60 protein-coding genes and 1 riboswitch (2 of these 61 running past the window's edge) are annotated in these 56,976 nt (G+C 38.6%); of the genes, 9 read left to right on the top strand and 51 right to left on the bottom strand.

Annotated elements, in window-relative coordinates:
- Both ACXAE4_RS07920 and ACXAE4_RS07915 read left to right on the top strand, forming a co-directional pair.
- Positions 1-487 carry the 3' portion of a class F sortase gene (locus tag ACXAE4_RS07920; RefSeq protein WP_028415098.1) on the top strand. The gene continues 137 nt to the left of window position 1, outside the view, so the window shows 487 of its 624 coding nt (coding positions 138-624); its start codon lies off the left edge, out of view; its stop codon occupies positions 485-487.
- 128 nt (positions 488-615) lie between these two features.
- Positions 616-1,434 (top strand): glycerophosphodiester phosphodiesterase family protein, encoded by an 819-nt coding sequence (locus ACXAE4_RS07915; RefSeq protein WP_155010511.1) that lies wholly within the window; start codon positions 616-618, stop codon positions 1,432-1,434.
- 27 nt (positions 1,435-1,461) lie between these two features.
- Here the strand turns inward: ACXAE4_RS07915 and ACXAE4_RS07910 are convergent, their stop codons facing one another.
- From ACXAE4_RS07910 to ACXAE4_RS07855, 12 genes are all read right to left on the bottom strand, one after another.
- Positions 1,462-2,148, bottom strand: a complete 687-nt coding sequence (locus ACXAE4_RS07910; RefSeq protein WP_028415100.1) for a hypothetical protein — start codon at positions 2,146-2,148, stop codon at positions 1,462-1,464.
- A 1-nt stretch (position 2,149) separates the two neighbouring features.
- A complete protein-coding gene (locus ACXAE4_RS07905; RefSeq protein WP_475235801.1) occupies positions 2,150-2,992 on the bottom strand; it encodes an ATP-binding cassette domain-containing protein in 843 nt (280 codons plus the stop codon).
- 119 nt (positions 2,993-3,111) lie between these two features.
- Positions 3,112-3,621: a GNAT family N-acetyltransferase gene (locus ACXAE4_RS07900; protein ID WP_289578336.1), complete on the bottom strand. Its 510-nt coding sequence runs from the start codon at positions 3,619-3,621 to the stop codon at positions 3,112-3,114.
- A gap of 35 nt (positions 3,622-3,656) precedes the next feature.
- The gene (locus ACXAE4_RS07895) at positions 3,657-4,862 is read right to left on the bottom strand and encodes a TolB family protein (protein ID WP_034328202.1); all 1,206 of its coding nucleotides are present in this window, start codon (positions 4,860-4,862) and stop codon (positions 3,657-3,659) included.
- 101 nt (positions 4,863-4,963) lie between these two features.
- Positions 4,964-5,782 (bottom strand): membrane protein insertase YidC, encoded by an 819-nt coding sequence (yidC, locus tag ACXAE4_RS07890; RefSeq protein ID WP_014458568.1) that lies wholly within the window; start codon positions 5,780-5,782, stop codon positions 4,964-4,966.
- A gap of 505 nt (positions 5,783-6,287) precedes the next feature.
- A complete protein-coding gene (locus ACXAE4_RS07885; protein ID WP_028415103.1) occupies positions 6,288-7,667 on the bottom strand; it encodes a sucrose-specific PTS transporter subunit IIBC in 1,380 nt (459 codons plus the stop codon).
- 178 nt (positions 7,668-7,845) lie between these two features.
- Positions 7,846-8,673 (bottom strand): PRD domain-containing protein, encoded by an 828-nt coding sequence (locus ACXAE4_RS07880; protein WP_033579862.1) that lies wholly within the window; start codon positions 8,671-8,673, stop codon positions 7,846-7,848.
- A 37-nt stretch (positions 8,674-8,710) separates the two neighbouring features.
- The gene (locus tag ACXAE4_RS07875) at positions 8,711-9,208 is read right to left on the bottom strand and encodes a PTS sugar transporter subunit IIA (protein WP_028415105.1); all 498 of its coding nucleotides are present in this window, start codon (positions 9,206-9,208) and stop codon (positions 8,711-8,713) included.
- 234 nt (positions 9,209-9,442) lie between these two features.
- Positions 9,443-9,640: a hypothetical protein gene (locus ACXAE4_RS07870; protein WP_372452798.1), complete on the bottom strand. Its 198-nt coding sequence runs from the start codon at positions 9,638-9,640 to the stop codon at positions 9,443-9,445.
- A gap of 134 nt (positions 9,641-9,774) precedes the next feature.
- Complete coding sequence (locus ACXAE4_RS07865) at positions 9,775-10,401, bottom strand: FMN-dependent NADH-azoreductase (RefSeq protein WP_028415106.1); 627 nt, start codon at positions 10,399-10,401, stop codon at positions 9,775-9,777.
- 140 nt (positions 10,402-10,541) lie between these two features.
- On the bottom strand, positions 10,542-10,997 hold the full coding sequence (locus ACXAE4_RS07860) for a hypothetical protein (protein WP_028415107.1): 456 nt from the start codon (positions 10,995-10,997) through the stop codon (positions 10,542-10,544).
- Between the two features lie 160 nt (positions 10,998-11,157).
- Positions 11,158-11,703, bottom strand: a complete 546-nt coding sequence (locus ACXAE4_RS07855; RefSeq protein WP_028415108.1) for a hypothetical protein — start codon at positions 11,701-11,703, stop codon at positions 11,158-11,160.
- 666 nt (positions 11,704-12,369) lie between these two features.
- On the opposite strand from ACXAE4_RS07855, the gene ACXAE4_RS07850 reads away from it, so the two are divergent.
- Positions 12,370-13,536, top strand: coding sequence for an FtsW/RodA/SpoVE family cell cycle protein (locus ACXAE4_RS07850; protein WP_014458560.1), 1,167 nt, complete (start codon positions 12,370-12,372; stop codon positions 13,534-13,536).
- Between the two features lie 245 nt (positions 13,537-13,781).
- On the opposite strand, the gene ACXAE4_RS07845 is transcribed toward ACXAE4_RS07850, so the two are convergent.
- Together ACXAE4_RS07845 and deoD are read right to left on the bottom strand one after the other, a co-directional pair.
- Positions 13,782-15,230: a SulP family inorganic anion transporter gene (locus tag ACXAE4_RS07845; protein ID WP_028415109.1), complete on the bottom strand. Its 1,449-nt coding sequence runs from the start codon at positions 15,228-15,230 to the stop codon at positions 13,782-13,784.
- A gap of 214 nt (positions 15,231-15,444) precedes the next feature.
- Entirely contained in the window at positions 15,445-16,149 is a 705-nt protein-coding gene (deoD, locus tag ACXAE4_RS07840; RefSeq protein ID WP_013058711.1) for a purine-nucleoside phosphorylase, read from the bottom strand.
- Between the two features lie 194 nt (positions 16,150-16,343).
- Here deoD and ACXAE4_RS07835 point away from each other — a divergent pair, with 194 nt between their 5' ends.
- Positions 16,344-16,496 (top strand): hypothetical protein, encoded by a 153-nt coding sequence (locus ACXAE4_RS07835; protein ID WP_013058712.1) that lies wholly within the window; start codon positions 16,344-16,346, stop codon positions 16,494-16,496.
- 51 nt (positions 16,497-16,547) lie between these two features.
- Here ACXAE4_RS07835 and ACXAE4_RS07830 read toward each other — a convergent pair whose 3' ends face one another.
- The 5 genes from ACXAE4_RS07830 to ACXAE4_RS07810 all read right to left on the bottom strand — a co-directional run bounded on the left by ACXAE4_RS07830 (position 16,548) and on the right by ACXAE4_RS07810 (position 19,831).
- Positions 16,548-16,871, bottom strand: a complete 324-nt coding sequence (locus tag ACXAE4_RS07830) for a hypothetical protein (protein WP_013058713.1) — start codon at positions 16,869-16,871, stop codon at positions 16,548-16,550.
- Between the two features lie 246 nt (positions 16,872-17,117).
- Positions 17,118-17,744, bottom strand: a complete 627-nt coding sequence (locus ACXAE4_RS07825; RefSeq protein ID WP_289578338.1) for a phosphatase PAP2 family protein — start codon at positions 17,742-17,744, stop codon at positions 17,118-17,120.
- A gap of 235 nt (positions 17,745-17,979) precedes the next feature.
- On the bottom strand, positions 17,980-18,750 hold the full coding sequence (locus tag ACXAE4_RS07820; protein ID WP_289578339.1) for a sporulation protein: 771 nt from the start codon (positions 18,748-18,750) through the stop codon (positions 17,980-17,982).
- Positions 18,737-19,570: a serine/threonine protein kinase gene (locus tag ACXAE4_RS07815; protein ID WP_047749946.1), complete on the bottom strand. Its 834-nt coding sequence runs from the start codon at positions 19,568-19,570 to the stop codon at positions 18,737-18,739. Before ACXAE4_RS07815 ends, ACXAE4_RS07820 begins: the two co-directional genes overlap by 14 nt.
- A gap of 6 nt (positions 19,571-19,576) precedes the next feature.
- Entirely contained in the window at positions 19,577-19,831 is a 255-nt protein-coding gene (locus ACXAE4_RS07810) for a hypothetical protein (RefSeq protein ID WP_080754470.1), read from the bottom strand.
- 117 nt (positions 19,832-19,948) lie between these two features.
- Here ACXAE4_RS07810 and ACXAE4_RS07805 point away from each other — a divergent pair, with 117 nt between their 5' ends.
- On the top strand, positions 19,949-21,010 hold the full coding sequence (locus ACXAE4_RS07805) for a DUF2515 family protein (protein ID WP_165636117.1): 1,062 nt from the start codon (positions 19,949-19,951) through the stop codon (positions 21,008-21,010).
- A 58-nt stretch (positions 21,011-21,068) separates the two neighbouring features.
- Here the strand turns inward: ACXAE4_RS07805 and ACXAE4_RS07800 are convergent, their stop codons facing one another.
- From ACXAE4_RS07800 to ACXAE4_RS07790, 3 genes are all read right to left on the bottom strand, one after another.
- Entirely contained in the window at positions 21,069-21,239 is a 171-nt protein-coding gene (locus ACXAE4_RS07800; RefSeq protein WP_013058720.1) for a YozD family protein, read from the bottom strand.
- 265 nt (positions 21,240-21,504) lie between these two features.
- Positions 21,505-22,191, bottom strand: coding sequence for a hypothetical protein (locus tag ACXAE4_RS07795; RefSeq protein WP_013058721.1), 687 nt, complete (start codon positions 22,189-22,191; stop codon positions 21,505-21,507).
- Positions 22,192-22,421: 230 nt separating this feature from the next.
- The gene (locus ACXAE4_RS07790; protein WP_013058722.1) at positions 22,422-22,637 is read right to left on the bottom strand and encodes a YozE family protein; all 216 of its coding nucleotides are present in this window, start codon (positions 22,635-22,637) and stop codon (positions 22,422-22,424) included.
- Between the two features lie 408 nt (positions 22,638-23,045).
- Between ACXAE4_RS07790 and ACXAE4_RS07785 the strand changes: the two genes are divergently transcribed.
- Together ACXAE4_RS07785 and dat are read left to right on the top strand one after the other, a co-directional pair.
- Positions 23,046-24,083, top strand: coding sequence for an acyltransferase family protein (locus ACXAE4_RS07785; RefSeq protein WP_013058723.1), 1,038 nt, complete (start codon positions 23,046-23,048; stop codon positions 24,081-24,083).
- 121 nt (positions 24,084-24,204) lie between these two features.
- On the top strand, positions 24,205-25,050 hold the full coding sequence (gene dat / locus ACXAE4_RS07780) for a D-amino-acid transaminase (protein ID WP_165636116.1): 846 nt from the start codon (positions 24,205-24,207) through the stop codon (positions 25,048-25,050).
- Positions 25,051-25,085: 35 nt separating this feature from the next.
- On the opposite strand, the gene ACXAE4_RS07775 is transcribed toward dat, so the two are convergent.
- The 13 genes from ACXAE4_RS07775 to ACXAE4_RS07715 form a co-directional block, all read right to left on the bottom strand.
- Entirely contained in the window at positions 25,086-25,364 is a 279-nt protein-coding gene (locus ACXAE4_RS07775; protein WP_013058725.1) for a YokU family protein, read from the bottom strand.
- A 14-nt stretch (positions 25,365-25,378) separates the two neighbouring features.
- On the bottom strand, positions 25,379-26,791 hold the full coding sequence (kamA, locus tag ACXAE4_RS07770) for a lysine 2,3-aminomutase (protein ID WP_028415115.1): 1,413 nt from the start codon (positions 26,789-26,791) through the stop codon (positions 25,379-25,381).
- 67 nt (positions 26,792-26,858) lie between these two features.
- Positions 26,859-27,707: a putative beta-lysine N-acetyltransferase gene (ablB, locus tag ACXAE4_RS07765; RefSeq protein WP_289578343.1), complete on the bottom strand. Its 849-nt coding sequence runs from the start codon at positions 27,705-27,707 to the stop codon at positions 26,859-26,861.
- A gap of 26 nt (positions 27,708-27,733) precedes the next feature.
- Positions 27,734-28,999 carry a peptidase gene (locus tag ACXAE4_RS07760; RefSeq protein ID WP_047749942.1) on the bottom strand — a complete coding sequence of 422 codons (1,266 nt, stop codon included), beginning with the start codon at positions 28,997-28,999 and terminating at the stop codon, positions 27,734-27,736.
- Between the two features lie 13 nt (positions 29,000-29,012).
- A complete protein-coding gene (locus ACXAE4_RS07755) occupies positions 29,013-29,675 on the bottom strand; it encodes a 3-oxoacid CoA-transferase subunit B (RefSeq protein WP_289578345.1) in 663 nt (220 codons plus the stop codon).
- The gene (locus ACXAE4_RS07750) at positions 29,660-30,361 is read right to left on the bottom strand and encodes a CoA transferase subunit A (protein WP_028415119.1); all 702 of its coding nucleotides are present in this window, start codon (positions 30,359-30,361) and stop codon (positions 29,660-29,662) included. The genes ACXAE4_RS07755 and ACXAE4_RS07750 overlap by 16 nt, the downstream gene beginning before the upstream one ends.
- Positions 30,362-31,711 carry an aspartate aminotransferase family protein gene (locus ACXAE4_RS07745; RefSeq protein WP_289578347.1) on the bottom strand — a complete coding sequence of 450 codons (1,350 nt, stop codon included), beginning with the start codon at positions 31,709-31,711 and terminating at the stop codon, positions 30,362-30,364. It lies immediately after the preceding gene.
- 108 nt (positions 31,712-31,819) lie between these two features.
- Complete coding sequence (locus ACXAE4_RS07740) at positions 31,820-33,055, bottom strand: dicarboxylate/amino acid:cation symporter (protein ID WP_165636114.1); 1,236 nt, start codon at positions 33,053-33,055, stop codon at positions 31,820-31,822.
- Positions 33,056-33,235: 180 nt separating this feature from the next.
- Positions 33,236-33,390: riboswitch (cyclic di-AMP (ydaO/yuaA leader) on the bottom strand.
- 603 nt (positions 33,391-33,993) lie between these two features.
- Entirely contained in the window at positions 33,994-35,463 is a 1,470-nt protein-coding gene (locus tag ACXAE4_RS07735) for an NAD(P)/FAD-dependent oxidoreductase (protein ID WP_028415122.1), read from the bottom strand.
- A gap of 217 nt (positions 35,464-35,680) precedes the next feature.
- Positions 35,681-37,081 (bottom strand): ATP-binding protein, encoded by a 1,401-nt coding sequence (locus ACXAE4_RS07730; protein WP_028415123.1) that lies wholly within the window; start codon positions 37,079-37,081, stop codon positions 35,681-35,683.
- 153 nt (positions 37,082-37,234) lie between these two features.
- On the bottom strand, positions 37,235-37,408 hold the full coding sequence (locus tag ACXAE4_RS07725; protein ID WP_080518349.1) for a YjcZ family sporulation protein: 174 nt from the start codon (positions 37,406-37,408) through the stop codon (positions 37,235-37,237).
- 87 nt (positions 37,409-37,495) lie between these two features.
- Positions 37,496-37,921, bottom strand: a complete 426-nt coding sequence (locus ACXAE4_RS07720) for a hypothetical protein (RefSeq protein WP_232217062.1) — start codon at positions 37,919-37,921, stop codon at positions 37,496-37,498.
- Positions 37,911-38,072: a hypothetical protein gene (locus tag ACXAE4_RS07715; RefSeq protein WP_165573653.1), complete on the bottom strand. Its 162-nt coding sequence runs from the start codon at positions 38,070-38,072 to the stop codon at positions 37,911-37,913. Before ACXAE4_RS07715 ends, ACXAE4_RS07720 begins: the two co-directional genes overlap by 11 nt.
- Before the next feature lie 214 nt (positions 38,073-38,286).
- Between ACXAE4_RS07715 and ACXAE4_RS07710 the strand changes: the two genes are divergently transcribed.
- Positions 38,287-39,042: a DUF4397 domain-containing protein gene (locus ACXAE4_RS07710; RefSeq protein WP_014458542.1), complete on the top strand. Its 756-nt coding sequence runs from the start codon at positions 38,287-38,289 to the stop codon at positions 39,040-39,042.
- Positions 39,043-39,074: 32 nt separating this feature from the next.
- Here ACXAE4_RS07710 and ACXAE4_RS07705 read toward each other — a convergent pair whose 3' ends face one another.
- The 7 genes from ACXAE4_RS07705 to ilvA form a co-directional block, all read right to left on the bottom strand.
- Positions 39,075-39,647: a YpmS family protein gene (locus ACXAE4_RS07705; protein ID WP_028415126.1), complete on the bottom strand. Its 573-nt coding sequence runs from the start codon at positions 39,645-39,647 to the stop codon at positions 39,075-39,077.
- 12 nt (positions 39,648-39,659) lie between these two features.
- Entirely contained in the window at positions 39,660-40,544 is an 885-nt protein-coding gene (locus ACXAE4_RS07700) for an SGNH/GDSL hydrolase family protein (RefSeq protein WP_014458541.1), read from the bottom strand.
- A 235-nt stretch (positions 40,545-40,779) separates the two neighbouring features.
- Entirely contained in the window at positions 40,780-41,358 is a 579-nt protein-coding gene (locus tag ACXAE4_RS07695) for an SCO family protein (protein ID WP_033579851.1), read from the bottom strand.
- A 24-nt stretch (positions 41,359-41,382) separates the two neighbouring features.
- Positions 41,383-42,999: an ATP-binding protein gene (locus ACXAE4_RS07690; RefSeq protein WP_475235786.1), complete on the bottom strand. Its 1,617-nt coding sequence runs from the start codon at positions 42,997-42,999 to the stop codon at positions 41,383-41,385.
- A 150-nt stretch (positions 43,000-43,149) separates the two neighbouring features.
- Positions 43,150-43,992 carry a DegV family protein gene (locus tag ACXAE4_RS07685; protein ID WP_289578351.1) on the bottom strand — a complete coding sequence of 281 codons (843 nt, stop codon included), beginning with the start codon at positions 43,990-43,992 and terminating at the stop codon, positions 43,150-43,152.
- 169 nt (positions 43,993-44,161) lie between these two features.
- Positions 44,162-44,413 carry a YpmP family protein gene (locus tag ACXAE4_RS07680; protein ID WP_013058743.1) on the bottom strand — a complete coding sequence of 84 codons (252 nt, stop codon included), beginning with the start codon at positions 44,411-44,413 and terminating at the stop codon, positions 44,162-44,164.
- Between the two features lie 161 nt (positions 44,414-44,574).
- Complete coding sequence (gene ilvA / locus ACXAE4_RS07675; protein WP_013084697.1) at positions 44,575-45,846, bottom strand: threonine ammonia-lyase IlvA; 1,272 nt, start codon at positions 45,844-45,846, stop codon at positions 44,575-44,577.
- Positions 45,847-46,077: 231 nt separating this feature from the next.
- Here ilvA and ACXAE4_RS07670 point away from each other — a divergent pair, with 231 nt between their 5' ends.
- Positions 46,078-46,296 (top strand): hypothetical protein, encoded by a 219-nt coding sequence (locus ACXAE4_RS07670; RefSeq protein WP_165636110.1) that lies wholly within the window; start codon positions 46,078-46,080, stop codon positions 46,294-46,296.
- Between the two features lie 294 nt (positions 46,297-46,590).
- Here ACXAE4_RS07670 and ACXAE4_RS07665 read toward each other — a convergent pair whose 3' ends face one another.
- The 9 genes from ACXAE4_RS07665 to ACXAE4_RS07625 all read right to left on the bottom strand — a co-directional run.
- Positions 46,591-47,076 (bottom strand): dihydrofolate reductase, encoded by a 486-nt coding sequence (locus ACXAE4_RS07665; RefSeq protein ID WP_028415131.1) that lies wholly within the window; start codon positions 47,074-47,076, stop codon positions 46,591-46,593.
- Entirely contained in the window at positions 47,073-47,867 is a 795-nt protein-coding gene (locus ACXAE4_RS07660; protein ID WP_013058746.1) for a thymidylate synthase, read from the bottom strand. The genes ACXAE4_RS07665 and ACXAE4_RS07660 overlap by 4 nt, the downstream gene beginning before the upstream one ends.
- Before the next feature lie 268 nt (positions 47,868-48,135).
- Entirely contained in the window at positions 48,136-49,038 is a 903-nt protein-coding gene (gene purU, locus ACXAE4_RS07655) for a formyltetrahydrofolate deformylase (protein ID WP_028415133.1), read from the bottom strand.
- A 284-nt stretch (positions 49,039-49,322) separates the two neighbouring features.
- On the bottom strand, positions 49,323-51,128 hold the full coding sequence (locus ACXAE4_RS07650; RefSeq protein ID WP_289578353.1) for an IucA/IucC family protein: 1,806 nt from the start codon (positions 51,126-51,128) through the stop codon (positions 49,323-49,325).
- Positions 51,125-52,279 (bottom strand): MFS transporter, encoded by a 1,155-nt coding sequence (locus ACXAE4_RS07645; protein ID WP_154989772.1) that lies wholly within the window; start codon positions 52,277-52,279, stop codon positions 51,125-51,127. Before ACXAE4_RS07645 ends, ACXAE4_RS07650 begins: the two co-directional genes overlap by 4 nt.
- 3 nt (positions 52,280-52,282) lie before the next feature.
- On the bottom strand, positions 52,283-53,572 hold the full coding sequence (locus ACXAE4_RS07640; RefSeq protein ID WP_475235782.1) for a lysine N(6)-hydroxylase/L-ornithine N(5)-oxygenase family protein: 1,290 nt from the start codon (positions 53,570-53,572) through the stop codon (positions 52,283-52,285).
- Positions 53,551-54,144 (bottom strand): GNAT family N-acetyltransferase, encoded by a 594-nt coding sequence (locus ACXAE4_RS07635; protein ID WP_028415137.1) that lies wholly within the window; start codon positions 54,142-54,144, stop codon positions 53,551-53,553. The genes ACXAE4_RS07640 and ACXAE4_RS07635 overlap by 22 nt, the downstream gene beginning before the upstream one ends.
- On the bottom strand, positions 54,141-55,895 hold the full coding sequence (locus ACXAE4_RS07630) for an IucA/IucC family protein (RefSeq protein ID WP_028415138.1): 1,755 nt from the start codon (positions 55,893-55,895) through the stop codon (positions 54,141-54,143). The genes ACXAE4_RS07635 and ACXAE4_RS07630 overlap by 4 nt, the downstream gene beginning before the upstream one ends.
- Positions 55,873-56,976: the 3' portion of a pyridoxal phosphate-dependent decarboxylase family protein gene (locus ACXAE4_RS07625; RefSeq protein ID WP_099331243.1), read on the bottom strand. 417 nt of this gene lie beyond the right edge of the window; the window shows 1,104 of its 1,521 coding nt (coding positions 418-1,521); its start codon lies off the right edge, out of view; its stop codon occupies positions 55,873-55,875. Before ACXAE4_RS07625 ends, ACXAE4_RS07630 begins: the two co-directional genes overlap by 23 nt.

Here is a 56,976-nt window from a genome sequence, read left to right as displayed (position 1 = left end):
ATCTTCAGGGACCGCTTCTACACCTCTTCCATCTCAGCTTATTATTCCGAAGCTTCATATCAAGGCTTTTATAAAAGGAATGGGCCTTACTAATCAAGGTGAAATGAGCGTTCCTGATAATGGTCATGATGTAGCATGGTTTAAGCTTGGAGCAAGACCCGGAGAGGAAGGAAATGCGGTCATTGCAGGACATGTTGATGACCAAAAAGGACCCGCTATCTTCTATCATCTCGACAAGCTCACAAAAGGAGATGAAATTTTTGTAACCGATCAGCAAGGTCAGCAGCTGGCCTTTGTTGTTACCAATAAAGCTTCTTACCCCCGAGAGTCTGCTCCTATCAGAGAGATTTTCGGTCCAACTTTTCAACACCAGCTTAATTTAATCACCTGTACGGGAACATTTGATCATAAACAGAAAACTCATGAGCGCAGACTCGTTATTTATACAAGCCTCCGCCCGGAAAAAACAGCCGATGTTTCTCACTAAACATCGGCCTTTATTACTTTTAATTACACACTGGTTCGTTTTATTTAAATATTTACACAGCCTTAATATGAACACAACATCTCGCTGGTAAACTAATGCACGACCCCTCAATAAAAAGGAGTTTTGATATGAGACGAAAATGGTGGTTTGTAAGCTCACTCACTTTTTGTTTATGCGGTATTTTTATGTTTATACATACGCAGGCAGCTTCTACTCAAGCAGAAAAAGTAGCCATTATTGCTCATCGAGGCGCATCAGGATATGAGCCAGAGCATACGATGCAATCTTATCTCACGGCCGTCCAGCAAAAAGCGGATTACATTGAACTTGATCTTCACATGTCTAAAGATCAGCAGCTTGTAGCCATTCATGACTACAAAGTTGACCGCACGACAAATGGAACAGGATATGTAAAACAGTATACAGTGAAGCAGCTTCAGCGTTTGAACGCAGGAAAAGGTCCTAAAAAAGCCGTCATTCCAACTTTAGAAGAAATATTCCGTAAGTTTGGCAATCGAACAAACTATTATATTGAAACAAAATCTCCTCATGAATATCCAGGTATGGAAAAAGAATTGTTAACGCTGATGGCTAAGTACAACATTCATACCAATCACGTCATTGTACAATCATTTAGTCCTGAAAGCTTAAAAACCGTCCATCGATACCGACCTACTATGAAACTAATTCAACTGATTCGTTCCAAGCAAACCAATATGTTAACAGATCAGCAGTTCAGACAAATTAAAACATACGCGAACGGCATCGGTCCTAACGCAAGCACGCTGACAAAACCATATGTACAAAAAGCTCGCTCGTATGATTTAGACGTCCACCCGTATACAGTAAATGATGAAAAACAAATGAGAACACTTATCGAGTGGGGCGTAACCGGCATGTTTACTAATTACCCGGATCGTCTTTATAACGTGCTTCATAAAAAATAAACACTTGCCGCGGCAAGTGTTTATTCTTTATACATCTCTTCTATTCGCTCGCCACAAGTACAGGCTAATTAATGCTATGGCATAAAGCAAAGCCCAGCCAAACACCAAAAATTTATTTAATCCTTCGTTAATAAATTGAATGATTGCAGATACGGGCGGCAGTACATACAGCAGCAGTCCGCCTCCTTGATACGGAAATGAAACGCCTGCCGCTGCAAGCGTAATGATTAAAATAAATAGAGGTCCAAACCACGATAAGCTGCCTTCTCTTACAACATCTCTTGTAAAAACAAGACCTATGCTCATACCAAGCAAACTAAACGTCCAGTGAATAATAAACCCAAACACCATTTGCTTAGTGGATATATCCACTTCAAACATATCAAGCAGCACGGGATAGGCAATTGAAACCGCTGATAAAAATGTAAACAGCAGAACACAGCTAATAAGTTTGCTCGTAAAGTACTTATTCTTTTTCCCTACGTGAAGTTTTGTAATAACTTCTTGACTGGAATCTTCCGCGTGAAACAGCGACATTGTAAACCAAGTGGTTAGAAAAAAGAGGAAAAGCGCCGTATTAAAAAAGCTATCAAGCACCGGGTTCGGTCTATATGTATAGTTCATACACAGCGAAATAATATAAAGTGCAAGCGGCGGAATATATCGATACGATTTAATATATGTAATAAAATGATAGCGAATCAATGCACCCATCTTAATTTTCTTCCCTTTCCATATGATATAGCTTTACAACTTCACCTTGAACAGCAAGTAATTCTGCAAGAAACTCGTTTACATATTTTTTATCCATATAAAAAATCCAGTAGTTTCCGTGCTGTTCAATTTTCGTGCACTTTTCTTTTAATAAACGAAGTGGCTTATTAAGAATCACATTTGCCTCAATAACCGTTAAATGCTCAATGAGTTGAACGCGCTCATTTTTTAAAATGCGCTGTGACCCAATAGTGATAACACGATCTGCTACAGCATGTATGAGCCTTTCTTCATGACACGTAAATACAATGGTCATCCCTCGTTCTTTTAGCTTTGTAAAAATTCGTTCTACTTCTAGCTGAGCACGCGCATCTAATCCTGATAGAGGTTCATCAAGCAATAGCAGCTTAGAAGAACTCAGCAGTGCTTGCATCATGTTGACTTTTTGCTTCATTCCTTTTGAAAAAGAAACGATTTCTTCATGTCTAAACTCTACCATTTCGAAAGTTTCGAGCAGCTCTTCAATTCTAGAGCTGCGCTTTTTCTTAGACAATCCTTGAATTCGTCCCATGTGCTGCAAATAACCTACTAGGGTAAAACGCAGCTCCTGAGGAAATTGCTCTACCACAAATCCAGGCGTACCGGTTTCTTTATCAAGGTGAATTGTTCCTTTAGTCGGTTTAGATAATCCGCCAATTAGCTTTAAAAACGTACTTTTTCCCGCCCCGTTTTTTCCAACAATCGCAACAGTCTCTCCTTTATAAAGGGTCGTATGAATGTTTTCTAATACGGTATGTTTTTTGTATACTTTTGCAACATTTTTTAATTCAATCAGTTTTTCCATCCGCTGCCTCGCCTCTCCATAATCCTATATGTTAAATCATAGCATATTTATGGGGAATGTGCTTCCATCTCTATACGTTTCAGCTAAATTTTTCCCGTACAAAAAAGCCTTTGATATGATCAAAGGCTTTTTATAGACAATACCATATGCTCTTCATCAATAAATTCACCATCTACTTGAAGAGCACTTTTTTCATACGCATAAGAAGTAAAACCGAGGCTTTTGTATAGGGCTTTTGCCCCTTCATTTTTAGCAGCGACAGCTAGGTAGATTTGCAAAACATTCGTTTTGGAAAAAGCTTGTTCAACAGCGGCTTTTAACAGCTTCTTCCCAAGACCTTTCCCCCTTGCTTCAGGGGCTACGTACATGCCCCAAATATCTCCTTTATGCTGAACTTTTAAAGGCTTTTGCTGCTGAAACCCTACAATTCCTACAAGCTGGCTTTCCATAAAAGCTCCTACTACAAATTCTGATTGGCTGCTTGGAAAATAATTTCTGATATCAGCAATTTCTTTTTCATATTCTTCTTCATAACTTAAAATAAAACTTTCGGGATGATCTTTTAAAGCACGAAGACGGAGTTCAAAGTACACGTCAGCGTCTTCTTTTGCCAACAATCGTATATTCATCTTTTCACCTTAGTTTCTTATGTTTTAATTAGCTATTAAGGACTGTACACGCTAAATACTTCATTCCACCGATACAGCTCATAATAATTTCCCGGCAGGTCTAAATCTGAAATGAGTACCTTGTCATTTTTCGTATCTTTTACGCGCGTTAAAAGATTTGCTTGTTTTCGATTTGTACGAATCCACATCGTTTGATTCGTTGCTTTATGATAAACAGGCGCGTAATCGCCTAAGCCTTTTTGCGGAAATGTGAACTGACTTTGCTTATTGGTCTTTACATTCATGCTATATAAAAAAGGCAGCGGCCTCTTTTTTTCATCATTCGACCACCCTGCTTCGGGCACACGTGAAATGATGATGTTATCTTTTTCTGTCCAAGTGAAATCCCAATCTGCGAAGCCTTTTGGCGTAAACACATGTTCTTTAAAAACGGGCATCTCTTTTAAAGTGAACTTTTTATTTTCGGTGGCAAATCTTCCTTCTCCATTAATAAATGCCAGTACTTGCTCTTCATTACTCCACTTAAACCAATTGGGTACATTAAGCATATCTCCCACCACTTGAAAAGCTTTTCCTTCTTTTGTAATGATGCACAGCTTATTTGCATCTGCAGACATCGAAGCCGTTGGAATAGCGATAAAACTAATCCATTGACCGTTAGGAGACCATTTAAAGCTGCTTGTTGTATACGCAAAAAATGAATCATTTTCTGCTGGTAGCGTCGTAAAAGCCTCTACTTTTTTCACATCTAACCCTGCATATTTGCTCACTGTATATAGCTTTACCGGTCCCCATCCCGTGGGCGCCAGCGCAGCAGCTGACGTAATTAAAAATCGATCTCCTTCCGGAAACCATGAAAACTGATCAACTCCTATGGCTACACGCTTCTTTTCATGCGTTTTAACGTTGTAATATACTAAGATTCCATTCGAAATATACGCAAGCTCCTCGGCAACCGGTGACCATTGATAATGAGTCACATCATGTTCAACAAGCAGCGGTTTTCCTTTTAACGGTGCAATCATTAAAGAATCATTTTCTGCATACGCAACTATATCTCCATGTGATGACCATTGAGGCATAGAGGCATGACGGGCATAGGATAACTGCCTTTCGGTACCGTTATCATATACCCATAGGTTTCCTTGCCGTATAAAACTGACCTTCACTGTATTGGCAGCATTTATTTGCATAGGGAACAACATAAGAAAAAGCAGACATAACGCTATTTTTTTCACCATGTTCACTCCTGTCTTTTTTTATAGCGTTACACAAATCTCCTCATCTCATCACATTTTTGAAAAAATAAAAAAGCGCAGCGGATAGCTGCGCTTTTTGTATATTATGATTTTGACTTAGATTTTGGTGATGGCTTTGTTTTAGCTTGTGCTGCATTATTAGCCGCATCTTTTTCTTTTAATAAACTCATACGTTTTTTCAAGTAGTAACCTTGTCCAATTCCGAATAAGTTACCAATTACCCAATATAGTGCAAGAGCAGATGGAAGTGAAATTCCCGCTACTAAGATGAAGATTGGCATAATGTTCATCATCATTTTCATTGGAGGTTGAATTTCATCCGTCATACTTACACGAATTTGTAAGAATGTCGTAATCGCTGCAACTACCGGTAAAATGAAGTAAGGATCTGGCTTTCCTAAACTTACCCATAAGAATGAATGCTGCGCAATTTCATGCGTTCTTGCAATAGCATTATAAAATGCGATAATAATAGGCATTTGAATAAAGATTGGCAAACATCCGCCAACCGGATTAATTTTATGCGTTTGGTAAAGCTGCATCATTTCTTTTTGCTGCTTTTGCTGTGTTTCCGGATCTTTTTTACCAGCATATTTCTTTTGAATCTTTTCCATCTCTGGACGAAGTGCTTGCATAGCCATCGTGCTCTTTTGCTGTTTTAAAATAAGTGGCAATAGAACTAAACGAATGATAACCGTTGCAATAATAATAGACAGACCATAGCTTCCGCCTGCCCACTCAGCAATTTTCGTTAATGCCATAGATAAAGGGTAAACAAAATAATGATCCCAGAATCCGCCACTTGTAGCCGTAACCGGTGTTTTTGTACTGCTACAGCCGGCTAGAGCTAAAAGAAGCGCTCCCATTAAACCAAGCAATAATAATTTTTTATTTCTTTTCATATTCTTTCCTCCTAATAATGACTAAATGTATGAAGTGTTTTTCAGAAGGAAAGGATCTTCTTCATCATTATTCTTCTCTTTAACTGGTGTTTTTCTATACACATGTATAAATACATTTCGTCTTTTCCATATCGTTAATACTGAAGGATCGATCCCTGCATTCACATGGTCAGTGACAGGTTCCGCATGAAAAGCCGTAAACCTAGCTTCACGAAGCATATAATAACAAAGGATGTATAAAACGAAAGCAGATAAATACGGCGCATATAGAAAAAGATCGTGATAAAATTCCATGTGCCAGCTCTCTTTCTGACTATAATAGTACAATCCAATATATGTAGTGTAGCATTTACGTTCCTGTTACACAACATCAACTTATCTCTTTAACTGTTCTACGTATTACTTTTTAAAAAGTTTCATATTTACGACACAAAATTTGCTCACCATAAAATATGATGAGCAAATCTAATACCATTCTCTATTCTCGTATGCTTAGCGCTGGTTCTCAGTCTTCTTTTAGTTTCATGAACCACGTAACGCCGAATGCTACACCCACAGAAATAATCATACCGATGATATAGTGAATTAAATTGCTCATACCAAGCGGTGCGGCGATTGCCATCATTGGAATACCTGTGAGTCCGTATGCATTGGCTACTACGTGCATAAGTACAACGTAGCCTCCCCCGGCTGCCCCGCCTATAGCCGCAGCAATAAATGGCTTGCGAAGCCGTAAGTTGACGCCAAAAATAATCGGTTCTGTAATTCCTAAGAAAGAAGAAATAGCCGCCGGAATCGCAATTTTTTTCGTTTTGGCATTTTTCGTCTTAAAGTAAACAGCCAGCCCTGCTCCTCCTTGCGCTACATTCGCGCAGGCCCAAATAGGAAGTAAGAAGTTAACACCAATCTTCGGGTTAGCAAGCAGCCCTGCTTCAATAGCATGAAAACTATGCTGCAAGCCTGTTAATACAATGGTTGAATATAAGCCACCAAACAAAATTCCTGCAAACACTCCGGCTACATCGTATAGAGACTGAAGGCTAATGGAAATTAAATCTCCAATATAACGGCCGAAAGGACCAATAAACACAAGTGACACAAAGCCCGTGATAATAACAGTTAAAAAAGGCGTAACAAGTAAATCAACCGAATTCGGCACAATTTTCCGCAGGCCCTTTTCAATTTTACTCATCACGTAAATAGCTAATAAAATTGGAACGACCGTACCTTGATAGCCAATCAGCGGAATACTTAAGCCAAACAAATCCATATATTCTGGCTTAGCATCTGCTAATGTCCATGGATTTAATAACATCGGATGCGTCAAAATCCCTCCGATAACCGCTCCAAGATAAGGGTTTGAACCAAATTCTTTTGCAGCTGAAAACCCGATTAAAATCGGTAAAATGATAAATGCTGCTCCTGAGAACATGTCCAATAAAACAAATAACGCACTATCTTCTGAGACCCAGTGGAACGCTTTCATCATACCGAGCAATCCCATTAATAAACCGCTTGCTACAATGGCTGGAATAATCGGAACAAAAATATTGGAAAGCATGCGAGCAAAACGGGCAAATGGGTTCATCTTCTTCTTCATTTCTTCTTGGTGATCTACTGGGGCAGCAGCCTCTTCAGCGCCTAATTCTTTAACAAAAGCAGCGTGGATTTTATTAACGAGACCGGTTCCAAAAATGATTTGAAACTGTCCTGAATTTGAAAAAGCCCCTTTTACATCCTCTATTTCATCCAAACCTTTTTGATCGATTTTGCTTTCATCTCGAATAACGAGGCGCAAACGCGTAGCACAGTGCTGGGCACTAGCAATATTTTCTTTTCCTCCCAAAAGCGGAACAAGCTTTTTAGCAATTTCTTTTACGTCCATCTTACTTCCTCCTTGTTGTATGTCATAAAAAAAGCAAGACCTAAAACACGCTTATAAAAGACACACTTGTCCTTTATGCGCATTCTAGGTCTTGCCTGCTTTACCAGTCACAATCCCGATTATTCAATTAATACGCTTTCATTGTACTCAATGCAACAATATTCGTCAATGCTTTTTTCTATATTCTTTGCTCTATTCGGCAAATGTGAAGCGTGATGTAGCCTAACTCCGCTTCTGGAAAATTAATGTCGTACTCCTCTTTGACAAATTGCTTTATCGTTTCAGCACACTGATACGATTTTTTATATTTGACTTTTAATACGTCGAGCATCTCTTCATCCATCTCATGAAAAGGTTCATTTTGCGCTAAACGATTTAACGCAAAGCGCAAGTGAGTCAGCAGACGCTGATAGGACATGCTGTTTTCATCAATCTCCATATTCAGCTCTTTTTTTATAATCGTAACCATTTCATTAATAATCGTTGTATTCATCATGAGCTGCTGCATTCCCGGTGAATTCAGTTTCGCCGTATGAATATGAAGCGCAATATATCCCGCTTCATCAATCGGCATCGTGATGTCTAACCTCTTTTTGATATGCTGAAGAGCCCACACTCCTATTGCATACTCAGGCTGATAGAGTGATTTAATTTCATTAAGCAATTTATTTTGGATGGAAATTCCGCGGGCTATCCTTTCGACAGCAAAGGATAAATGATCGCTCAAAGCAATATGCACATGATGACTTAGCGTAGCAGAAAGCTGCTGCTCAGCATACGAAATGATTTCTTCCGCCACTTGAATATGCTCTTCAGGAAGATTTTTTAATAGTTCTTGAAACTTTTCCTGTTCTTCTTTCATGACAAAGACTTTCTCCACTTTTGTAGCATTAATAAGATCATTTTTACCTTTTTGAAAAGCGATGCCGGGACCCATCGCAATCTTTTCAACTCCGCCTTCCTTAAAGACAACGGCGTTGTTATTTAACACTTTTAATATCTTCAAATGCGCTCTCCTTTCTTAAAGGAAAAGGCCTTGCTTATTACTTCATCGTTACTTTTGCACAAGCAGTTTCGCCTTTTTGAACCGTCCCTTGAGCCAAAATTTCGAAACTTTCACTTGCATCACTATTTGTAATAACAATTGGTGTGATAATGCTTTTCGCTTTTTCTTGAATAAGCGCTAAATCAAATGTAATAAGAGGTGTTCCTACACTTACTTTGTCACCTTGTGTTACGTGAGCTTCGAATCCTTCGCCTTCCATTGCCACTGTTTCAAGGCCGATATGTATTAATACTTCTGTACCGGCTTCTGTTTTTAAGCCTACCGCATGTTTTGTATGAAAAAGCTGAACGACTTCCCCAGCAACGGGTGAAACAACTTGTCCTTCTGAAGGTTCGATTGCAAAACCGTCTCCCATCATCTTCTGTGCGAACACTGGATCTGGCACTTCGCTGATTGGCAGGATATTACCTGAAAGCGGAGCTAGAACGGTTGTTTCTTTTGATTTTGTCTTATTACCAAATAATTTTTTAAACATCTCAATCACCCTTTTTTAGATTGTACTTGTAGCATACCCCAATGATTCTGCAGAAAAACTTCCCCTATCCTGATGGTACATTAACATGGTCATTATTTAACCATGCTTTTTTTATCTTGTAAATAAAAATGTATAAGCGCTTTTATAAGAAGCACGTTCCCTATGCTGCACTTTATGTAACCCTTTCTACATCTTCTGAAGGGTGGATATTGAATTTCAACCCTAAAAAAGAGGTTAAGACATAAACAAATGAATCCAATCTAAAGACGAATAACTCGTATACATGAGCCGAACCGCTTTTGACACCGCAGTTGATTTCCGTGCAAGACTTCGCTTTCCGCGGGCGGATGCTGAGCCTCCTCGTCGCATACGCTCCTGTGGGGTCTCACCTATTCCGCTTTTCCCGCAGGAGTCTTCGGCTTGCCCTCCCATCAACTGCTAGAAAGACTTACAAACATGAAACCTACGTTCACCGTAACAAAAAAAAACGAACCACTAATCAAACATCTTGATCAGTGGTTCGCTTTTCACTTCGTCTAAAATCCTTTTGTCCCAGCCTCTTGAGATTAGAACGTTGACGCAACTTCTTTTGCTTTTTCAGATGCTTTTGCTAGAATATTGTCTGCTTCTGCTGGCGTGTAAGCCATGCCTTCTGCAACAACCAGTTGGAAATCTTGAACACCAATGAATCCCATTACTGTACGTAAATAGCTTTGAGTAAATTCTAGCTCTGCCGCAGGGCCTTCTGAATACACGCCTCCACGAGCTTCTAGTAATACTACCTTTTTATCTGAAGCTAATCCTACTGGACCATTTTCAGTATATTTAAACGTTTTTCCTGCAATTAAAATGTTATCAATATATGCTTTCATTAGTGGAGGGAAACTTAAGTTCCACATTGGAGCTGAGAAAATAACTTTGTCAGCTTGTAAAAACTGCTCTACTAATTCACCCATACGCGTTACTTTTTCTAATTCAACAGCTGATAATTCGTCACCAGCTCCAGCTTTTCCCCACGCCGCTAAAACATCTCCGTCGATGAATGGAACTGTTTCTTTATACAGATCAAGCGTTGTCACTGTATCAGTCGGGTTTGCTGTTTTATACTCATCCAAGAAAACCTGTGCTAAACGAGTTGAAAATGATGCTTCATCAACCTGTGGATTTACTTTTACATATAATACATTTGCCATAAATGTCATCTCCTAAAAAGTGTATATTATTATCAATTCGAGATATTACTAAACAAATTATCTTTAATTCGAGATTTATTATATAACGTCATTTTTTATGCGTCAACCTTTTCGCACAAAAAAACTCCGCAAGCGGAGTTTTATACACATTGAAATTCTCGAATTTGATTTACATCTACCCCAGCATACACCCAGAAAGATCCTGTCCAGCGATATCCTGCAACTGAGCGTCTGCCCACAAAGGTTGGGTAAAACCAGTAAGGTCGACCATTTCTCGGCCATATATAGGTGTATCGGTATAGGCATCCTGAAATAGCGCCTGGATCAACAGCATAAAGTGATGGACCTCCTGAACCTAGCTTTGGTGCAGGTGTAAAACCTGGCGGCGGACTTGAAGGCGGCTGCGCTCCTCCCTGCGGCGGAAACCCTTGGCCCCCTCCTCCAGGTGGCGATGGTGGAAAGCCTTGACCTCCTCCTCCAGGTGGCGGCGGCGGAAAGCCCTGACCTCCTCCTCCAGGTGGAAACGACGGAAACCCTTGGCCTCCTCCAGGTGGAAACAAATTTTGAAAACGTGGATCGTATTGATATGGATACATACGCACTCCCCCTTTATAATGCTTGCTACGTTACAATATGCATCATAATGAAGATAGGTGAATGTCTACTTTTACCTTCTATAGACTAATTGAACGATGTCAAACTTGGTAAGCTTAAAGAGGCGCCTTATGGGAGAAAGTAATAAATCCAACACGGAAACTACTTGCGTGTTGGATCTGCTTGCGGAAAATACTTTTCAATAAAATTATACAGCCAAAATACGGTAATCAAAATAGGCGCTATCAGAAAAGGATGTTGAACCCACATTTTCACCAGTACCTTTTCAAATGACGGAATCGATTTTAACACTTGAAATAACGAGCTTCCGCTAAAAATAACGCTCGTTCCTATCAATAAAAAAGACAGCGAGTTAAATTGATCTATCCACATACTCATAGAGATATAAAAACTAACACTCGTTCCTATGCCCCCCATTATTCCGCTTAAAATACTTTTTACCGAAAAAGGAATCCCCACAAACCATCCGGCTCCTAGTCCTGCACACCCTGCTAAAATGCTAGAAAAAAGCAGCGGCTGCTCAAGCCAGAGACATGCATTCACTCCAACCACTAAGGTAACATGTATTCCTACGTGAAGGGAAATTCTTTTGCCAACAGGCTCTGAAACATAATGATGGTAGCGCCCGCTATAAAAAATTGTCCACCATAATAATAAAAATGCTGTCAAACTTGCCCCTATAATCATAAACACACCTCTCTACGTTATGATTCTATTAATCTCTATCTATTATTTTCCTAATATCCTGTGTCTCTTATTCGGTAATCTACCCTATGCCTTCCATACGTTCATCAGTAAGAAAGTAGACTATGACTGTTTACTTGTAGGGAGCTAAGAAGTTGAATGTCTGCATGTAGAAAAAGATAGTGTAGAACACTTTCTCTTACCTTTACTATTATTCATATGTATAGCTTGCTAGATTTAGTCCTCGCAGTTTAGAATTTTTCAGTCGTTCATATGAAACTATTTGCCCCTTTCTTTCGTTATATATATACACGTTTCTTTATCTTTTCACGTGCAAAAAAAGATAAATTCCTATAGTATGTTTTCATATTAACCTTTAAGGAGATAAAGAAGATGAATTGAATCAATCCTTACAAATAGAGTTTTTAGAAAAAAGAAATTGTTATCATTTCTCCTATTTATGTTATAGAATAATTCATGTATAATAAAAGGCTGTATGGTAACGCAGCTTGCGACATATCTTTTCTTACTTTTAGCAAGTCTATATTCAAAGCAAAAACTGCAAAGCGGGGTTAGTGCGACTCTTCATTAATCGACTTTGCATTAAAAACCAGCATTTTTCTTTTATCATAAAGAAAGAATGAGATTTAATAGTGACAGGTGAATAATATGGGTGAAAATCAAAGAAATGTTAGTAGATTTGACTGGAACTTGGCTTTCCTAATCTTCCTATTGTTTTGCGTAAGCGTTGTGGCAATCCATAGTGCTGAAAAAATTGGGCAGTATGATAAGAACTTCGTAGCGCAACAAGTTGTTTTTTATATTATTGGAATGGTGATTATAGGATTTGTCATGCGTTTTGACTCCGATCAGCTTCAAAAGCTAACGTGGGTTTTTTATGGATTTGGGAACTTTTTATTGCTTCTTTTACTAGTGGCTCCTTCAAGTATTGCCAGAGAAATTAACGGGGCAAAAAGTTGGTTCACACTTCCCGGCTTCTCGTTGCAGCCATCAGAGTTTATGAAAGTGTTTTTGATTATCACACTGAGTACGGTCATTGTTAAACACAATGAAAAATATCGTATCCGAACAGTAAGAGAAGACTTTTTACTGCTTGGTAAACTAGGCGCTGTACTTGCTTTACCTTTATTGTTAATCATGCAGCAGCCTGACTTAGGTACCGCTCTTGTGTTCTTAGCAATCACAGTTGGACTTGTATTTGTTTCAGGCGTAAGCTGGAAAATCATCGCGCCTGCATTTTTAGGTATTACAGCGGTTGGTTCTGTTATTTTGGGACTTGTTGTTTATGCACCTAACTTATTAGAAAAGTATTTAGGGGTTAAGCAATACCAATTTGGACGTATTTATTCTTGGCTTGATCCTGAGTCGTATAGTTCGGGAGAGGGCTATCATTTAAAGAAATCGTTAGATGCGATTGGGTCAGGAATGGTAAACGGTAAAGGGATCGGAAATGGAGTTGTCTATTTGCCAGAAGGACAGACCGACTTTATTTTTGCGGTTATTGGAGAAGAGTTTGGCTTTATAGGCGCCAGCATTGTTATTAGTCTTTTCTTCGTACTCGTTTATTACTTGATCAAGCTAGGGCTTGAAACAAAAAATGAATTCAATTCTTACTTATGTGTAGGCGTTATTTCAATGCTTACGTTCCACGTATTTCAAAATATCGGTATGACCATTCAAGTCTTACCTATTACCGGAATTCCACTTCCTTTTATTTCATATGGAGGTAGTTCACTGATGGGGAACATGTTTGCAATGGGTCTGATGTTTGGAATCTCATGGCATCACAAACGCTATATGTTTGGAAATGATTAAAGAGAGACAATGGTCTCTCTTTTTTCTTTTATCTCCCTATTAAGCATGCTACAATAAAGAAAACGCTTTCAAAATCTGTTTTAAAAGGAGTAGATATGCATGCTTGATTACCAATATCGTCGCAAAGCCTATGCTATTTTGTTAAAACAGACATCCGCACCTTCATCTACAACTTCTTTTTCCACCTGGCTCATACAGCTACTAAAACGAAACAAGTAAAAAAGGTGTGCTACTGCACACCTTTTTTACTTGTTCGACAGCGACGTTAAGCCAATCTGCCTAACGATTTTTTTACTGTCTTCATTTAATCCTTTTACAATAACCTTTTTATTCAATCGCTCATACTTATCGATAATTTTTGAGATGCCGATCACGGCCGATTGATCCCATATATGAGAAGAACTAAAATCAATAATGATGGTATCTGGGTCTGTTTCATACTGAAATTCATCCATAAAGAAACTGATGGTAGCAAAAAATAATTGCCCTGAAACCCTGTATTGCTTCATATTGCCTTCTTTTTGTGAAGTTGTTTTGATTTTAGCCATCTTCCAGCCAAATACAATCGTACTTAAAACAATACCTACCATTACTCCTAATGCTAAGTTATGTGTAAACAATACGATAACCACCGTAACAACCATTACAATGGCATCCGATAGCGGATATTTCGTTAAGTCTTTAAGGGACTGCCAATCAAATGTACCGGCAGCTACCATAAACATAACGCCTACAAGAGCAGCCATTGGAATTTGTTTAACAACATCGCCAAGCACCATAATTAAGAACAATAAAAAGACTCCGGCGACTAAGGTAGATAACCTTCCACGTCCCCCTGATTTTACATTAATCATAGATTGTCCAATCATGGCACAGCCAGCCATTCCTCCAAAGAAACCTGTTACAATATTAGCAATGCCTTGACCGCGCGCTTCTTTATTTTTATTCGAAGGCGTATCTGTAATTTCGTCCAGTACCGTTGCCGTTAGCATAGATTCAAGTAGGCCTACAATCGCCAAAGGAAGCGAATAAGGTAAAATGATGAGCAGTGTCTCCACTGATAAATCAACCTTTGGAAAGTGAAGAACCGGCAATGAACGCGTAATATTCCCCATATCTCCTACCGTTTTTAAATCTAAATGAAAGACAATCGCTACAATCGTCATCAAGACAATCGCAACAAGCGGAGATGGTATTGCCTTGGTCATGAGCGGAAATAAATAGACGATGAGCAGCGTTCCGGCTACCATTGCGTACATCATCCAATTTGCTCCTTCAAAATGCGGAAGCTGTGCGGTAAAAATCAAAATACCGAGCGCATTTACAAAGCCAATCATCACTGTTTGAGGAAGAAACGATAAAAACCTTCCTACTTTCAAAACACCAAGTAAAATTTGAATAATTCCGGTTAAAACAGTAGCTGCAAATAAATACTCAATGCCATGATCTTTGACTAAGTTAATCATCAATAAAGACATTGCTCCTGTTGCAGCTGAAATCATAGCTGGTCTTCCACCTGTAAAAGCAATCACAATTGCCATACAAAAAGATGCATACAGACCAACCATAGGATCGACACCGGCGATAATGGAAAAAGCAAGGGCTTCTGGAATAAGCGCAAGAGCAACTGTCATCCCTGACAAAATGTCTGCTCGAACATTTGAAAACCACTGCTGTTTAATACTTGCCATCATGATGGTTTATCACCTCTTATGAATTTTTTATACGATTTTCGACTTTCACGAAAATCAAGGCCGTTTTTAACGTATCAAATCGTACCATACAATTTCCTATTTGGAAACAATTAATTTTCGCAAATAAAAAGACGAGAAGCTTGATTGCTTCTCGTCTTTTTATTTGTTACGCGGCAGCATTTCGCTTCCATTCAGCAAATAAATGAAATTATGTTCATTCATTAATTGCTGCTTCAAGCGCAACAACAATCATATCGTTGAACGTCGTTTGACGTTCTTCTGACGTTGTTTCTTCACCAGTGAAGATGTGATCACTTACTGTTAAAACCGACAAAGCATTACGGCCGTATTTAGCCGCTAGCGTATACAGAGCCGTCGTTTCCATTTCAACTGCCAATACGCCGTGAGCTGCTAATTTTTCTAGCTGGCCGTCTTCATTGTAAAATTGATCAGATGTAAATACACTTCCTACTTTTAACTGAAGGCCTTTTTCAACACCTGCATCGTAAGCGCGCTTTAATAAATCAAAGTTAGCTGTCGGTGCGTAGTCAATAGGACCAAATTTAACGCGGTTCATTTGTGAATCACTTGACGAAGACATGGCTAAAATAACGTCACGTACTTTTACATCTTTTTGGATTGCTCCGCATGTACCCACGCGAATTAGGTTTTGAACACCATATTCATTCATTAGTTCATTTACATAAATAGCAATCGATGGTACACCCATTCCCGTTCCTTGAACAGAAACGCGCTTTCCTTTATATGTTCCTGTAAATCCAAGCATACCGCGCACTTCGTTATAGCAAGTTACATCTTCTAAAAACGTTTCTGCAATGTATTTTGCACGAAGTGGATCACCTGGAAGTAAAATTGTTTCTGCAATATCACCTTGTTTTGCCCCAATATGTACGCTCATTTCGTACCTCCTATATGTAAAAAATCTTACGCTTTCACTATACCATATTGTATCCCTTGCATGTCTATTTACTTCTAACATTATGCGTCAAAAATAAAAAGACATACTGCCCAAAAAATGGCGTAGTATGTCTTTTTATATAAGGGTACGCTAATAGCGCAAGGGATTTACTAACTTTAGCTGAGGTGATATGTATGGGGAAAAAACATCGCAACCGAATTAATTCGCCTAAAAAGAATAATCACATTCCAAAAGAAGCAATTATAGCAGAACATGAAGCCCATGGAGATGAATATTCAGCAACAAACCGAAAAAATGGCCCTGGTCATCATACTCGTGATTACTAAGAGTCAACATATAAATAAAAAGCGGCCAGATAGGTCGCTTTTACCTTATGTTTAACGTACATGCAGGCGATTCACTTTTTGCCATCCGTCTGTCCATAGCTTGTAGTAATACTTCCCTCGAGTACCTTCATCAATTAACAAAATATCGCCTGTGCTAATAAATCTCGCATCACAATCTTTTGGCAAATTATCAGCAATATTAAACATCTGAAATACTTGTGTTGCAGCGTCTTGATGATCGAATGCTGTAATCGTTAGACGATGGACAGGCTTATATCCGCGCTTTTCGCCTTTTTCTTCTGTTTGCATAATGGTTACATCATATTCTGTGCTAATATTAAATTGTTTTTTTATTGTGGTCCACACACTCAACATTCTTCCCTCCACCCAAAAGCAAGTATTTACTCTTTTACGTCATGTATTCTTATATAATTAGTGATAAAATCCGAAAATCCTTTATCGAATCAAAACGTTTTTTGTCGAAATTACTAGTTTCTCCTTATTAAACATGTACATAAAATATTTGTTTCCCATTTTATCATTAGTTGTTTTTGAATGGATGAATCAATAGACCTACTTAAACAAAATGAAATATTAACGAAAAAAATGTAACCATTGCTCCTATTTTTGGTTATATAGGCGCTTAGAAAGGAGGTAGACTCCTAATGACCAAGCAAGTCCTACACAATATCCTGCTAGTATATCCGTTAAAAAGTGTACGCCTAAATACAAACGGCTAAATCCAATTAATAAAATAATAATAGCAATTACGCATGCAGCTGCCGTTTTAATAGCCCTGCTTCTTGTATACATCCATATTAACAAAAGCACTCCGCTGTAAAACGCCATTGAGTTCATGGCATGTCCGCTCGGAAAACTATAGTGAGAGGCGGGAACGACTTGACTCCAATCAGGTCTTGGTCTTGCAAAAATCTCCTTCAATCCCAAATTTAAAGCGCGAACTCCCCAAAAAACAAGCGTGATATATAAAGCGAGCAATCCTTTTCGTTTATAAAGAAGAAATACTATAATGGCAAACCATATTGGCGCAGTGACATACCAAGATCCTACAGTTGTTATAAATATGATGATGGGTGTTAACGTATCCGTCCTCCATCCTTCAATGGTATGAAGTACATTAAAGTCAAGCTGTTTCACCCAAGGTGTATTAAACGTAAATAAAATGAGTAAAAAGAAAGCTAAAAGCGATACAATAAATAGAGAATATTTTGTAGTGCGATTTACCATTTTTTATTTCCTCCAACCTATTAAAAGAAAAAGCATGTAGCGTGCTACATGCTTTACTTATTCACACGTTTTGGCTGAATATAGTCTTCCGGCTTGGGAGCTTGATGAACGACAAATTCAGCCGAAAATTCCTCTTTTGCATTTATTTTTTTCGTTTGTTTTGATTGCGGCATATACCTCTCTCCTTTCTTTTTACTGTCTTTAATATACGAAAAATAAAGGAGAGCTATGCACGTTAGCTATAGCGTGAAATAATATTGGTTAATCTATTTTTTAACTGAGGAATTTCTTTTTCAGAAACATGAACATGAACGAGCGACTCATCTGCATCCAGCATTTCAGATAAAACCCCCCCAAACCCTCTGGCTCGTCGATCTACTTCTATAAATAAATCGTAGTCATGTAAGCCGCTCGGCTGCACGATGATTTCAATTTCATCTACTTTCCCAGCGTACACTCCACCGCTTGGAACAAATTCAAATTCTTGAACAAAAGGAAGTCTTTTTCTCATCCTGCGAGGAGCTTCTTCGCACTCGACTTGGCGCAAGCGAAAGCCAAGCTGTTCCATCGCTTCAATTGTGCTTGTTACCATAAGGTTAGGGAGCACTTTTACATGATCAATATCCGACGGATCAACCGCATCTTTAATATCGAGGCTCGTCGCCACCCACACTCGGGTTCTCCCTAATGTAACAGGCGTATCATCAGGCAGCTGAAAGGTAAAAGGAATAGACTTGGTTTCAGATGGTTGGATCGTAAACGGGTCGTTAATCTTAAACGTATTAAGTTCAATGTCCTGCTTGTATTTTTTATCGTCTCTTTCTTTTACATAGGTTGTGAATAGACGCAGATAGATGCTGTCAATTTTCTGCTCAACATTTCCGCCGTACACTTCAACAATCCCTTCAATCGTTTCACCAGCACGAAATTCATCATTGACAAGCTTAGCATCCACTCGCGCTGCACCAATTCCAATGCGGGCTAACGCTTTATTAAATAGCGCCATGCTTTTCCCTCCCCGAGTTCTTACTATTTATATAGTCATAAATGTCTTTTTGTAAACTTTTAATACTTTCATACGCTTCATCTGCTCTCAGCATTTTTTGAATGATGGTTTTAATGGGCGCCGACAAGCTTAGCTCTTGTTCCCAGCTTTTTTCTTGTTTATCCGTCGGCTCATAACCAGAATACAATAAAAATAAAAGAAAATGACCAAGCGCATAGATATCGCTTGCAACCGATGTTTGTCTCATAAACTGCTGTTCTTCTATAAGGCTGCTTGTTTCTTCATGAGCTCCCAAAAATCTTGCAAGACCAAAGTCAATAACATAGATGGTCCCGTTAACATCAATAATGTTTGGAATACGAAGATCACGGTGAACGATTCCTTGCTCATGAATAACGGAAACTACTTTTAGAATATCAAGTAAAATGTCAAGCGCTTTTTCTTCTGTATATACGCGCTTCTCTTCAAAAATTAAATCTTCAAACGTTTTTCCTTGAATCAACTCCATCACTAGAAAACACCCTTCATCTATTTCAACAGCTTCATACAGCGAAGGAATTTGAGGATGATCTAGTTGAGACAGCAGTTTTGCTTCATAATGAAAAGACTTCAGCCCCTGAGGCGTGCGCTGCTTCGTTTTGCGGAGTTGCTTTATTACTACCTCTTTTTGTTGCACAATGTCACTAGCAACATATGTTATACCATAGCTCCCCATTCCCAGTACATTTATGATTTCATAGCGCTCACAAATGACTGTTCCTTTTTTAAAAGGACGGTCAACTAGCCAGCGATGAAAGTGTTTGAACATTCGATTTTTCATTCCAAATCAACTTGAGAAAAAGCTTGAGAAGAAGCTTCCGCTTTTGCGTTTACGCTTGTAATGGTGATGACCATATTTTGAATGACTGTGGCTGTCATAATATTTGCTTCGTTTATAATCGCTACTGCTGCTATGGTGACGCGGACGTCTGTGATGATGATCACTGCTGCTGTAGTGGCGTGGACGTCGGTAGTGTCGATCACTGCTGCTGTAGCGGCGATGTTTAGATCCAGTTAATGATTCAAATATTTTTCTGAACATAAAGAAAACCTCTTTTCTTAACATTTGTTACCCTTTATACGTACGAAATGTTATAAAGGTTTCAAAAAGTCCCTTACCCTTTTTTAAAATAGTTAAACGTTTCAAAGGAGGCTTAACATGACTTCTACTGACACAAATCCCCTCATTAGATTGGAGGATGTTCTTCGTCTGCAGCAGATGATGCAGCACAAACCTCCTGCTATTCTCCCGCTCTCTTTTATTGGAGAAGATGTAAAATGGATTAAAGAAATTCGAAGAAAAGTAAAAAAAGCTAATCAAAACAATGTTACACGTACACAAGCTTATTTGGACTATTATCAAAAACACCCTGAAATTCACTGGGCTCTTTTAGCACACTTAGTTTCACGAAACGGCGGCTATTATATGACAGATCTCTCCACTACCTTAATAAAATCCCTGCTTTCATCAGAGAAACAGCACGCATACTTCTTGTTTTTAGAACATTCCAACTCAGCGATATTTCATGATGCTTACGCTCAGCTGTTACTCTATGAAAAAAGCAAAGAGCAAAACAGCAATCTGTTTCATTTACTCCCCGCCTTTCACATATCTTCTTTTATGAAAGCTGTTTGGAATGACTTTTGGCAGCACAGAAACAAAACGCTCTTATCAATAGCCCTGATTGTGAACGAACAGTATCATATCGAAAAAAATGTTCTCTTTAAAAAAGAGTTTCAGCGTGATGTTCTTAACTCTTGGCAGTTTCACACTCAAAATTTTCTCGGTATGACTCAAATCGTCTTTCCCTATTATTCAGGTAATAAAATTGATTTATGTGGAACGAAAGTCTACCATTTTGAGTCTGTGATAAGACGGATTGAAGTGGGAAAAACCCTATACGTTCTTCTTTTTTATTCAAACTTGCATGATGCTATTTATACCTTTAGCCTTAAACACCCTCATACAGGGTCTCGAAGCGATTATAATTCAGATATATTTACAAATGACAGAACTCATTCCAAAAAGCTCTATAGCCCGACTTTAACTATGAGCTGGGGAGACCGCGTACATCTTTTTTTAAGAAAAGAAGATTGGTTTGAAGACGAAAGCATATTTTCTCTTCTTGACTCTATTCCCGCTTCTTCAGTTAAAAAAATTCCCCTTCAGCATCATATAAAAGTGCAATCCGCTATAAAATCTGCTAATCCTTTTTCATAACCGCTGTCTCATAAACAAAACGACGAGTTTCCCCGTCGTTACAGATGTATCTATCTTTTTATTCTTCATCTTGCTCATCAATAATACATTTATCAATGAGATAATCAAAAGTTATATCCGCTAATTCGCCTAGCTCTTCTTCAGCGGGAACATAGCCTCGCTTGACTAGTTCATTGTAAAAGAACTCCGCAATTTCTTCCGTATCAATGACCACTTCGATTTCTTTCACAATATCACTCCTTATCCCGTTTGAACGGATTAGCGTACCTTATTTTTCTTAAAAATAGGTTCACTCCATCTTCTGCTTGAAGTTTTACCTTATACACATTTATGAACAATTTGGCAATAGTATGTCTAAAATTTCAGCAGTTTAAATAGAAAGGTAATTATACCCATTCTTTTTTCATTACCATCGCCGTATACACAATAAAAGATAGCTAAGAGAGATGTGATGATCTATCTCGGCTATCTTTTATTTATTAGGCATCTACCTGCTATTTTCCTTGTTCGGATTTTGCTATCTTTTTTAAATGTTTCAGCACTAAGTTCATGACTTCAGCGTATTCTTCATCTTCAAAAAGCTCATACAAAAATTTATAATCATTGTACACATCTAAAAGACCGTTTATAATCTCATGCTTTTCTTTAGTTAACCTCACTTCTTCTTTTTCAGAACCGTTTTGTTTTTTCATCTTTGGTAGCAACTCCGTCTTTTTAATTTCTTTACCTAAATACAACATATCAACACTTTGAGCGTAATTTTCTGTTTCCTCATGAGGAGTTACGAGAATGAGTTCTTCTTCACTAGCCTCAAGCCATTCTCCATCTGTTACACGTGACAATTCATAGACAATATCTTCCCATGAATCCTCTTTATAACGCCATATTTCTGTTCGAATACCAATGATTTTAAATAACTCTTTTCCATAATTAAAAACCTGGACGATATCGCCGAAGAAAAATTTATATTCAAGCTCTACTCTTTCCTGTACTAATATTTGACCTTCATATTCTTCTAGAAGCTCAATTGTATCTTCTAAAAAAAGACCTTCACTATGGTTGATTTCGTATACAAAAATCCCATCCATCACTTTTATATCGGTAATAGTGCCAACGGTCCCGTATATTGTTACAACGACTGTTTCACCAATTCCGTATTTAGGTTTTTTCTTCCCTGCCATCGTCGCACCTCCTTAGTAAACATACACCTACTGAAAAGTTACAATATTATATGCAGTAACTAAAAAAGGGGAAGTATAACATCTTTAGAACCAAGCCTTTATTATCTATTGCCCTCTATCATTTTTTTCTGCTTATTGTACAGGCTAAGGAAAATAAAAAGATCCGAACGATGAATCGTTCGGATATTCCTTCAACTAAAATACTGTTGTTCTAGCCTCTTTTTATTTTCTCACGCATTATTTTGATAAAGCTCCCATGCTTCATCAAATACGGTCATACTTGATAAATAATGTCCGTTGAGCTCTAAATAAGAACTCAGTTCGTCATAGTCTGTTGAAGATTTCGGGAAGCTGTGATCATCATAAGCACTTCGCGCAAACTCTCCCATTCGATCATGTTTTTTATTTGATCGGAATTTCATTATATAGTGATAAAAGGATTTCATCGTACTCCCCCTCCAGCGGTATGTGTATCTTTTCTATCATTTTTTCAAGAAATCTACAACTTTCTTCTGTGATATGTAGATGTCGAACACTGCAATATGAGTGTTTTACTGGACAAAAAATATTAAATTCATGTTACAGTTGCAAAACAAATTTCACTATTAGCGTAACGAATAAATATTGTTATATCAATATTTTTCTTTTTTCAAAAAGACATTTGTAACAAAAACACATCGTTTTTATAACAAAAGCGTTGATTCGACAGGTTTCTCAAGCCTTTATGTAATTGCAAAAAAGAAGAATTCATGTTTTAATTCCGTAGTGAAAGGTTATTCTAACAATAATCGCCATTTAAATAAATCTTGTTGGTGGGAGGTTTACATCAGCATATGTTGAGGAAAAATAATACTATGAATACTCGAAATGCTTACTTTGATAATGCTAAATTCGTATTAATTTTTTTAGTTGTATTTGGGCACATGATTTCTCCGTACCGAACAGATAGCAGCGGAATGCTGTCCATTTATCACTTTATCTTTATTTTCCATATGCCTGTCTTTATTTTACTAGCAGGTTATTTCTCGAAAAATTTCCATAAAAAAGGATATTACAAAAAAATATTTACAAAGGTGGCTCTTCCTTACTTAGCTTTCCAAACGATCTATACTCTTTATTATAGTGTGCTTTATACAGATGAAACGTACACGCTTCAATATTTGGTTCCTAGATGGGCAATGTGGTTTCTACTGAGCTTAATTTTTTGGAAATTAATGCTTCCTTTCTTTGCAAAATTCCCAATGTGGATTAGCTTAACTGTCTCTATTTCGCTTGGACTTGCAATGGGCTTCATTGATATTGACGGATTTGATAAAATTCTAAGCATTAGCAGAATGTTTGTCTTCTTCCCGTTTTTCCTTTTAGGCTACTATTTGTCACAGCGACAAGAGCCTTTTACAAATCTTTTGACAGCGCGAAATCGAATCATTGCATCCATCGTATTACTAGTTACATTAATTGGAAGCTACTCTTTCTTAGACGACACGGCTTACACAGATATGCTGTATGGAACGAACACGTACGACAATGTGGCCGAATTTTTAATGCGCGTTTCTCACTATGGAATTGCTTTTCTTGTATCTTTTGCCTTTATGGCTTTAATTCCAACGCGCGGTTTTGCTTTAACAAGCATTGGACAGCGATCCCTATACGTGTATTTATTGCACGGCTTCATTTTAAAATGGTTCTTTACAACTGACTTCTCAAAAAGTTTAGAGCCAACATCATGGGGTATTATCGTCTTAATCGCACTGTCCATTTTAGTAACGATGCTTCTTGGCAGCCGTATTGTCGATTGGTTCATCACCGGTACCAAGCTCATCGTTCAGTTTGTTACACCTAAAAAAGCCATTCAGAAATTTTCATTAGCATTCAAACGTACGTTTTCATAAAAGTCATACTCCTAAAGGAGTATGACTTTTTTCATTTTCTTTAGAGAAACCAAGTAAATAATTTCATTTTGCTGAATTTTATGTTAACGTTTTAATATCTAAAGGAAGGGAGTTTTTCAAGATGGAATTAGCATATTATGATGGAGAGTTTAGAGATATTAACGAGGCTGTTATTCCAATTGATGAACGCGGTCACCAGTTTGGAGACGGTGTTTATGAATTTATTCGTGTATACAAAGGAGTTCCGTTTTCGATTGAACGTCACTTAGACCGCTTAGAAAGAAGTGCAAAGGCAATCTTTATTGAACTGCCGGTTTCAAGACAGGAACTAAAGGACATCATTCGTCAAGGAATGGAAAAATCAACGTTAAAAGACGCTGATATTTATATTCAAGTTACGCGCGGGATTGCTCCTCGAAATCATTTATTTCCTGATGTACCTGCACAATTAGCACTCACAATACGCCATCCTCGCCAAACACCTGAAGAAGCCTATGAAAAAGGCATTTCCACTCTTCTATTGGAAGACGAACGATGGGCTAATTGCTATATCAAATCATTGAACCTACTTCCTAACCTTCTGGCCAAACAAGCTGCGGCTTCTAAAGGGTGCAAAGAAGCTATTTTAGTAAAAGACGGATACATAACCGAAGGGTCGAGCAGCAATGTATTTGCGATAAAAGACAACGTCTTGTTCACGACTCCTGCCACAAGAAAAATTCTATCCGGTATTACGCGCGCTAACGTACTGGAATGTGCGCAGGAACAAGCCATTCAAATCCGAGAACAAAATATGACTCCTTCCTTTTTAAAAGACGCAGATGAAGTTTTTATTACGAGCACGTCTGTTGGTCTTTTGCCCGTTTCGAAAATAGACGAAGTCGAACTTCCAACTGTTCGTCCTGTTACAGTAGCTTTAAAGCACGCATACAGCCTACGTACTGCTGGAACAAAGGCTTATCAATAAGAAAATCCGCCCCTTACAAAATAAGGGGCGGATTTTTAGAATTTAAAGTAGTTGCGCTTTAATAATCTTGGCACTTTTAATAGCTCATCATACCGAATGGATTCATCAAGTTTTTTTGTATCGACAAGAAGCAGCTGTGTTTCCACTTCTTCTATGATCTCTTCTTCTTGATATGACATCCCGCAACCTGAACAGCTGATACATGGCATATGAGTAATTTCGATACTTCTCGTTCCATCTGGCAATTCCCAGTATGCGGTATTGGTTGTTTCTACCGCTTTTTCTTCTTCGCACCATGCGCATTGAACAGTCATATTACAGGACCTCCTTAAGATGATGGAGCATCGTCGCTTTTACCGTCTTTTTTCAATTGAGCTTTAAACTTTTTATCTTTTAATTCATCTCTTTTTTCACGTTTGTCTTTTAGGCTTTCGTGAGCACTGTCACTTTCATATGTTTTACGTCTTTTTACTCTCCCTAACCCTTCCGGTACAAGGTTGAATTGAGCATCATTCATAAGACCCGAGATGCCGATGGAAGAATCTTTAGCATCCGATTCTGGATAAACAGCTCGAAAATAATCATCTGCACGCCCAGGCACATAGCTTTCTGGCTCCGGATACGTCGTAATCACGCCTTCAAAGTTTCGCAGAACAACTTTACTTGCGCTTTGACTAATAATATAGTTTGGCTGAACGGCAATCTTTCCTCCACCTCCTGGCGCATCAATAACAAACGTTGGAACAGCATAGCCAGACGTATGACCTCGCAGCCCTTCCATAATTTCAAGCCCTTTGGAAACAGGTGCGCGGAAATGCCCAATTCCTTCTGATAAATCACATTGATAAATATAGTAAGGACGAACGCGTATTTTTACTAAATCGTGCATAAGCTTTTTCATGATAGCTACGCTGTCATTAATCCCAGCTAAAATAACCGCTTGATTGCCAACTGGAACGCCTGCATCGACAAGCATTTCACATGCTTTTTTTGTCTCTTCCGTAATTTCAATGGATGTATTAAAGTGAGTATTTAACCACACTGGATGATATTTTCTTAAAATGGCACATAAATTTTCCGTTATTCGCTGCGGAAACACAACGGGTGCTCTGGTGCCAATTCGAATAATTTCCACGTGGGGAATAGCTCTTAAATTTTTCAAAATATATTCTAAAATGTTGTCATTAATCAGCAAGCCATCACCGCCTGAAATGAGTACATCTCGTACTTCAGGTGTTTTGGCGATATAAGCAATCGCAGCATCTAACTGCTTTTTTGGAACGCCCATTCCAATTTGTCCTGAAAACCTTCTTCGAGTGCAGTATCTGCAGTACATGGAGCATTGATTGGTAACTAAGAACAAAACGCGATCCGGATAGCGATGAGTCAATCCTGGCACCGGAGAATCTTCGTCTTCATCTAGCGGATCTTCTAGATCGTATTTTGTTTTATGAAGTTCTTGGCCAACCGGAACAGACTGCATACGGACGGGGCAGCGAGGATCATCTGGATTCATTAAAGATGCATAGTAAGGCGTAATATTAAGCGGAATGGTTTTGGTTGAAATGCGCACTCCTTCTTCTTCTTCAGGAGTTAAATTAATGACTTTTTTTAAATCATCTAGCGTTCGAATTGTGTTTGTTAATTGCCAAATCCAATCGTTCCACTTTTCCTCGGGCACATCTTTCCATAATTCGATATCTTTCCAATGTCGGGACGGCTTATATAAATCATATAACATACAATCGCTCCTTTATGAAGATTTACTATTGTTATATGTTACAGCCCATAAATTGGTTAATTATTTCTCATCCTTTACTTTTTGATAGATCCTTCACCCATACGTTCATATCTTCTAACGATTTATAAATGTAACAATTATTCGTTAACCGTCCCGTATAGGTATACCCAAGCTGATGAAAAGCGGCATTCATCCCAAATGAAAGCGCTCTCGCTATTGTGTATGCACAAAAAATATGCCTCTGTTTTAGCTCCGCCTCTAGTGCGCTTAATAAATGCTTCATGAATCCATACTTTCGGTAAGCAGGGAGAGTCGCACAATCCGTTAGTTCAGCATTGTGATAGACATAGTCAATTTCAGCAGAAGCAGCGCTAACGATATCGTTCTTGTCAACGATGATATAAAACAAATTATCTTCTTGAAGCAAACTAGAGAGATACTCTTCTTCATAGAGGGGAGTCGGATACACTGTGAAGATTTGACGGTAGAGCTGAGAAAGTTGTTTGGCGTCAGATGAAATGGCTCGGCGCATGATCAGTTGATTCGATAAAGGAGAATAATCAGATGTCGGCAAATTCAAAACATCTTGAAGCAGCTCTGTTTCTTTTAACGTCTCCCCGCTGTCTCGGCGGGATTGAGACGTATAGTAGCATAAAAGATACGCGTCGCTTCCGTTAAAATAGTAGGGAACAGTTGCTTCTAAAGAAAATCCCAAGCTCATCCAGTCCAACAGATGTTCGGCACGTGCTTTTATAATCCACTTTTCGTACGTTGCCTTATCCATTTCTTTATATATATAGCTGTAAATATCGTTCACATTTCCCCGGTAATCATCCATTCTCAGACGCTTGTTACATTCATCTAAAAAAAGAGTCATAGCAAAGGTTGGTTGACAAATAGTTTCTTGTTTCGCCATTTGTTTGTACCCTCTCCCTTTTTAGCTTAGTCTGCAATACTGCACCAGTCTGCTACGGTGAGCGCAATAATTTCTGCTGCATCAAGCATCGTTTGAATACAAATATACTCATTCGGAAAGTGGGCTACTTCTGTTACTCCTGGTCCAAACACAACTGTTGGAATATCTCCAACTTGTGACAATATCCCTCCGTCCGTTCCCCAAGGAGATGCTTCAATAATCGGCTGTTTCTGTTTCACTTGATAAAAAGAGGACGAAAGAGAGGTCATAAGCGGATGCTCTAATTCAATTTCACCAGGAAGCCAGTGGGCCCCAAACCATTCCAAGTCGACAGGATGCTCAGCAAACCACTCATCGCACTGAGGCAAAAGTTCAAGCCACGATTTCATTTCCGCTCTGACATTTTTCATTTTTTCATGCGGAGCAACTCCTATCCTGCCTTCTAATACTACTTGATCAGCAACTGAAGAAGGCCACGTCCCTCCTTGTATATTTCCGATATTAATGGGCACGGGAATGGGAATTTTATTATAGAGCGGGTCTGTAATTCGGCTGTTTCTCTCTTTTTCAAGACCCTCAATATGTTTAAGCACAACAGCTGCTTTTTCAATGGCACTCACGCCTTCATACCGAGTCCCTCCATGTGCTGCTACTCCATGTACGGTCACGCGAAACCACATCGAGCCTTGCTGTTTAGGAAAGATCTTCATGTTGGTTGGTTCTGGAATAATGGCACCATCTGCTTTATACCCTCTAAGCACGCAGGAAAGTGTTCCTGCCCCTCCACTTTCCTCTTCTACTACGCTTTGAAAAATAACATCTCCTTTTAATGAAATACCTAGCTCTTTTAATGCTTGAATCGCTAAAAGTAACGACACATTTCCTCCTTTCATATCCGTTGCACCGCGCCCATATAAGTTTCCATCTTTTACAACGGCCGTATAAGGGTCTTCCTTCCACTGTGAAAGATCGCCGGGAGGCACAACATCAATATGTCCGTTTAAAATGATGGATTTTCCCCCACCTTTTCCTTTTAACACGCCTACCACATTCGGGCTATCTCGGAAACTAGAACGGTTGGAGGCAAAAGCTTCATGGGTACGAAGTGTTTTTTCGTCTGGTTCCCATATATCAATATCTAACTGCAGCTGTCGAAGGCGTTCAATGACAATTGCCTGCGCATGCTTTTCAGAACCCTGTACGCTTGCTTCTTCTACGAAACGCTTGAGTAAACGCACTGCACTTTGACGATGCTCTGTCATCCAGTTATGAATAGATTGCTGTATGTTCATGTAATGGTCCTCCTTATCGTATCGTAATCAATTGATCACTCAGGCGAACGGTTGCTTCTGTTGAACTCAAAATATCCTCTACGGTATAAGGAGACATTAACTCGGTTAGAAGAAGCGCATCTTTTTCTACTTTAAAAACCGCCCGATCCGTAATAACTAATCCCACGCAGCCCGAAGCAGTAAGAGGTAAAGAGCATGTCTTGACCAGTTTTGGTTCTCCTGTCTTACTCGTATGATTCATTAGCACAATGACTTTTTTCGCTTTTTGAGCTAATTCCATCGCTCCTCCCATCCCAGGAACTCGCTTACCTGGCACAATCCAATTAGCTAAATCCCCTTTTTCACTCACTTCTAACGCACCAAGAATGGTCATATCGACGTATCCTTTTCGAATCATCGCGAAGGCTGTAGCACTATCACAGTATGAAGCCCCTTGAACAGTAGTTGTTGGATAGCCTGCTGCATTGCAGACATTCTCATCTTCTTCACCTAAAGGAGGCGAAGATCCTAACCCTAAAATTCCGTTTTCAGCATGAAACATCACATGAACAGCGCTTGGTACATAATTAGGAATAAGAGAAGGAATGCCAATCCCTAAGTTAACAATCATGCCGTTTTTGAGTTCAGCCGCAGCACGTCTTGCAATACGATGACGAATATCTATTCCCAAACCCATTTCCAATTCACTCCTTTTGAAGGCACAATATAATCCACAAATACGCCTGACGTCATCACATTCTCTGGGTCAATGTCGCCAAGAGGAACGATTTCCTCCACTTCAGCAATAGTTATACGACCTGCCATAGCCATTAATGGATTAGTGTTTCGAGCGCTTTTATCATAGAGCAAGTTGCCGAATGGATCTGCTTTTTTTGCATATACAAAAGCCACGTCGGCTGTGAGCGGTTTTTCAACTAAAAATGTCTTGCCGTCTACTTCCACTTTTTCTTTTCCAAATTGAATAATGTCATTTTCTATTCCTACATCAATCAGTACTCCTCCAAGTCCAACTCCCCCCGCTCGAATCCGTTCAGCAAGCGTTCCTTGAGGAGAAAACTCAACTTTCAGCTTTTCTTCTGTCATCAGCGTTCCAGCCACGGGATTCGATCCAATGTGAGAAGCGATCAGTTTTTGAATTCTTCCTTGACTTACTAATTTTCCCGCACCAATATGAGGAAAGCCTGAATCATTACATATCAGTGTGAAATTTGATTTTTCGCTTTCAATAAGACCGTCAATGAGAGAAGGCGGACTGCCTACGCCTCCAAACCCTCCTATCATCAGCGTAGCAGCATGATCCACGTATTCAATTGCTTGTTCCACAGTTGTAATCTTTTGAAATGAGTTTTCGACCTTTGTCACTTATTTCACCTCATCTCCCTGTTTTTCATTTTGTACTTCATACAATGTTTTCGAAAGCAACACGACCGCTTCATCAAGTTGGCGATGAGTAATCGTAAATGGTGGCGCAATAATAATACCGTCTCCTTCTACTCCATCTGTTCCTGCTTGTGAAGGATAAAGGAGAAGACCATTTTTATGGGCTTTACTTATTACGCGCGCCGTCATATTTTCGGAGGATGAAAAAGGCTCCTTGGTTTTTGGATTTTGTACAAGCTCAAGACCAACTAGTAAGCCTTTGCCACGAATATCACCAATGATAGGGTAAAGAAGTTGAAGCTCCTTCAATTTTTTTACTAAATAGTTTCCTTTCAGCGCTACTTGTTGAACAAGATCGTTCTTTTCAATATAGGCTAAGACAGCTAGCCCTACAGCCGCTGACAGCGGATTAGCGCTTAGCGTATGGCCGCTCATAATTAATTTGGATCCGTTCATGATAGGTTCAATCGTTTTGCTGCTAGCTAACGTAACGGCTATCGGTGTATATCCTGCTCCCACTCCTTTTCCAAGCGTCATGATGTCTGGTTTAGCTCCCCAGTGCTCATATGCAAACATCACGCCTGTACGCCCAATGCCAGTCATGACTTCATCGGCTATCCATAACACATCATATTTATCACAAATTTCTCTTATCACTTCATAATAACCGGGTGGAGGTGTAAGAGCTGCTCCGGCAGCTCCTACAATGGGCTCTGTAATAAAAGCAGCAATATGTTCAGGGCCGGTTCGTTTGATAACTGTTTCCAATTCGTGTGCACAAGCAAGATTACAGGATGGATAGGTTTGATGAAACGGACATCGATAGCAATAAGGAGGTGAAACCGAAGGATAATCTTCAAGCAAAGACGAGAAACGTTTTCGTCTTCCAACGTGCCCTGACATAGACAGCGCTCCTATTGTAATACCGTGATAGCTCATCCAGCGTGACAAAACCTTTGTTTTGGTTGGCTTTCCTTGCTCTTGAAAATGCTGAATGGCTGTTTTCATAGCCGTTTCAGTCGCTTCTGTCCCGCTGTTAACAAAAAAGCTCCACTGGAAATGATTGCTGCTTAATTCACATAGTTTCTTAGCTAAGGCTTCCGTCGGATCGCTTGTAAACTGCGACCGATATACAAACGCAACTTTCTGTGCCTGATCCGTCATCGCATCAATAATTTCTTTTACGCCGTGTCCGATACTTGCTGTAACTGCCCCTGACGAAGCATCTATGTACTTTTTTCCATCTTGGTCGTACAAATAAATTCCTTTTCCATATGAAATAACTGGGTAGTCGTCGTCGAGCAGCGGCTTTATAACATGGGTCTTATTCATTTCCGCACTCTCCTTTCAAACACATACTCTTATTAAACTGTATGCTGAAAAGAAGAGTTTCTTGCCAATAAAAAAAGCCCTAGCATATAGCTAGAGCTTTTACATTTATTAAGCCGATTGCGTTACAGATTTATCGATACGCTTTGCTTCTGACTCAGCCACAATAACGGCACACGCAGCGTCCCCCGTAATATTTACAGATGTACGAAGCATATCAAGCAAGCGATCAATCCCGATAATCAATCCGATACCTGCTACAGGCAGGCCAACCGAACTCAATACCATCGCTAGCATAATGAGACCAACTCCCGGCACGCCTGCTGTACCAATACTAGCAAGCACCGCTGTTAATACAACCGTCACAAGAGCACCCAGCGACAGGTCAACGCCGTATACTTGCGCAATAAAAATAGTCGCGACACCTTGCATAATTGCTGTTCCATCCATGTTAATGGTAGCACCTAACGGCTGAACAAAACTGCTGATGGACTCCGGGACACGAAGATTTTTTTGAGCCACATTCATTGAAATCGGAAGCGTTGCACTACTGCTTGATGTACTGAATCCAACTGTCATCGCAGGAGCAAAACCTTTAAAAAATTCAATAGGGTTACGTCTGGCCATAAGAGCGACTGACCCCCCATATGTTACAATCGAATGGATGAACAGTGCGAGCACGACTACAATCATGTAAAGCCCCATCGCTTTAATTGCCTGCCAGCCTTGACTTCCAACCGCTGTTGCAAGAAGCCCAAATGTTCCGTAAGGAGCAAACTTCATCACTAGATTTACAAGGTACATCATCAATTCATTGCCTTGCTCGAGTAAATTATAAAGCCCTTTGGTTTTACTTCCAAGCATCGTAATACCAAAACCGATAAAGATAGAGAAAACGATAAGTTGAAGCATATTCCCTTCAGCCATCGCTTGGATTGGATTGACTGGAATCATATTTAAGAATGTCTCTCCAACCGGCGGTGCTTTTTCAGCTTCAAAAGAAGCGTTTTGTGTATCAAAAGATCCAAATGTTCCTGGTTTAATAACAAACGCTAATAATAAACCAATTACAATAGCAACGGTTGTTGTCACTAGGAAGTACGAAACTGTTTTTGCCCCGATTCTTCCCAGTTTTTTAGGATCTCCTAAACCTGCTACGCCTAACGTGATAGAGAAAAACACAATTGGTACAACAAGCATTTTAATTAAGCTTAAGAAAATTTGCCCAAGCGGCGTAAACAAGTACTTGTCCAGCGGAGCAAAAGCACTTGGAGCAAAAGCATTAATCAACACTCCTACAACAGCACCAGCAATTAGCGCGATAATGATCTTTGTCGATAGCTTCATAGATTTACCTCCCATAAATAAATTATATTAGAATGATTCTAACTACTATACTTATTTTACCATGCATTGAGGGTGATAACACTCAAAATATACAATATATTAAAAATTTTCAGATTAATAGTTTAGGAATATTTTTAGCTATACAAAAAAACATGAGAATATCATGGTTTCATAGACCTGTTATTCCCTCACTGAATGCTTACGGAGTTAGCTGTCGGATTCGGGTACGTGAGTTACCCTACTTGATTCATTCAAGATTCACCCCAAGTACATTACGCACAAATATGGGTCCTCCGTTCTCTTATAAAACAAAAGAGATTAAGCAAATAATTTTCTTTAATATTTTTGCATGATAATAATTGTTACTTTAATTAAAATTCATTTTATGTATTCCTGTCAAGTTTTTATTCAAAAATAATGCATGATTTTATCGTAAAAAGTTGAGAATTGTTATATTTTAAAATATTTACATCATATTTTAATAAACCAAAAACACTTATTTAACAAGACTTACAATCTAATGAATAAAAAATTAATTCAAAAAATAGTTTATAAAGTGAACTTTATTTCCATTAATATCATTCATTAATATGTATAATTATTCTAATATCCATGTACTTTACTGCTTCCATAAATATTTTACTTATCAAAAAAAATAACTCTTTCCAACTGTTGATTTTATCCTTGTACTGCTTGATATACACTCCCTAAAATTTCACTGACTTTATTGATGCGAAGAAATCGACATTATCAATTCCCCTTATTCTACTTAATTCTGCTCAAGATAGAAGTATAGATTTCCTACTATCTTTTAAAAAAGGAGCGGGTAATTATCATATAAAACTATCGGAGTTGGAGCGGTACAAGTTCTTTACTTTTTACTTATTCCCTCTCGTTATTTAACCCATAAAAAAAAGAGGCCGTGACGGCCTCTTTTTTTATACAGTAACAGGTTCAGAACTTGCTTTACGATTCTTTAATTTTTCAACAATGTCACGCGCTACCCACACACCACACGCACTTGCCTGCGCGAGTCCTCGCGTAATACCAGCTCCGTCTCCTCCCACGTATAAACCGGAAATTTCAGTTTCAAACTTATCGTTTAACTTCGGACGGGCGGAGTAAAATTTCGCTTCCACACCGTAAAACAGCGTATGTTCAGATGCTAACCCAGGCGTTACATGATCCAGTGCTTCTGTCATTTCAATTAAGCTTTTCATTGTATTGTATGGAAGCACTAAACCCAAATCACCAGGGACAGCTTCTTTTAACGTTGGTTCTAAAAAGCCTTCTTTAATTCGATTCGCTGTTGAACGGCGCCCCTTTAAAATGTCTCCATACTTTTGAACAACTAAGCCTCCGTTTGACAGCATATTAGCTAATCTTGATACTTCGTGCGCATATTCGTTCGGCTGATCAAATGGATCCGAAAATTTATGAGAAACAAGCAGCGCAAAGTTCGTATTTTGACTTCCAAGCTTCGGATCTTTGTATGCGTGTCCATTTGCTAACATAATCCCTGAATGATTCTCTACTACCACATGCCCTGAAGGATTGCTGCAGAACGTTCTGACTCTTGTACCTACAGACGTATTGTAAATAAATTTCCCTTCGTACAAGTGCTTGTTGATTTCTTCCATAACAACGTTAGATGTTTCTACTCGAACACCGATGTCTACTTGATTGTTAATCATTTTCAAACGGCGTTTTTTTAGTAAGTCGCTCATCCACTTCGAGCCGTCTCGACCTGGTGAAACCACGACTTTATCAGCCGTAATTCTGTCACCATTCTTCAATTCAATACCGCGCACGATATGCTGACCATCTTCTTTTTCTGTTATTAAATCGGCTACTTCCGTTTTATACTGCATATCAATTTTTTCTTTTAAGTATTCATAAATGCTTTTTAAAATTTCTAAATTTTGCTCTGTTCCTAAATGACGCACTTGGGCACGCAATAGCTTTAATCCTGCTGCGTATCCGCGTTTTTCAATTTCACGAACTTTATCAGTTAACGGATCCGTAATCGTATCGGTTGCTCCGTGTTTTAAATTAATTTCATCCACGTATTTAATTAAATCTACCACCTGTGATTCAGACAGATAATCCGTCATCCAGCCTCCAAATTCACTGGTGATATTAAACTTCCCATCTGAATATGCGCCGGCTCCACCGAAACCATTTGTGATAGAACAAGCAGGCAAACAGCCAGCAAACTCTTTTCTGCCAACTGCAGGCGGACATTTTTCAATTTTTTTCTGAAGAATCGGACAATTACGTCGATAGATATCGTGTCCTTTATCGATTAATAAAATAGTTGCTTCCGGTAATTTTAACGTTAGCTCATAGCAAGTAAAAATTCCAGCGGGTCCTGCCCCTACCACAATAACATCATAATTTGAGTTCATTGTACATTCTCCCATCATCTTTTTTCTTTGGGTAAAAGATAAAAGTTATTGACCGAATTTTCTTTTTTTATTATCATTCGGTTATTTTCTAGACATTTGATAATATATCAAAAACAAACCCTTTAGTCAACAATATACACGAACATTAAAATAAAAAATTAAAAAAACATTCGTTTTTATTTTAACCAAACAAAAACCAGCGAACGAATAGCAAGCGCTACGAAATGTTCACTGGTTCTTTAATATACGGAAGAGCAATTTCTACTTTTGTTCCTACTCCTACTTTACTCGCAAATGAAATATGCCCTTGATGCTGTTCGATTATTCGGTAGCTAATCATTAATCCTAGCCCAGTTCCTGTTTGTTTGGTGGAATAAAATGGTTCACCTAGCCGAGCTAAAGATTGCTCATCAATTCCACATCCTTCATCCTCGATAATGACCATGCCGTATTCATTTCTTTTCTCAACGGTAACTTTAACTGTACCTTTGCTCATTGACTCAAGCGCATTTTGAATTAAATTAATAAAAACTTGTTTAAGCGCATTTTCTTCACAAAAGATTGTAATCTCATCACTAATCTCATTAATAATACGACAATTTTTATAATTGGCGTGTGTATCTAATAGTAATGTCACGTGACGTATGATTTGATTGAGACTTTTCGGATGGTATGAATTTTCAATTTTAGGCTTGGCCAGCGTTAAAAATTCTTGAATAATGGATTCGACGCGATTCAATTCTTCAAGCATAATATCATTGTATTCTTCATTATACTGTTTCGATGCTTTTAGCAGCTGAATAAACCCTTTAATCGCCGTCATTGGATTACGGATTTCATGTGCTACTCCTGCCGCTAGCTTGCTCACCATTGTAAGCTTTTCAGATTTGCTTGCCATTTCATCATATTTTTTTCGATCCGTTACGTCGCGAATAATATACTGAATGGCATCCTGTCCTTCAAACTTAATTTTGGTTGCCGAAGATTCAATAATGACGACCCCTTTTTTAGTCAATAGTTTCACATCAACACGTGGCCTCACGGACATTCCATTCATCAGCTGAACCATTCGTTCTTTTACAATTTCTAAATGTTCGGGGTGAATAAAGTGAAGCCAAGGACGCCCGATATACTCTTCTTTTTTCTCGCCGCCAAGAAGTTTAACACCAGCGGGATTCAAATATTGAATTCTGCCTTCTCTCGTTACAATAAATGCATCTTGACTCTGCTGGACAAACTGCTTATATTGCTTCATTTTCCGAATGACTTCCTCTTGCTTTTCAATACTTGAGGAAAACTCTTTCCACTGAACAACTAAGAGCGGAATATCTTCTTCCGTGCGCTGAATATGGATATGCATCGGAAACTGCTGATCTACTTTTTTCTTAAGTAAAACAACTTCTTCCTCTTGCTTTCTTAACGGTTCCACTTCATGCTTTTCAATAAAAAAGCGATTTGGCTCTTCAAATACATTACAGGAAAGAAGCCGTTCCTCCGTCGTTTTAAAAAGGTGGCAGCAAGCTTCATTTAAAATTTGAATATCGCCATCCATATTCATTACGAGCATTGGTGTAAATGACATTGAAAATAGTTGTTGAAATACTTTTTCCTTTTCCATATATTCACCTTCGCTTATTGAGTTACTAGCTATAGTATAATATGGTAAATGTTGATTTGGCAAAATTTTTTTATTATTTAAACAATTTATATGTAAGTTTGTCCTTTTCCATCTTTTATAAAAAGCTCGCACATGCGAGCAAATGAGACCTAATCAGCAAAAACAAGTGCAGCCAATGATGATTAATAAAATAAATAGCACAACAATTAATGCAAATGACTGGCCCGTTCCGCAATGATGATAACCGCCAATTGGATAGTGGCAAGTATCATATAGGTGGTGATAGCCTCCGTGATGGCATGGGTCGTAACAATCGTAGTTATACATAGCAATCTCTCCTCTTGTTTTTTTCATTTCGTACACTGTACTTTATATGCGTTAGTTGATTGTCCTGTATGTGCATTCGCCCATTTTTTACTTTCTCTTACGCCATATTCGCCTTTTGGGCTGCAGCGTATACGAAAACAACAAAAGTAAAATACTGCCCATCACCAGTAGCGTAGTAAAATCTTTCATAAACTCAATAATGACCCCTATATACGGGAGATGGTATGCGTAGCTTCCAATCACTTTAAAAGAAGCAGGCAAAGAATTTCTTTGAGCTGTAACCAGTACATCAGGGTCTTGATTATGGGCCAGTACAAGTTCATTCTTTGAAGAAGATGATTCGTCTCTAAAGACAACCATATCTCCGCGATGCAGGTGGTGATAATCCGTTTCTTGAACGGTTACAGTGAAACCAAATAGGCTTGGAACTGTGCTAACAAATAAAAATGTAAAGCAAATTGCATAAAGAACAAGTACATATCGAAACGCAGAAAACATACATTTATTGATCATAGGTAATCAGCTCAATTCGCTCGGTTACTTTATTTAGCGCGGGGGTAATGTGATTAAATGAAGTAGAGCGCTCTGTAAATTGAATTAAAAGTAGCAGCAGTAAAAAACTTAACATGATTAACCGTAGCATCCGAGCATAAAAATCACGCATGCTCTCACTCCTTTTTTCTATACTAAATTCGGTCGTACAATAAGCCTTCAGTCAATAATTTGATTCAGTATATGCACATAGAGGGCGTTTGGCTCATTGTTTCTTCTTGGAGATCTCGGGAGTGATCAGTGATCGGCATAAATTATGAGTTTTAGCATATGTTTGGTTACGTATGGAAATGTTTTTATACTCCGACAATAAGGGAGCTGAACATATGGCTAATTATTCCTTTGATCAATATATTAAAAAAGCAATGAAATACGATTTTCTAGCTAACTACTATAAGTATAGTGATCCATCTAAGCATATTCATTATTATCAAAAGCATTTGTACTATATCCAGCAGGCCATCTTAACTTCTTCTGAAAATACGAATTTACGCGTAAATCCGCCGCAAATTCGTATACTTCACGCTTCTCCAGATTCTCCATCTGTAGATATTTATATTAACAACAAACGAGTGATTCGCAACTTAACTTATAAACAAGAAACAGATTATATTGAATTACAAGAACCTGGAAGATACACAATTTCTATTTATCCCGCTGGAGAAACGGGAAGACCTGTTTTAACGGAATCATTTACATTTGAAGGAAACCAAAATTACACGGTAGCGGCGGTAGATGAGCTAAACAAGCTTGATTTATTATTTATCTATGACAATACGGATGTACCAAGTGGAGAAACGAAGCTTCGGTTTGTGCACCTTTCTCCTGATGCTCCTGCTGTGGATATTGCGGCTAGAGGTGGAGACGTCATTTTTTCTGGCGTACAGTTTAAAGAAGTCACAAAATATTTGCCTTTATCCCCCATGCATGTTCAACTTAGTGTGCGCATAGCAGGAACCAAAAATGTAGTACTCGAAATCCCAGCACTGAACCTTCGCCCGAATCGAACATATACGGTATATGCCGTCGGATTTGCTAAAAACCGTCCTGCATTAGAAGCGCTGATTTCCCAAGACCGTTAACAAAAAAAACCTTCCAAATTGGAAGGTTTTTTTTATTCACTGCGCGAAATTAAACGTACGCGAATATCATCATTTTTTAAATCAAACTTTTGTACTTTTACAGCAAAATCACTCTCTAACTTCATCTGCTGTAACGCTACGTATACTGATTCATTCTTTGGATCGATTGTTACCCATTCTGGTAGCGCAAAATTATTATTTACGTATCGAAGCACTGTGCGGACAGGCAGCTGCAGCTTCCCAACAGAAAGTGACTGCTGTTCAAGCACAATATCTCCATTTTTTTGTACGATCGGATCAAATGTCATTCGAATATTAATATCATCGCCGAATACTTGAATCGTTCCGTCTACTCTTACTACATCGGTAAGAGTAATTTTGTAGTTAAGCGGCTGATTCTTAAATTCTTTTTTTAAATATTTATCAATCAGTACATTTAAGTCCGCTTTTTTAGCCAAAATAGTTAGTTCTGCGTCTCCTTCTACTTTTTCAGAGGGAGTTGGATTGACCTTGTCAACCGGTTGAAAAATAAACGCAATAATAAGGATAGCCCCTAGAACATTAATCCCTAATAACGCGATAAATAGGGTTTTCCACTTCTTCATATAACAATCTCCTTACTCGTTCCCACTCTCTTTCGTGTTTTTCTCTTTTTCATCAGATGTAACTTCTTCTGCTGTTTCCTTTTTCTGGTCTCCAACGAGAGGATCTTCTTCCTCCATTGATTTACTAATGCGCTCAGCCATTAGTTTGTACCCTTTTTTATTAGGGTGAAACTCGTCTTTCCCTAATAAATTTACGTCAGAATCATAAAAAATATCATCAATTTTTACATAACTTACATTATCATATTGAGAAGCAATTTTCTCGCTTGCCGCATTCCATTCATTAATAACGACATTAATTTCTTTCACATCACTTAACGATTTAAAGAATGGATTATAAAAACCGATTAAATAAATATGGGCATTAGGATTAAGCTTACGTATGCGTGAAAACACGTCATTTAGACGTTTTTCATATTTTGACTGCTGTGATTCAAACGTCTTAATTGAGATATTGTAAAAGTAATCCCTTACCACTTTCATCACGTCATTGCCGCCAATCGTCAAGAAAACGATGTCTGCTCTTGATACTTCAGCTGCTACTCCCGGCTGATTTAACCTCGCTAATAGCTGATCCGTCCGATTTCCTCTTTTGCCTAGATTCTCTGTTCGTACATTTTGCACTTCATTTTGTTTAGAAAGGTATTTAGTTAAGTATGGTACATAACCGCCTTTTTTAGACTCATCTCCTACTCCTTCAGTTAATGAGTCGCCAATGGCTACAATATCTAAATCTACAGGGAAAAAGCCTTTCGGAATATGCTTTTTAGGTGTTAAATCCACTTCTTTCTGAACGGCTTCTTCTTTATTGTCCGTTGGCAAAAAAGTCGTTGTCGAACAGCTCGCTAACACCACCGCACTCATACTGCTTATCACTATACTTTTCCATTTTCTCATCATAACACCTACTAACTATGCTGTATTCTCGCTGTCACAAGCAATACTGCTTACCGCTCTGAATAACTATATCTTTATATCTTATCATACTATGTCAAGTTGATATTTTACTACGTTTCTTATATATAGTATATGTAAAAAAAAGGATAAGCATGTTTCTTTCATAAAAATATCCGCTCACACATCACTGTAAAGATAGCTGTGTGAGCGGATAGATTTGACGATTTTATAGCTCTTACTGAAGGGTTTTAATATCTTTTATCATATCATCATAAGGAGGATCAGTCACTCCCTGATAAGATTTTTGAACCACTCCATCTTTGTCAATTAGAAAAAAATACGTACCGTGAATAACCTGCGGATCTTCTTGCGGCTTTTTCACAATCATCTTAAATTGATCCAGCGCAAACTTTTCAATTTCCGCTTGTTTATAGCCCGTTAAGAAATCCCAATTCGAAAAATCAGCGCCAAATTTAGTCGCATAGTCCTTCATTTTCTGAGGAGTGTCCACTTCAGGGTCTACGCTAAATGAAACAAAGTGAACGTCCAGGCCTTCATCCTTAGCCATTTTTTGTAATTTAGCCATATGAGCCGTCATTGGGGGACATACGGTTTCGCAGCTTGTGAAGATAAAGTTAGCTACCCAAACGTTCCCTTTCAGCTGACTTAGCCCTACTTTCTTTTGATCTTGGTTAACATAAGAAAAAGAGTCCATCTTCCAATTAAGCGGATTTTCTATTTTGGAACCACAGGCTGTTAACATCATGCAACTAATAAGCAGTAAAAAAAACAATTTATAAGACCAGCTTTTCATATGTTCCTCCTGCACGGTTAAAGTTTAGTCATAGCTAGGGAAAATCAAGATAAACGTTGAACCTTTTCCTGGTATGCTTTCCACTTCAATTCTTCCATTCATTTGTTCCACCAGTTGATAAGAAACCATCAGACCAATCCCTGTTCCTTTTTCTTTTAAAGAATAAAACGCTGTTCCCAGCCGCTTCACTTGTTCACTGGTCATGCCTATACCAGTATCTTCAATTTGAATATGTACATGCCCTTCTCGCTTGTAAAGCCCCACTCGAAGCGTTCCCCCAGCTCTCATGGCTTCAATTCCATTTTTCATAATATTAAGCAGAACTTGATTCAATTCGTTTCGGCTGCCGCGAACATACATCTCTTCTTTTGCGTCTAATTCTATGAGTATATTGTTTGTTAATAAAGCATAAGAAGATAATAAATCTACTAAGCTTGTAATACACTCCAAGCAGTTAATAAAACGATGCTGGTGAACATCCGGCTTGGCTAACGATAAATAGTCATGAATAATCGCTTCTGCTCTGTCCATTTCATTAATCATAAGATGAATGTAACTTAATTCAGTGTTTGAAAGCTTTGTGTTATCTTGAAACAGCTGCAAAAACCCTTTTACCACCGTCATAGGATTTCGAATTTCATGCGCTACAGAAGCAGCTAATTGGCCAATTGCATTCATTTTCTCCGCTCGCTGCAATTCCTTTTGCATCCTCGTTTTTTCCATAATAACTTCCAATTCATCAATCGCTTTGGTAATTCCGTCTTTTGTATGACTGAAATCTGTTTCTACATTCAGGTGTTCTTTTGTTACTGACACTTGATGAAAAAGCTGCTGCAGCCGCTCGGTCATTTCATTAAATCTTGTGTGTACATTCCCTAACTCAGAATCATCTTCGTGTGTCAGCTTCACATCAAATTTCCCTTGACTAACCGCTTGAATTCCTTCTATTAATTCCCCAAGGGGCGACATTAATCGCCTTAGTCCCCAGTCTTGAATCACAATAATGAAGGTAAACAGAAGCGTAAACGCAACGACCAAAGACACAATTAAACGTTTTTGATAGATATAGATAGCGCTTGCATCTACATCTACACCAAGAATAGCCACAACTTTTCCAGAGCTGTTTGTAATAGGCGATAAAACGGTTATCCACGTCCCGAATTCGTCTTTGTATGTAGATGTTACGATATTTTTCTTTTTTCGTTCTGCTTCCTTAAATGATTTGTAAAATTCTTCTCCCCCATAATAAATCATGGACGGCTCTAGCGATTGCTTAATTTTCTTATTCGCTGTTACGATAATCTTATTTCCATGCGATTTAAATTTTTCGGTCGTCATAATATATCCCTGCAAGTACGACGGATGCAATTCATAAATCTTTCTGAACTGCTTTTCTAGCTCGTCTTTTTCAGGAATCGGCCCGTTCCTTGAATCCACTGCTGCTATTACGTCTTGTTTAGATAAAGACTCCCTCCATAAATCGGCCATAATTAACACATGCTGCGTTAACGTCTCTTTTGCCATTTTTTTTTGAACTTGATAGCTAATGGCTAAAGAAATGACTCCAAGGGCAACTACAATTAAAGTAGAAAATAAAACCGTTTTGTTAAACACACTCAAATTTCGAATATATTTTTTCATCGGTATACTCCGGATTCAAAAGAATAGTAACCAGCACAGCATTCGCTGGTAGAAAGTTGATTCTATTATATCACACGTTCGTCCACTTCTCTTTCTCCTTTTTCCAAAAAAGAGAAAGCCAAAAAAGTGACTTGCAAAAAGCAACTCACTTTATTCAGCAAAATACATAAAACCAATTGCACCAATACCCGTATGCGTCGAGATAATAGGCGTCGTATCTTCAATCGAAAATTGCGTATAGCCTCTTGCCTTCACGATTGATTCTTTTAGCTTAGAAGCGAGCCCAAGTCCATCTGCATGTACAAGCCCTACTCCTTTAATACTTTTTCCTTCTGTATGCTCTTCGAACTGCTTCGTTAAAAACTTAACAATTTGAGAATGACTGCGCACTTTAGCAACAGGAGTGTATACTCCGTCAGCTAGGGAAGCAATTGGCTTAATATTTAAAAGAGAACCGATTAGCCCTTTTCCACGTCCAATACGTCCACCTTTAACCAAATTTTCAAGCGTATCGACTACGACAAAAAGATTCGTATTTTGACGCACCTCTTCCAAGCGCGCGACAATTTCTTCTACCGTATGCCCCTCTTCAATCATTTTCACCGCTTCAAAGACTTGAAACGAAAGAGCTTTTGTAATGTACATAGAATCGACAACGGTGATATTTCCTTCCACCATTTGAGCCGCGCTTTCAGCTGCTCGAACGGTTCCGCTCATTCCTCCAGTCATATGAATGGAAATGACGTCATACCCTTCACTCACTAATCGTTCATATACTTCAACAAAAGAACCAATAGCCGGCTGAGAGCTTTTTGGTAATTTTTTTGAATTTTTCATTTTTTCAATAAAATCTGTCGGCGTTAATTCCACGCGATCCAAATATGTTTCATTATCAATATTAATACATAAAGGTATCATCTCAATACCGTATTTTTCAGCTTCTTCCAACGTTAAATCAATTGTTGAATCCGTTACCACTTTAATTTTCGACATGTGTTCACCCCTATAAGATGCATTGCAAACTAGTATAACATGAACGCTTACAACAATATAGTTATAATAGAATGCAAGTTTTGCTAATTCGTAAAATGCATGTTCAACCTTTTAGATCAACAAAAAAAGTTGACTCTGCTGAAATATTCAGAAAAGTCAACTTTTACGTTTATGCATTATGCTTTAATACATGAGACTTAAAGAGCTGTTCGTAATCTTTCCATTTCAGCACGCGTTTTAAATATTCTTGAAACGAGTAGGTTTGCTTCGGAACTGATTCGTTCGTGATTTGTCTAATAAATAAATCAAGTTTTGCAGATAACATGAACCGAAACGTGCTATTTTCCTCTAAAACTGGAATTTCAGTAATTTTTACTTTTTGACCACTGACATGTTTAAATTCAAGGCTTTTTAATAGCAAGGCGATCAACCCTCTTTTTACCCGTTTATTTTATTATAATGCTTGAGGTACTTTCTGTCTTGATAAAATAAAAAGAAAACACAAATATTTTTTAAAATAAAAATGCTTCATCAACTTATTCGACAGTTGATGAAGCATTCCTTTTTAAAACGAGCTTCTATTTAAATAAATAAGTGAAACAAGTTGCTTTCTTTATTAATTTCTGTGTAAGGAAATCCTTTTTTATCCATACGATTAATTAGTGGATAATAATCTTCTTTATGCTTAAGCTCGATTCCCACAAGTGCAGGCCCGCTGTCTTTGTTATTCTTTTTCGTATACTCAAAGCGCGAAATATCGTCTGTCGGTCCAAGCACTTCGTCTAAAAATTCACGAAGAGCTCCTGCGCGCTGAGGGAAGTTAACGATAAAATAATGCTGTAATCCTTCATAAATCATCGAACGTTCTTTGATTTCTTGCATACGTCCAATGTCATTGTTGCCTCCGCTGATGACGCAAACAACCGTTTTTCCTTTAATTTGCTCACGGTATGAGTCAAGAGCAGCAATCGAAAGAGCTCCTGCTGGTTCTGCTACAATCGCATTTTCATTGTATAGAGATAAAATGGTTGTGCAAACCTTGCCTTCAGGAACAACTACAATATCGTCCACAAGCTCTTTACTGATGTCATACGGAAGCGTTCCAACTGTTTTAACAGCCGCTCCGTCTACAAATGGATCGATTGCCGGTAGCGTCACTACATTTCCATTTGCTAAAGATGTCTGCATACCAGGCGCGCCTGCTGGTTCTACCCCAATCACAGCTGTTTGAGGCGAGATGCTTTTTACGTATGTGCCGACACCGGAAATTAATCCGCCCCCGCCGATACCCGCAAATACGTAGTCAATTTCATCTTCACAGTCATTGAACATTTCAACGGCTACTGTACCCTGTCCTGCAATAACGTCTACATCATTAAATGGATGAATAAATGTTCGATGCTCCTCTTCACTGCATGCAATAGCTTGTTCATAAGAATCATCAAACGTATCTCCGATTAGTACGACCTTTACGTTATCTTTGCCTAGAAATTTCACTTGATTAATTTTTTGGCGTGGCGTTGTGCTCGGCATAAAGATTTTACCATCGATATTTAAATGACGGCACGCATATGCTACACCTTGTGCGTGGTTTCCTGCACTTGCACAGGCAATTCCATTTTCTAATTCTTCTGGGGATAACTTTTTGATTCGATTGTACGCACCGCGGATTTTAAATGAGCGCACCACCTGTAAATCCTCACGTTTTAAATAGATATTACATTCATATCGTTCAGACAAAACGTCATTACGCTGTAGTGGTGTATGCACAACAACATCTTTAATCAATTGATTTGCAATCATGATGTCCTCTAAATGTACGTGTTTTGTTCGATTATCTACTTGTTGTTTCATAACCAACTTCCTTCCTCTTCTACCATTATTAATTTGTACATTATATCACATAAAATTTAGAAAAATCATTATTTTTCATTAATAATGACTAAAAAAACTTTTCCAACTATTTTACTGTCCACATACTTTACATATGTTTAGCAAACGCTAAATAGACTTACAAAATTGCCCATACTTTCTACATGCAGCTGATGCTATAACAGGTATAAATTAAGAAAGGTTGTGGAATAAATGGAGTTTTCACTTCAAAGTTATGAAAGTGCCATTCTGTGCGAAGTAGTTGCAGATGAAGAAAACGGTAGATATATGCTTCGCAAAGCAGATACAAGCGGAGAAGTTTTTAATACACCAAGCGAGCTGATTCAATGGATTGAAGCAAACTGGAGCGCTGAACAGTTTGTTAGCACAGCCGCTTTTCACGAAATGATGAAGCAATTAAAATCAATATAAAAAGAGATTGAGACATAACGAAATAGACCTCACCTAAAGACGTCTAATATGAATCGGTTTTTACACCGCAGTTGATTTCCGTGCAAGACTTCGCTTTCCGCGGGCGGTGAGCCTCCTCATTGCTTCCGCTCCCGCATGGGTCTTCGCCTTGCCCTCCAATCAACTGCTAAAAGCACCTACATACATGAAACCTACGTTCACCATCACAAAGAAAGATCCGAACGATGAATCGTTCGGATCTTTCTTCAACTACCATACTTTTGTCCCAGACTCGCATTTTTTTAATAAGGGAAATCAGCTTCGCTCGTATACGGTAAAATAATACGTGTAGGGATTTTTTTCATCTTTAATTCCTTGCTGCTTCGAAATAACTTTCCATTCGCTCAAATCAATCGCAGGAAAATGTGTATCGCCGTCAAAAGATTCTTCAATATGCGTAATATAAAGTCGGTTTGCAACGTCTAATGTTTGCTCATACAGAGTAGCTCCACCAATCACAAAGAGCTCGTCTTCTTTTTCAGCATCTAATGCTTCTAGTTCCTCAACTGAATGAATAACGGTTGCTCCTTCTTGCTGATAATCTTTTTGACGCGTAAGAACCACATTTTCGCGATTAGGGAGCGGTCGTCCAATTGATTCAAATGTTTTTCTTCCCATTACAATCGTATGACTCGTTGTGATGCGCTTGAAATACTTTAAATCTTCCGGAAGACGCCATGGCAAATCATTCTCTTTACCAATCAGCCTATTTTGATCCATTGCGACAATGAGGGAAATCATACGCTCACAGCTCCTTTAATGTGAGGATGCGCATTATAATCTACTAACTCAAAGTCTTCAAATTTAAAGTCAAAAATTGATTTTACGTCTGGATTGATTTTCATTTTTGGTAATGCATGAGGCTCGCGCGTCAACTGCAGGTTTACTTGTTCGATGTGATTGCTGTAGATATGCGCATCACCAAACGTATGAACAAAATCACCCGGCTCTAAATCACACACTTGTGCCACCATCATTGTAAGCAGCGCATATGAAGCTATATTAAACGGTACGCCTAGGAAAATATCAGCTGAGCGCTGATACAATTGACAAGACAATTTGCCGTCCGCTACATAAAACTGAAATAAGCAGTGACAAGGCGGCAAAGCCATATTGTCTACATCAGATACATTCCAGGCGCTTACCATTAAGCGGCGCGAATCAGGATTGTTTTTGATTTGATTAATAACATTTGTAATTTGATCAATTTTTTCGCCGTCCGGCGTTGGCCATGAACGCCACTGATGACCATATACAGGGCCAAGCTCGCCGTTTTCATCCGCCCATTCATTCCAAATGCGCACGCCGTTATCTTGTAAATACTTAACGTTTGTATCTCCTTGTAAAAACCAAAGCAGTTCATGAATAATTGATTTCAAATGAAGTTTTTTTGTCGTTAATACCGGGAAACCTTCTTGTAAATTAAAACGCATTTGATAGCCAAATGTGCTAATTGTACCTGTTCCTGTCCGATCTTCTTTTTTTGTTCCATTTGCTAACACATGCTCGCAAAGTTCAAGATATTGTTTCACTTCCGACACTTCCTTTATTAAAAAGTCCTTTTCTATTGTATAAGTGTTCACGGGCTAAGTAAACAACTAAATCTCAGCTCATATAGAAAAGTTCTTTATCATGTAGGTACGCGATTTCCCCGAAAAAAAAAACGAGAATGAGACCTAATGAAACCTACGTTTACCATGACCATAAAAAAATCCGAACGAATTTCATTCTCTCTCAAGAATCTCGATTCATCGTTCGGATTTCCTTCGGCTAAACTACTTTTTAACAGCTTAGTCTTTGTTAATTAAATACAATTGTGCGGTTTTCATGCACTAAAATGCGGTCTTCTAAGTGCCATTTCACAGCGCGTGCAAGCACCGTACGTTCAATTAAGCGGCCTTTTTTCTTTAAGTCATCCGCATCATCACGGTGATTCACGCGTTCAATATCTTGTTCAATAATTGGTCCTTCATCCAAGTCGTCCGTTACATAGTGAGACGTAGCACCAATTAATTTTACGCCTCGTTGATATGCACGTTCATATGGACGTGCTCCAATGAATGCCGGTAAGAATGAATGGTGAATATTAATAATGCGATACGGATTTTCAGCCACAAAGGTCGGCGTTAAAATTTGCATATAACGCGCTAAGATAATTACATCAATATCATAATCTTTTAATACTTGAAGCTGTTTTGCTTCTGCTTCTTGACGAATGTCTTTTGTCGCTGGTATATGCTTAAATGGAATGCCAAACGATTCAACTACTTCGCGCGCATCTTCGTGATTGCTTACAACGACAGCGATGTCTGTCATCAAGTCTCCGCTTTCCCACGCCCACAGCAGCTCTAGCAGACAGTGAGGCTCTTTTGACACAAAAATAGCTGTTTTTTTCAAATTATGAGCATATGTAAACTGCCAGTTCATCGAAAATGTATCGGCAATCTTTTTGAAGCTTTCTTCTAGCTTTACTTCTTTAGCTAATAAATCCTCACATTCAAATTCGAAACGGATAAAAAACATGCCGCCTTCATGGTTTGTTGAATGTTGACTTGATTCTACAATATTTGCACCGTGCTCATGTAAAAACGTAGACACAGCGGCTACAATACCCGGTTTGTCCGGACAGCTAATTAGCAGCCGACCTCGGTTTTTATATTTCTCTTTATATGAAGTTAAATGTTTTTGAATATGCGATTTCATGTAATTCCCTCTCTTTTTTTAAATATACAGACAATTGTACCATTATCCTTGTAGCGATGCGACATTGAAATAAGGCTTTGACAAAAGAAAGCCGAAACGTTTGCTTCGGCTTGCGTATTTGTTGTTCTACCATCTACTCCATCAAATCGTTCATTCACTGATCTTTACGTTCTACACATACATAAAATGAGTGTTTCCTAAAGTGCTGCAGCTCATCCCCTTCGCTTCCTGCTTTTGAATTAACCATAAAAAGCCGCTGGCACAACACCAGCGGCTTTTCCTTATTATTGCACGGCTTTTTCACTAACTTCATGCAAGGCATTCCTCACCGTACCATATTCGCTTGCGTGAGGACGATCTCCGTCATCTTCGTATCCGTAATCAAACATTCGATTTCGATTTAACGTTAATTTCGTAATGGTTGGACGTAATAAATCAAACAGTTCAAATCGTTTTTTCAAATGTGGAAATGATGCTTGATAATGCAAGATTTCTGCTCGTACACTTTTCCAAAAGTCCTCTTCTTCTACACCTTCATGCTCTTCTAAGATGCTTGCTAAATAGCGGAAGTGACAAACAAATAACCCTGTTAAAATAAACTGCGTCAATCCTTCCGGCTCTTCGCTGCGCAGCACTTCTTTTAATTCAAAAGATAGCTGCTGCAGTTCTTCAAACGGCTGATCGCTAATATTCACGTCGTCTACAAAATCCTTCATAATAATTCGAACGGGCTTGTTGTTTTTAAGAACCAGTACCGTATTTTGACCGTGCGGGGAAAATACAGTGCCGTATTGATACAAGTAATGAAGTAGCGGCGGCAACACAGCGCTGGTTAGCGCATCAATCCACTCGTTAGGAGTTAAGCCTGACTTTTCAATATATGACGAAACTAAAGCTTTCCCTTTACTGTCAACATGTAAAAGCGCAGCTAGCGTAATCGCATGCTCTCCTTCTTCTAGCTCTTGATAAATGCTTTCACGCCAAACGACTCCAAGCATCTCTAGATACTGATAAGGCGCATTTTTAATAGAAGCGAACGTCCGCTGAGTTACGTTTAACGTAGCCACTTCACCTAAAAGTCCTACTTTGCACGTATCTTTTAAAAACGCATCGCGATCTCGTATGCCTTTAATGTGCTGAGTGACTTGAGGTGCAATGACCGTCCGCTCACTTGGAAGCCCTCTGTATACAAGGGTATTTAATATACTCATGGGAAGCTTTACATGATATTTATCTCGATTTGTTGTATTCACAAATGTCCGAATCGACTGCTGAGGAAAGTATTGATCTTCACCTTCTCCTAACGGAACAATTAAATCATTTGCAATGTATTCAGCGAATAAAGGAACAATTACGTTCATCCACTGCCATTCATGAACGGGAATATAATAATAGTCCGCTTTCGAAAGGCCTTGGCTTGTTAATTCTTTTTCAAATTCAGCTAGCCTCTCACCGCTTAGCTCCTGCTTCATAACATCATCAAAGCCGAGGGTATCCAACGAATGAAATGAAGCAATTTGCTTCTCTACAGCAATCCATGAAAGCTGAATTTCTTGTTTTTGCTCAGGCGCAAACCGAAGATAGTCATCATAACCAAACCCAATGCGCCCTTTATTATACGTAATCCAAGGATGTCCCGTCATTTCACCTTCTAGCTCTGCGTAATCCATATCTGCTAATTCATCAGCTGATTTTCGATTTTGTAAATGCAAATCTGCTATTAATGTATGAAAATATTCTTTTGCTAAGTGACCTGCGGTTGAGCTAGACATTCCTTTGTCTTCAGATAGGCTAATTAACAGCTGCAAGGCCTCCGAAAATGTAGGGGTTGACGTTTTAGATGTCAACTTAATACTTTCTGGTAGTACAGAAAAACTGTCAAACAATCGTTGTTTCGCTTGATATGTATACGTAACGCCCCGGTGATCTTCCCATCGATACGTGGCAAGCGCACCCTGCTTTTGCAGCTGTTTTGGCTCAATAATATTTTCATACATAAATTCCTGCAGCATTTTAGCTAAAAGCTGTCGATTTGCTTTTTCCCATGATTGCTTATTAAATACGGAAAGATTCGTTTCTTTGATTTTCATCCTTCATTCTCCTTTACTTGTCTTAGAATAGGGATTGTTTTATTACGCAGCGGCATTACAGCGCTAGCAGCTAGCAAAGCAGCTGCTCCCGCTACTAAAGGAAATGCCAAATCCACTTTGCTGATTTCTAATGCTACAATCGGTGCAATCAGCAGAGCGATATTTTGAACAGCAATAAGCCAGCTGTAATAGTAAGCAGCCGCTTCTTTACTTTTTCGAAATAAATAGATATCCAGTATAACCATGCTGAGATAAAACCCGGCTCCATATAAAATTCGGCTGATAATAAACACGCTGAGATGATCAGCATATGCCTGCAAACACAGCACCAAAACACTAGCACCCGTTATGCCATAAAAAAGCGGTATAACGTTGCCGTTCAATAGTTTGGTAGGTACCGTAAGCTTTAAGACAATCGCCATAATACTCGGCATCGCATACAGCAAAGCGCTGCCTTGACTGCTCATGCCATATGTTTCATGTGTAAACAATGTAAAATAAGGGCGAATGACATTGTGCCCAAGGTAAAAAAAGAAAATCGCCAGCAAATAAAAAAAGATGGGCTCGTTTATGCTTTGAATGGATGGCGTTTTTTCTGCTTTTAAAGGTAATGCTTTTCTTGTTAAGAGCCATACGGCCAGTACCATATCAATTAAAGCAAAGTATTGATATACGTTAAGCGGCATTTCCCATGCAATAACCGTACTTCCAAACAAGCTAGCGACAATAATCGCCGTATGAACAATAAATACATACGTTGTTGCAGCACTTGCCTTTTTCTGTCCTTTTTTCATGCCGCCTACTAAATAGGGGTACAAAAGATATAAACTGCTTTGAAATAGGAGCAGCACTAAGGAAGTAGCTAAAAATCCATAAAAAGTAGAAACTTCGCTCAAAATGACTTTAATTAAGGCCGTCATTAAAAGTGACGTTACAACTACATATTTTACGTTCCATTTCTTAAACAGCATTCCCCATAAAGGTGTCATAACAATGACCACAATCCGGCAGCAAATAATGAAAAAAGACGTCATCGCCACTCCATCTACATGAAATGCATGTGTAAAATACTGTGGATAAAATGGTGATAATAATACTTCTGACGTCATGGTCATAAACAAGCAGATAAAAACAAAGCGCGGAGAAATCATTTCTTAAAATCCGAACTTTTGGAAAACAGTATTTTTATATATTTTGTACACGCTGTTGCCTGCAATTTGGTTAATCAAAACAGCATTGCGATAAGCGCCTAAACCTAAGTCCGGTGCTCCAACTCCGTGTGTATGAAGCTCTCCGTTTTGCACAAATAGCGGGGCTCCTTTCTTCTTCATCTCAACTTGATAGCGTTCGTTAATTTTCAGCTGGCCTTTTTCATCGAATAGTACATGTTCTTTTAAACCTTCCATAAAAGCAGGCTCTTTTGCATGATAGCCAGTAGCCATAATGACAATTTCACTTTCTTCTTTTTCAAATGAGTCCTGCTCGTATTGGTGAAGAGTCAGAAGATGTGTATCGTTTATCTTTTCAACGCCTGCAAGTTCCGTAAGCGCGCGCATCGTTAGAGGCACTTCTTTTCCTCCAATTGTTCGTTCGTAAATCAAATCATAAATATTCCCGATTGTTTCAAAGCTTATTCCTTTATAGAGGAGAGCTTGATTTCGTAAAACGCTCTCTTTTTTCTCTTCGGGCAATCTGTAAAAATAGCGGGTATAATCCGGTGAAAAATGTTCAAGGCCAAGCTTTGAATATTCCATTGGATAAAAACCTTTTGAGCGCGTATACCAATTCAGCTTATACTCAAACTCAGGCTGCTGTTGAAGTAAATCATAGACAATTTCAGCTGCACTTTGACCAGAGCCAATTACGGTTATGCTTTTAGCCTGCAGCGTTTGCTGACGCTTCATTTTGTAATGAGCGGAGTGATAAAACGTATCGCTTGCCACTGTTTGAAAGTCTCTTGGCACTACGGGCTGCGTACCTACTCCAGTAACAAGATGATAGCTGTAATAGGTATAAAGCTTTCCTTCTTTTTCAACTGTTACTTCGTAGTAAGGCTTAGCGTCTTCATGCATTTTTACTTCTTTTACTGTGCTGTTAAATTCAAGCCCACTCAGCTGGCTCGCTACCCAGCGGCAATAGTGATTGTATTCATTTCTCGGAATATGAAACTTTTCAAAGAAATAAAACTGATACAAGCGCGCATGCTCATGCAAATAATTTAAGAACGTGTATGGACTCTTCGGATCCACCATCGTGACCACATCTGCCATAAACGGCACTTGAAGTGTTGTCCCTTCTAAAAGCATTCCTGGATGCCAATTAAACTCATCCTTTTGTTCAAAACATTTATATGTACAATCTTTTTTATCAATTAAAGCGGCTAATCCTAAATTAAATGGACCAACTCCTACTCCAATTACGTCTAAAATGTCCCGTTGTTCCATTCGCTCCACCTTCTTTCAAATACTTCTCTTTCACATTTCATCAGTACACCCGTTTTATCAGGCAGCGACACTTCTTTCATGAATTGAAACCCGCATTTTTTAAATACTGCAATCATTTTTTCATTTCGTCTATCTGGCTCCGCTATTACTTTAGCAGTGTCTGCTACGTTAAACTTATGCTTTAGCAAACTAAGAAGGAGCGGATAAATATAGCCTTTTCCTAAAAAAGCAGGTTCTCCAATCAATAAATGAATTCCTTGATCTCCTTTTTCATAAGGATAATAGTTACTGATTATGTCACCTTCAACCATATAAGATTCCCAATAGCTCATAGGTACACCATCAATTTCTCCGATTAGCAGCTTTTGATGAGAATCAGCTAGAAATGTTTTTAAATGCTGCTCGTACGCCTGTTTTGAAATATTTAAATTCCAATACGGAATAACATGCGGTTCATGCATCCACTTGTACAGCCGTTCGAAATCTTTTGCAAAAGAAACAGAGCGAAAGGTAATGCTCTGCTCCTTTTGCTGAATCATAAATGGATACTGCGTTTGCAAGGCTGATTTCATACACGTACACCTGCAGATTCGAACAATGGATTCTCGACATTTACATAAACAGACTGTGTTTCAAGAGATCCTACCAGCTCATCCATATCATGAACGCGCGTTAAGAAGTTGGCTTTGCAAGGAAGCACTTTCTCTTCTAACATTGATGAAACAAGCCCTGTATGGTCATTTTCTTTGTACATCTCGATCTCTTGTCGCAAAATCAATAGCAGATCTGATTCTTGAGCGAGGCCAGCTGCACCAAAAGCGTTAACTAATCCTAAAATATGATTAAAAAATACGTAATAACGAAATCTTTCTTCTGCTACAGCGTCATCACAGACCGTATCGCTTTCTCCGTTTAAGGAAGGAAGCAGCTTGCGAAGCTCTTGTTCCTTTGATTTCATAAAGTAATAGCCTTGGTTATCGCGGTAGTAAAACACCGATGGATATCCGTTTTCATCAAGTTTAATAACGGAGTTTTGCTGATGAGCTTCCAGCGCAATTCCTTTTTGAGTGTAAAGCCACATCATAGGATGAAAAGATACGTCTAAATAGCGTTTAAACCAGCGCTTGCTTACATCTTCAGTCGTGCTATTTTCACTTGCAGCAATGTGATGAATAATATTTTCAATTTGAGAAGCTTCTCCAAACACATGATCTTGACACAAACTGGCTAGAAGTGTTGTACGATCCCCTTGCTTACCTTGAAAAGGATTGCTTCGAATCATAACTTCAAATCCAAGCTCCTTTTCTCCAAGCGTGATGTAAGCAGGGTCTTCAATTACTTGAAAAGCCGGATGATTTTCGTGAAGCTCCGCCTGTAATCCCTTTTGCAATAAACGGCTAACTTCTACCCCTCTGCTTAATTCTTTGCGTTTGTTCACTCTCAGTGAATTAGTGATTTTTACCGGAATGGAAAATTTGTACATCACATCTGCATTGTTACTGTATACGGTTCGAACAGACGAAGTCGGATAAAACGGCTGACCGTGTGGCCCTAGATAAGCAAGCCTGCCTTTTTGAATCCATTGGCACACTTCTTCTTTTCCTAAAAGATAACGAGCTTGTAGCGGATGCATAGGTATAAGTGAATAATCGTCCGCTTGGCAATAAGACTGTATGAATTCTTCAGAAACCGTCTTATCTTTTTTCAGCTGCTCTTTAATAAGCTGTGAAGCGGTTTGATTTCCAGCGGACTGTTCTGCAACGAGAGATGCATGCGCTTTAAAATAATGAAGCTGAAATTCCCCGTTCACTTCAGGTCCAAATACCTCTTCTTCTTCAGGTAATATCCCTTGGCGGCTTTTAGGTGTTGGATGCAGCTGGTGCCCAATAAGCAGGGACTGTTCAGATTCTAAGAACGTTTTGTCCCATTTATAGCACGTTTCTAACTCTTTCTGCCTTTTTTCAATGAATAATTTCATATTTTCATAGCTTAATAGAACACGTATAATTAGCTCATTTACTTGTACTAAATGATCCGTTACTTCTTTTAAAAGAAAGGCCAAAAGAGTGACGATATCTAACTCCTTAATCTCCTCTTGCTGAATACGATAAGAAAAGTTTGAAAAGAACAAGTGACGTCCGGTGGCTGAGCGGTACTTTACTGGAAAGTAAAGAGTTACCGGCTGTTTTTCTAGTCTAAGAACGAGCGTTTCCTCACTTTTTATTTCTGAAACGGACTGCCATACTCCCTTACCTGTCTCTCGAATATAGCAATTAATAATGTTTTGCATCGTAATAAAATTAGCCGATAACTGAGCGTTCACGTAATCGCTCCTCCTTTTTCTCCAACTGTTTGCCTAAAGCAACAACTTCCTCTAAATGAGTGACAACAGAATCAAATGTAATCATAGGATTTAACATCGTTAGTTTTAAATAGACTCGTTCTTTATGCTTTGTTTTTGCCATGATAAACGTGCCTTTTTCGTATAAGTGCTGCTGAATAAGCTGATTCAACCTATTTTCATAATGCTGCTGCTTTTGACAATCACTATATAAAATATCTGGTACATAGCGAAAGACAACCGCGTTCATATAAGGGTCATTTAACACTTCTACATTCCTTTGTTTTTGTAAGTAGTCAGCTGTTTGCTTAGCAGTTTCAATCGTGTGGTCAACCATTTCTCCGTATTCATTTGCACCTACTGCACCGAAAGTAAGCCAGAGCTTCAAGGCGTCAAACCGCTTTGTCGTTTGAATGCTGCGGTCTACTAGGTGCACATGCTCATCTTCTTCAGGATTTAAATAATCTGCATGAAGCTGAATGTGTTTAAACATAGCTGAATTTTTCAGCAAAAATGCTCCGCAGCTTACAGGCTGATAAAACCATTTATGAAAATCCATCGTAATAGAATCTGCTCGTTCAAGAGCTTTTAAGCGTTCACGATATTTATGCGAAAATAGCAGCGCTCCTCCATAAGCGGCGTCAGCATGGAGCCAGAGCCCTTCTTTTTTAGCAAGCTCACTTATTTCAAAAAGAGGATCTACGCTCCCAAAATCTGTTGTACCTGCCGTTGCTACAATAGCAAAGGGAAGGTTGCCCTGAGCTTTCACTTCCTGTATTGCTTCTTCTAAGCTTTTTATATCCATTTCATGCTGCTCATTGCACTTTACACTCACCACTGCACGCATGCCCAGCCCAAGCTGAGCTGCAGATTGTTGCACCGTAAAGTGCGCTTTTTCCGAGCAGAAAATCCGCAGTTTTTTAGCTTGGAACGGTAAGCCTTCTTTACTAACATCCATTGAAAAGGCAGAATGGCAATATTCATTACGAGCAAGCAGGAGTCCCATATAATTTGACTGCGTCCCTCCGCTTGTAAAAATGCCTGAAGATGAGCTTGGATAACC

The sequence above is a fragment of the Priestia sp. ABM2_011 genome, assembly GCF_056158845.1.
The sequence above is the reverse complement of the archived record's forward strand: the minus strand, read 5'-3'. Positions and strand labels throughout refer to the sequence as shown.

What these genes read in the sequence shown, in the direction of transcription:
- ACXAE4_RS07835 (WP_013058712.1), top strand. Translation starts at nt 16,344, where the DNA reads ATGGGGAAAAAACATCGCAACCGAATTAATTCGCCTAAAAAGAATAAT.
- ACXAE4_RS07790 (WP_013058722.1), bottom strand. Translation starts at nt 22,637, where the DNA reads ATGAAATCCTTTTATCACTATATAATGAAATTCCGATCAAATAAAAAA.
- ACXAE4_RS07870 (WP_372452798.1), bottom strand. Translation starts at nt 9,640, where the DNA reads ATGGGAGGGCAAGCCGAAGACTCCTGCGGGAAAAGCGGAATAGGTGAG.
- ACXAE4_RS07705 (WP_028415126.1), bottom strand. Translation starts at nt 39,647, where the DNA reads ATGAAGAAGTGGAAAACCCTATTTATCGCGTTATTAGGGATTAATGTT.
- ACXAE4_RS07640 (WP_475235782.1), bottom strand. Translation starts at nt 53,572, where the DNA reads ATGGAACAACGGGACATTTTAGACGTAATTGGAGTAGGAGTTGGTCCA.
- ablB (WP_289578343.1), bottom strand. Translation starts at nt 27,707, where the DNA reads ATGGCGAAACAAGAAACTATTTGTCAACCAACCTTTGCTATGACTCTT.
- kamA (WP_028415115.1), bottom strand. Translation starts at nt 26,791, where the DNA reads ATGTTATATGATTTATATAAGCCGTCCCGACATTGGAAAGATATCGAA.
- ACXAE4_RS07650 (WP_289578353.1), bottom strand. Translation starts at nt 51,128, where the DNA reads ATGAAAATCAAAGAAACGAATCTTTCCGTATTTAATAAGCAATCATGG.
- ACXAE4_RS07700 (WP_014458541.1), bottom strand. Translation starts at nt 40,544, where the DNA reads ATGAGAAAATGGAAAAGTATAGTGATAAGCAGTATGAGTGCGGTGGTG.
- ACXAE4_RS07825 (WP_289578338.1), bottom strand. Translation starts at nt 17,744, where the DNA reads ATGGTAAATCGCACTACAAAATATTCTCTATTTATTGTATCGCTTTTA.
- ACXAE4_RS07740 (WP_165636114.1), bottom strand. Translation starts at nt 33,055, where the DNA reads ATGAAGCTATCGACAAAGATCATTATCGCGCTAATTGCTGGTGCTGTT.
- ACXAE4_RS07730 (WP_028415123.1), bottom strand. Translation starts at nt 37,081, where the DNA reads ATGGAAAAGGAAAAAGTATTTCAACAACTATTTTCAATGTCATTTACA.
- ACXAE4_RS07795 (WP_013058721.1), bottom strand. Translation starts at nt 22,191, where the DNA reads ATGGCAGGGAAGAAAAAACCTAAATACGGAATTGGTGAAACAGTCGTT.
- ACXAE4_RS07815 (WP_047749946.1), bottom strand. Translation starts at nt 19,570, where the DNA reads ATGAAAAATCGAATGTTCAAACACTTTCATCGCTGGCTAGTTGACCGT.
- ACXAE4_RS07830 (WP_013058713.1), bottom strand. Translation starts at nt 16,871, where the DNA reads ATGTTGAGTGTGTGGACCACAATAAAAAAACAATTTAATATTAGCACA.
- ACXAE4_RS07690 (WP_475235786.1), bottom strand. Translation starts at nt 42,999, where the DNA reads ATGAAAAAATATATTCGAAATTTGAGTGTGTTTAACAAAACGGTTTTA.
- ACXAE4_RS07775 (WP_013058725.1), bottom strand. Translation starts at nt 25,364, where the DNA reads ATGACTGTTCAATGCGCATGGTGCGAAGAAGAAAAAGCGGTAGAAACA.
- ilvA (WP_013084697.1), bottom strand. Translation starts at nt 45,846, where the DNA reads ATGAAACAACAAGTAGATAATCGAACAAAACACGTACATTTAGAGGAC.
- ACXAE4_RS07760 (WP_047749942.1), bottom strand. Translation starts at nt 28,999, where the DNA reads ATGAACATACAGCAATCTATTCATAACTGGATGACAGAGCATCGTCAA.
- ACXAE4_RS07915 (WP_155010511.1), top strand. Translation starts at nt 616, where the DNA reads ATGAGACGAAAATGGTGGTTTGTAAGCTCACTCACTTTTTGTTTATGC.
- ACXAE4_RS07645 (WP_154989772.1), bottom strand. Translation starts at nt 52,279, where the DNA reads ATGATTTCTCCGCGCTTTGTTTTTATCTGCTTGTTTATGACCATGACG.
- ACXAE4_RS07850 (WP_014458560.1), top strand. Translation starts at nt 12,370, where the DNA reads ATGGGTGAAAATCAAAGAAATGTTAGTAGATTTGACTGGAACTTGGCT.
- ACXAE4_RS07845 (WP_028415109.1), bottom strand. Translation starts at nt 15,230, where the DNA reads ATGATGGCAAGTATTAAACAGCAGTGGTTTTCAAATGTTCGAGCAGAC.
- dat (WP_165636116.1), top strand. Translation starts at nt 24,205, where the DNA reads ATGGAATTAGCATATTATGATGGAGAGTTTAGAGATATTAACGAGGCT.
- ACXAE4_RS07810 (WP_080754470.1), bottom strand. Translation starts at nt 19,831, where the DNA reads ATGTTCAGAAAAATATTTGAATCATTAACTGGATCTAAACATCGCCGC.
- ACXAE4_RS07905 (WP_475235801.1), bottom strand. Translation starts at nt 2,992, where the DNA reads ATGGAAAAACTGATTGAATTAAAAAATGTTGCAAAAGTATACAAAAAA.
- ACXAE4_RS07875 (WP_028415105.1), bottom strand. Translation starts at nt 9,208, where the DNA reads ATGTTTAAAAAATTATTTGGTAATAAGACAAAATCAAAAGAAACAACC.
- ACXAE4_RS07715 (WP_165573653.1), bottom strand. Translation starts at nt 38,072, where the DNA reads ATGCGTGATTTTTATGCTCGGATGCTACGGTTAATCATGTTAAGTTTT.
- ACXAE4_RS07710 (WP_014458542.1), top strand. Translation starts at nt 38,287, where the DNA reads ATGGCTAATTATTCCTTTGATCAATATATTAAAAAAGCAATGAAATAC.
- ACXAE4_RS07885 (WP_028415103.1), bottom strand. Translation starts at nt 7,667, where the DNA reads ATGGACGTAAAAGAAATTGCTAAAAAGCTTGTTCCGCTTTTGGGAGGA.
- ACXAE4_RS07910 (WP_028415100.1), bottom strand. Translation starts at nt 2,148, where the DNA reads ATGGGTGCATTGATTCGCTATCATTTTATTACATATATTAAATCGTAT.
- ACXAE4_RS07805 (WP_165636117.1), top strand. Translation starts at nt 19,949, where the DNA reads ATGACTTCTACTGACACAAATCCCCTCATTAGATTGGAGGATGTTCTT.
- ACXAE4_RS07900 (WP_289578336.1), bottom strand. Translation starts at nt 3,621, where the DNA reads ATGAATATACGATTGTTGGCAAAAGAAGACGCTGACGTGTACTTTGAA.
- yidC (WP_014458568.1), bottom strand. Translation starts at nt 5,782, where the DNA reads ATGAAAAGAAATAAAAAATTATTATTGCTTGGTTTAATGGGAGCGCTT.
- ACXAE4_RS07635 (WP_028415137.1), bottom strand. Translation starts at nt 54,144, where the DNA reads ATGAAATCAGCCTTGCAAACGCAGTATCCATTTATGATTCAGCAAAAG.
- ACXAE4_RS07665 (WP_028415131.1), bottom strand. Translation starts at nt 47,076, where the DNA reads ATGATTTCCCTCATTGTCGCAATGGATCAAAATAGGCTGATTGGTAAA.
- purU (WP_028415133.1), bottom strand. Translation starts at nt 49,038, where the DNA reads ATGAAATCGCATATTCAAAAACATTTAACTTCATATAAAGAGAAATAT.
- ACXAE4_RS07720 (WP_232217062.1), bottom strand. Translation starts at nt 37,921, where the DNA reads ATGATCAATAAATGTATGTTTTCTGCGTTTCGATATGTACTTGTTCTT.
- ACXAE4_RS07685 (WP_289578351.1), bottom strand. Translation starts at nt 43,992, where the DNA reads ATGTCGAAAATTAAAGTGGTAACGGATTCAACAATTGATTTAACGTTG.
- ACXAE4_RS07895 (WP_034328202.1), bottom strand. Translation starts at nt 4,862, where the DNA reads ATGGTGAAAAAAATAGCGTTATGTCTGCTTTTTCTTATGTTGTTCCCT.
- ACXAE4_RS07865 (WP_028415106.1), bottom strand. Translation starts at nt 10,401, where the DNA reads ATGGCAAATGTATTATATGTAAAAGTAAATCCACAGGTTGATGAAGCA.
- ACXAE4_RS07860 (WP_028415107.1), bottom strand. Translation starts at nt 10,997, where the DNA reads ATGTATCCATATCAATACGATCCACGTTTTCAAAATTTGTTTCCACCT.
- ACXAE4_RS07670 (WP_165636110.1), top strand. Translation starts at nt 46,078, where the DNA reads ATGGAGTTTTCACTTCAAAGTTATGAAAGTGCCATTCTGTGCGAAGTA.
- ACXAE4_RS07745 (WP_289578347.1), bottom strand. Translation starts at nt 31,711, where the DNA reads ATGAATAAGACCCATGTTATAAAGCCGCTGCTCGACGACGACTACCCA.
- ACXAE4_RS07785 (WP_013058723.1), top strand. Translation starts at nt 23,046, where the DNA reads ATGAATACTCGAAATGCTTACTTTGATAATGCTAAATTCGTATTAATT.
- deoD (WP_013058711.1), bottom strand. Translation starts at nt 16,149, where the DNA reads ATGAGCGTACATATTGGGGCAAAACAAGGTGATATTGCAGAAACAATT.
- ACXAE4_RS07695 (WP_033579851.1), bottom strand. Translation starts at nt 41,358, where the DNA reads ATGAAAAGCTGGTCTTATAAATTGTTTTTTTTACTGCTTATTAGTTGC.
- ACXAE4_RS07735 (WP_028415122.1), bottom strand. Translation starts at nt 35,463, where the DNA reads ATGAACTCAAATTATGATGTTATTGTGGTAGGGGCAGGACCCGCTGGA.
- ACXAE4_RS07855 (WP_028415108.1), bottom strand. Translation starts at nt 11,703, where the DNA reads ATGATTATAGGGGCAAGTTTGACAGCATTTTTATTATTATGGTGGACA.
- ACXAE4_RS07820 (WP_289578339.1), bottom strand. Translation starts at nt 18,750, where the DNA reads ATGGCGCTATTTAATAAAGCGTTAGCCCGCATTGGAATTGGTGCAGCG.
- ACXAE4_RS07725 (WP_080518349.1), bottom strand. Translation starts at nt 37,408, where the DNA reads ATGTATAACTACGATTGTTACGACCCATGCCATCACGGAGGCTATCAC.
- ACXAE4_RS07755 (WP_289578345.1), bottom strand. Translation starts at nt 29,675, where the DNA reads ATGGGTTTGGGAATAGATATTCGTCATCGTATTGCAAGACGTGCTGCG.